The sequence below is a fragment of the Stenotrophomonas sp. YJH_SMC_105-26 genome (genome assembly GCF_059368915.1).
Window position 1 is genome coordinate 115344 of sequence record NZ_JCAFSD010000003.1, and the last position, 55299, is coordinate 170642.

Annotated in this window: 55 protein-coding genes, 1 tRNA gene and 1 pseudogene (2 of these 57 running past the window's edge); 24 read left to right on the forward strand and 33 right to left on the reverse strand. The window is 67.3% G+C overall.

The genetic code is table 11. The features are described from left to right. On the reverse strand, window positions 1-919 hold the 5' portion of the coding sequence (thrA, locus tag AC5P7F_RS10355; protein ID WP_164077557.1) for a bifunctional aspartate kinase/homoserine dehydrogenase I. It extends 1586 nt beyond the left edge of the window; the window shows 919 of its 2505 coding nt (coding positions 1-919); its start codon is at window positions 917-919; its stop codon lies beyond the left edge, outside the window. A 27-nt stretch (window positions 920-946) separates the two neighbouring features. Between thrA and AC5P7F_RS10360 the strand changes: the two genes are divergently transcribed. Then, complete coding sequence (locus tag AC5P7F_RS10360; protein WP_164077554.1) at window positions 947-1267, forward strand: hypothetical protein; 321 nt, start codon at window positions 947-949, stop codon at window positions 1265-1267. 9 nt (window positions 1268-1276) lie between these two features. On the opposite strand, the gene AC5P7F_RS10365 is transcribed toward AC5P7F_RS10360, so the two are convergent. Together AC5P7F_RS10365 and AC5P7F_RS10370 are read right to left on the reverse strand one after the other, a co-directional pair. Beyond that, window positions 1277-2227: a DMT family transporter gene (locus tag AC5P7F_RS10365; RefSeq protein ID WP_032957678.1), complete on the reverse strand. Its 951-nt coding sequence runs from the start codon at window positions 2225-2227 to the stop codon at window positions 1277-1279. A 167-nt stretch (window positions 2228-2394) separates the two neighbouring features. Continuing rightward, window positions 2395-3090 carry a helix-turn-helix transcriptional regulator gene (locus AC5P7F_RS10370; protein ID WP_014646939.1) on the reverse strand — a complete coding sequence of 232 codons (696 nt, stop codon included), beginning with the start codon at window positions 3088-3090 and terminating at the stop codon, window positions 2395-2397. Window positions 3091-3193: 103 nt separating this feature from the next. Between AC5P7F_RS10370 and AC5P7F_RS10375 the strand changes: the two genes are divergently transcribed. Further along, window positions 3194-4000, forward strand: a complete 807-nt coding sequence (locus AC5P7F_RS10375) for a DUF6491 family protein (protein ID WP_239510513.1) — start codon at window positions 3194-3196, stop codon at window positions 3998-4000. On the opposite strand, the gene AC5P7F_RS10380 is transcribed toward AC5P7F_RS10375, so the two are convergent. The 3 genes from AC5P7F_RS10380 to AC5P7F_RS10390 all read right to left on the reverse strand — a co-directional run bounded on the left by AC5P7F_RS10380 (window position 3997) and on the right by AC5P7F_RS10390 (window position 5964). Continuing rightward, window positions 3997-5049: a linear amide C-N hydrolase gene (locus AC5P7F_RS10380; protein ID WP_014646937.1), complete on the reverse strand. Its 1053-nt coding sequence runs from the start codon at window positions 5047-5049 to the stop codon at window positions 3997-3999. The two genes, AC5P7F_RS10375 and AC5P7F_RS10380, sit on opposite strands and share 4 nt — an antisense overlap. A gap of 67 nt (window positions 5050-5116) precedes the next feature. Then, on the reverse strand, window positions 5117-5530 hold the full coding sequence (locus AC5P7F_RS10385; RefSeq protein ID WP_164077559.1) for a DUF6691 family protein: 414 nt from the start codon (window positions 5528-5530) through the stop codon (window positions 5117-5119). After that, complete coding sequence (locus AC5P7F_RS10390; RefSeq protein ID WP_164077560.1) at window positions 5527-5964, reverse strand: YeeE/YedE family protein; 438 nt, start codon at window positions 5962-5964, stop codon at window positions 5527-5529. The genes AC5P7F_RS10385 and AC5P7F_RS10390 overlap by 4 nt, the downstream gene beginning before the upstream one ends. An 86-nt stretch (window positions 5965-6050) precedes the next feature. Between AC5P7F_RS10390 and AC5P7F_RS10395 the strand changes: the two genes are divergently transcribed. Then, complete coding sequence (locus tag AC5P7F_RS10395) at window positions 6051-6374, forward strand: ArsR/SmtB family transcription factor (protein WP_032957672.1); 324 nt, start codon at window positions 6051-6053, stop codon at window positions 6372-6374. A 3-nt stretch (window positions 6375-6377) separates the two neighbouring features. Here the strand turns inward: AC5P7F_RS10395 and AC5P7F_RS10400 are convergent, their stop codons facing one another. The 5 genes from AC5P7F_RS10400 to AC5P7F_RS10420 all read right to left on the reverse strand — a co-directional run bounded on the left by AC5P7F_RS10400 (window position 6378) and on the right by AC5P7F_RS10420 (window position 12529). Then, window positions 6378-6806 carry a BLUF domain-containing protein gene (locus tag AC5P7F_RS10400; RefSeq protein WP_164077561.1) on the reverse strand — a complete coding sequence of 143 codons (429 nt, stop codon included), beginning with the start codon at window positions 6804-6806 and terminating at the stop codon, window positions 6378-6380. 83 nt (window positions 6807-6889) lie between these two features. Further along, complete coding sequence (locus AC5P7F_RS10405; RefSeq protein ID WP_032957670.1) at window positions 6890-8023, reverse strand: hybrid sensor histidine kinase/response regulator; 1134 nt, start codon at window positions 8021-8023, stop codon at window positions 6890-6892. Further along, the gene (locus AC5P7F_RS10410) at window positions 8020-8595 is read right to left on the reverse strand and encodes a chemotaxis protein CheB (protein WP_046430340.1); all 576 of its coding nucleotides are present in this window, start codon (window positions 8593-8595) and stop codon (window positions 8020-8022) included. Before AC5P7F_RS10410 ends, AC5P7F_RS10405 begins: the two co-directional genes overlap by 4 nt. After that, complete coding sequence (locus tag AC5P7F_RS10415) at window positions 8595-9419, reverse strand: CheR family methyltransferase (RefSeq protein ID WP_053494382.1); 825 nt, start codon at window positions 9417-9419, stop codon at window positions 8595-8597. The genes AC5P7F_RS10410 and AC5P7F_RS10415 overlap by 1 nt, the downstream gene beginning before the upstream one ends. Further along, on the reverse strand, window positions 9416-12529 hold the full coding sequence (locus AC5P7F_RS10420) for a response regulator (RefSeq protein ID WP_164077562.1): 3114 nt from the start codon (window positions 12527-12529) through the stop codon (window positions 9416-9418). The genes AC5P7F_RS10415 and AC5P7F_RS10420 overlap by 4 nt, the downstream gene beginning before the upstream one ends. A gap of 151 nt (window positions 12530-12680) precedes the next feature. Here AC5P7F_RS10420 and AC5P7F_RS10425 point away from each other — a divergent pair, with 151 nt between their 5' ends. Together AC5P7F_RS10425 and AC5P7F_RS10430 are read left to right on the forward strand one after the other, a co-directional pair. Further along, on the forward strand, window positions 12681-13844 hold the full coding sequence (locus AC5P7F_RS10425) for a two-component system sensor histidine kinase NtrB (protein WP_401730139.1): 1164 nt from the start codon (window positions 12681-12683) through the stop codon (window positions 13842-13844). Beyond that, window positions 13834-14193 carry a response regulator gene (locus AC5P7F_RS10430; RefSeq protein WP_014646927.1) on the forward strand — a complete coding sequence of 120 codons (360 nt, stop codon included), beginning with the start codon at window positions 13834-13836 and terminating at the stop codon, window positions 14191-14193. The genes AC5P7F_RS10425 and AC5P7F_RS10430 overlap by 11 nt, the downstream gene beginning before the upstream one ends. Before the next feature lie 85 nt (window positions 14194-14278). On the opposite strand, the pseudogene AC5P7F_RS10435 reads toward AC5P7F_RS10430, so the two are convergent. Then, window positions 14279-15172: pseudogene (locus AC5P7F_RS10435) on the reverse strand (helix-turn-helix domain-containing protein). 146 nt (window positions 15173-15318) lie between these two features. Between AC5P7F_RS10435 and AC5P7F_RS10440 the strand changes: the two are divergent. Continuing rightward, entirely contained in the window at window positions 15319-15879 is a 561-nt protein-coding gene (locus tag AC5P7F_RS10440) for a GNAT family N-acetyltransferase (protein ID WP_111206794.1), read from the forward strand. 7 nt (window positions 15880-15886) lie between these two features. Here the strand turns inward: AC5P7F_RS10440 and AC5P7F_RS10445 are convergent, their stop codons facing one another. Beyond that, window positions 15887-16351 carry a GNAT family N-acetyltransferase gene (locus AC5P7F_RS10445; protein WP_197641357.1) on the reverse strand — a complete coding sequence of 155 codons (465 nt, stop codon included), beginning with the start codon at window positions 16349-16351 and terminating at the stop codon, window positions 15887-15889. 164 nt (window positions 16352-16515) lie between these two features. Between AC5P7F_RS10445 and AC5P7F_RS10450 the strand changes: the two genes are divergently transcribed. Continuing rightward, on the forward strand, window positions 16516-17406 hold the full coding sequence (locus AC5P7F_RS10450; protein ID WP_164077563.1) for a dihydrodipicolinate synthase family protein: 891 nt from the start codon (window positions 16516-16518) through the stop codon (window positions 17404-17406). 34 nt (window positions 17407-17440) lie between these two features. Here the strand turns inward: AC5P7F_RS10450 and AC5P7F_RS10455 are convergent. Continuing rightward, a tRNA-Arg gene (locus AC5P7F_RS10455) sits at window positions 17441-17517 on the reverse strand. 183 nt (window positions 17518-17700) lie between these two features. Between AC5P7F_RS10455 and amaB the strand changes: the two genes are divergently transcribed. The 7 genes from amaB (at window position 17701) to AC5P7F_RS10490 (ending at window position 24446) form a co-directional block, all read left to right on the forward strand. Next, window positions 17701-19233, forward strand: a complete 1533-nt coding sequence (gene amaB / locus AC5P7F_RS10460; protein ID WP_014646923.1) for an L-piperidine-6-carboxylate dehydrogenase — start codon at window positions 17701-17703, stop codon at window positions 19231-19233. Continuing rightward, the gene (locus AC5P7F_RS10465) at window positions 19233-20072 is read left to right on the forward strand and encodes an SDR family NAD(P)-dependent oxidoreductase (RefSeq protein ID WP_197602826.1); all 840 of its coding nucleotides are present in this window, start codon (window positions 19233-19235) and stop codon (window positions 20070-20072) included. The genes amaB and AC5P7F_RS10465 overlap by 1 nt, the downstream gene beginning before the upstream one ends. Before the next feature lie 260 nt (window positions 20073-20332). Beyond that, the gene (locus tag AC5P7F_RS10470) at window positions 20333-20617 is read left to right on the forward strand and encodes a DUF4190 domain-containing protein (protein WP_014646921.1); all 285 of its coding nucleotides are present in this window, start codon (window positions 20333-20335) and stop codon (window positions 20615-20617) included. A gap of 4 nt (window positions 20618-20621) precedes the next feature. Continuing rightward, the gene (locus AC5P7F_RS10475) at window positions 20622-21392 is read left to right on the forward strand and encodes a methyltransferase domain-containing protein (RefSeq protein ID WP_197637189.1); all 771 of its coding nucleotides are present in this window, start codon (window positions 20622-20624) and stop codon (window positions 21390-21392) included. An 8-nt stretch (window positions 21393-21400) separates the two neighbouring features. Then, on the forward strand, window positions 21401-22456 hold the full coding sequence (locus AC5P7F_RS10480) for a quinone-dependent dihydroorotate dehydrogenase (protein WP_032962331.1): 1056 nt from the start codon (window positions 21401-21403) through the stop codon (window positions 22454-22456). A gap of 8 nt (window positions 22457-22464) precedes the next feature. Beyond that, entirely contained in the window at window positions 22465-23526 is a 1062-nt protein-coding gene (gene murB / locus AC5P7F_RS10485; protein WP_014646918.1) for a UDP-N-acetylmuramate dehydrogenase, read from the forward strand. A gap of 32 nt (window positions 23527-23558) precedes the next feature. After that, window positions 23559-24446, forward strand: a complete 888-nt coding sequence (locus AC5P7F_RS10490; RefSeq protein WP_164077578.1) for an EamA family transporter — start codon at window positions 23559-23561, stop codon at window positions 24444-24446. Between the two features lie 110 nt (window positions 24447-24556). Here the strand turns inward: AC5P7F_RS10490 and AC5P7F_RS10495 are convergent, their stop codons facing one another. The 5 genes from AC5P7F_RS10495 to AC5P7F_RS10515 all read right to left on the reverse strand — a co-directional run bounded on the left by AC5P7F_RS10495 (window position 24557) and on the right by AC5P7F_RS10515 (window position 28729). Next, complete coding sequence (locus AC5P7F_RS10495) at window positions 24557-25561, reverse strand: aminoglycoside phosphotransferase family protein (protein WP_069117049.1); 1005 nt, start codon at window positions 25559-25561, stop codon at window positions 24557-24559. A 99-nt stretch (window positions 25562-25660) separates the two neighbouring features. Continuing rightward, window positions 25661-26695 (reverse strand): heparan-alpha-glucosaminide N-acetyltransferase domain-containing protein, encoded by a 1035-nt coding sequence (locus AC5P7F_RS10500; protein WP_164077565.1) that lies wholly within the window; start codon window positions 26693-26695, stop codon window positions 25661-25663. After that, complete coding sequence (locus AC5P7F_RS10505; protein WP_014646914.1) at window positions 26692-27282, reverse strand: TetR/AcrR family transcriptional regulator; 591 nt, start codon at window positions 27280-27282, stop codon at window positions 26692-26694. The genes AC5P7F_RS10500 and AC5P7F_RS10505 overlap by 4 nt, the downstream gene beginning before the upstream one ends. A 96-nt stretch (window positions 27283-27378) precedes the next feature. Next, window positions 27379-28182 carry an APH(3')-II family aminoglycoside O-phosphotransferase gene (locus AC5P7F_RS10510; RefSeq protein WP_164077566.1) on the reverse strand — a complete coding sequence of 268 codons (804 nt, stop codon included), beginning with the start codon at window positions 28180-28182 and terminating at the stop codon, window positions 27379-27381. Window positions 28183-28222: 40 nt separating this feature from the next. Then, a complete protein-coding gene (locus AC5P7F_RS10515) occupies window positions 28223-28729 on the reverse strand; it encodes a DUF2938 family protein (protein ID WP_164077567.1) in 507 nt (168 codons plus the stop codon). Between the two features lie 55 nt (window positions 28730-28784). Here AC5P7F_RS10515 and AC5P7F_RS10520 point away from each other — a divergent pair, with 55 nt between their 5' ends. The 4 genes from AC5P7F_RS10520 (at window position 28785) to AC5P7F_RS10535 (ending at window position 32979) form a co-directional block, all read left to right on the forward strand. Next, entirely contained in the window at window positions 28785-29450 is a 666-nt protein-coding gene (locus AC5P7F_RS10520; protein WP_041863356.1) for an ArsR/SmtB family transcription factor, read from the forward strand. Window positions 29451-29464: 14 nt separating this feature from the next. After that, a complete protein-coding gene (locus tag AC5P7F_RS10525) occupies window positions 29465-30193 on the forward strand; it encodes a GNAT family N-acetyltransferase (protein ID WP_164077568.1) in 729 nt (242 codons plus the stop codon). A 28-nt stretch (window positions 30194-30221) separates the two neighbouring features. Next, window positions 30222-30938, forward strand: a complete 717-nt coding sequence (locus AC5P7F_RS10530; protein ID WP_111206787.1) for an SDR family NAD(P)-dependent oxidoreductase — start codon at window positions 30222-30224, stop codon at window positions 30936-30938. A gap of 94 nt (window positions 30939-31032) precedes the next feature. Beyond that, on the forward strand, window positions 31033-32979 hold the full coding sequence (locus AC5P7F_RS10535; protein ID WP_164077569.1) for an EAL domain-containing protein: 1947 nt from the start codon (window positions 31033-31035) through the stop codon (window positions 32977-32979). Here the strand turns inward: AC5P7F_RS10535 and AC5P7F_RS10540 are convergent. After that, complete coding sequence (locus AC5P7F_RS10540; RefSeq protein ID WP_164077570.1) at window positions 32976-33587, reverse strand: TetR/AcrR family transcriptional regulator C-terminal domain-containing protein; 612 nt, start codon at window positions 33585-33587, stop codon at window positions 32976-32978. The two genes, AC5P7F_RS10535 and AC5P7F_RS10540, sit on opposite strands and share 4 nt — an antisense overlap. Window positions 33588-33691: 104 nt before the next feature. On the opposite strand from AC5P7F_RS10540, the gene AC5P7F_RS10545 reads away from it, so the two are divergent. Both AC5P7F_RS10545 and AC5P7F_RS10550 read left to right on the forward strand, forming a co-directional pair. Beyond that, complete coding sequence (locus AC5P7F_RS10545) at window positions 33692-34768, forward strand: MBL fold metallo-hydrolase (protein ID WP_111206785.1); 1077 nt, start codon at window positions 33692-33694, stop codon at window positions 34766-34768. A gap of 166 nt (window positions 34769-34934) precedes the next feature. Further along, window positions 34935-38054 carry a galactose-binding domain-containing protein gene (locus tag AC5P7F_RS10550; RefSeq protein ID WP_164077571.1) on the forward strand — a complete coding sequence of 1040 codons (3120 nt, stop codon included), beginning with the start codon at window positions 34935-34937 and terminating at the stop codon, window positions 38052-38054. Between the two features lie 57 nt (window positions 38055-38111). Here the strand turns inward: AC5P7F_RS10550 and AC5P7F_RS10555 are convergent, their stop codons facing one another. The 9 genes from AC5P7F_RS10555 to AC5P7F_RS10595 form a co-directional block, all read right to left on the reverse strand. Continuing rightward, on the reverse strand, window positions 38112-39089 hold the full coding sequence (locus AC5P7F_RS10555; protein ID WP_164077572.1) for a transporter substrate-binding domain-containing protein: 978 nt from the start codon (window positions 39087-39089) through the stop codon (window positions 38112-38114). Between the two features lie 16 nt (window positions 39090-39105). After that, window positions 39106-40851, reverse strand: a complete 1746-nt coding sequence (locus AC5P7F_RS10560) for an ABC transporter permease subunit (protein WP_164077573.1) — start codon at window positions 40849-40851, stop codon at window positions 39106-39108. Beyond that, window positions 40848-41399 (reverse strand): GNAT family N-acetyltransferase, encoded by a 552-nt coding sequence (locus AC5P7F_RS10565; RefSeq protein WP_164077574.1) that lies wholly within the window; start codon window positions 41397-41399, stop codon window positions 40848-40850. Before AC5P7F_RS10565 ends, AC5P7F_RS10560 begins: the two co-directional genes overlap by 4 nt. After that, window positions 41396-42616, reverse strand: coding sequence for an amidohydrolase (locus AC5P7F_RS10570; protein ID WP_164077575.1), 1221 nt, complete (start codon window positions 42614-42616; stop codon window positions 41396-41398). The genes AC5P7F_RS10565 and AC5P7F_RS10570 overlap by 4 nt, the downstream gene beginning before the upstream one ends. 4 nt (window positions 42617-42620) lie before the next feature. After that, window positions 42621-43964 carry an LLM class flavin-dependent oxidoreductase gene (locus AC5P7F_RS10575; RefSeq protein ID WP_046430278.1) on the reverse strand — a complete coding sequence of 448 codons (1344 nt, stop codon included), beginning with the start codon at window positions 43962-43964 and terminating at the stop codon, window positions 42621-42623. A gap of 18 nt (window positions 43965-43982) precedes the next feature. Next, window positions 43983-44960, reverse strand: a complete 978-nt coding sequence (locus tag AC5P7F_RS10580) for an MsnO8 family LLM class oxidoreductase (RefSeq protein WP_069117071.1) — start codon at window positions 44958-44960, stop codon at window positions 43983-43985. A gap of 14 nt (window positions 44961-44974) precedes the next feature. Next, on the reverse strand, window positions 44975-45337 hold the full coding sequence (locus AC5P7F_RS10585) for a DUF3088 family protein (RefSeq protein ID WP_032960011.1): 363 nt from the start codon (window positions 45335-45337) through the stop codon (window positions 44975-44977). Between the two features lie 157 nt (window positions 45338-45494). Continuing rightward, window positions 45495-46076 (reverse strand): FMN reductase, encoded by a 582-nt coding sequence (gene msuE / locus AC5P7F_RS10590; RefSeq protein WP_164077576.1) that lies wholly within the window; start codon window positions 46074-46076, stop codon window positions 45495-45497. A gap of 117 nt (window positions 46077-46193) precedes the next feature. Further along, window positions 46194-48770, reverse strand: coding sequence for a TonB-dependent receptor domain-containing protein (locus AC5P7F_RS10595; RefSeq protein ID WP_164077577.1), 2577 nt, complete (start codon window positions 48768-48770; stop codon window positions 46194-46196). Between the two features lie 330 nt (window positions 48771-49100). Between AC5P7F_RS10595 and ftrA the strand changes: the two genes are divergently transcribed. From ftrA to AC5P7F_RS10610, 3 genes are all read left to right on the forward strand, one after another. Beyond that, on the forward strand, window positions 49101-50102 hold the full coding sequence (gene ftrA / locus AC5P7F_RS10600; protein ID WP_014646895.1) for a transcriptional regulator FtrA: 1002 nt from the start codon (window positions 49101-49103) through the stop codon (window positions 50100-50102). A 94-nt stretch (window positions 50103-50196) separates the two neighbouring features. After that, window positions 50197-50631, forward strand: coding sequence for a BLUF domain-containing protein (locus AC5P7F_RS10605; protein WP_049440768.1), 435 nt, complete (start codon window positions 50197-50199; stop codon window positions 50629-50631). 107 nt (window positions 50632-50738) lie between these two features. Further along, window positions 50739-51206, forward strand: a complete 468-nt coding sequence (locus AC5P7F_RS10610) for a chemotaxis protein CheW (protein ID WP_049440767.1) — start codon at window positions 50739-50741, stop codon at window positions 51204-51206. Between the two features lie 11 nt (window positions 51207-51217). Here the strand turns inward: AC5P7F_RS10610 and AC5P7F_RS10615 are convergent, their stop codons facing one another. The 3 genes from AC5P7F_RS10615 to AC5P7F_RS10625 form a co-directional block, all read right to left on the reverse strand. Then, entirely contained in the window at window positions 51218-51718 is a 501-nt protein-coding gene (locus tag AC5P7F_RS10615; protein WP_049440764.1) for a hypothetical protein, read from the reverse strand. A gap of 92 nt (window positions 51719-51810) precedes the next feature. Beyond that, window positions 51811-52398 carry a TetR family transcriptional regulator gene (locus AC5P7F_RS10620; RefSeq protein ID WP_164077631.1) on the reverse strand — a complete coding sequence of 196 codons (588 nt, stop codon included), beginning with the start codon at window positions 52396-52398 and terminating at the stop codon, window positions 51811-51813. 122 nt (window positions 52399-52520) lie between these two features. Further along, a complete protein-coding gene (locus AC5P7F_RS10625) occupies window positions 52521-53465 on the reverse strand; it encodes an AraC family transcriptional regulator N-terminal domain-containing protein (RefSeq protein ID WP_164077632.1) in 945 nt (314 codons plus the stop codon). A gap of 102 nt (window positions 53466-53567) precedes the next feature. Here AC5P7F_RS10625 and AC5P7F_RS10630 point away from each other — a divergent pair, with 102 nt between their 5' ends. Continuing rightward, window positions 53568-54407, forward strand: coding sequence for an oxidoreductase (locus tag AC5P7F_RS10630; protein ID WP_164077633.1), 840 nt, complete (start codon window positions 53568-53570; stop codon window positions 54405-54407). Window positions 54408-54454: 47 nt separating this feature from the next. Here AC5P7F_RS10630 and AC5P7F_RS10635 read toward each other — a convergent pair whose 3' ends face one another. Then, window positions 54455-55299: the final stretch of an oleate hydratase gene (locus tag AC5P7F_RS10635; RefSeq protein WP_197602827.1), read on the reverse strand. 925 nt of this gene lie beyond the right edge of the window; only the last 845 of its 1770 coding nucleotides appear in the window; the start codon falls outside the window, past its right edge — the gene reads right to left on this strand; the stop codon is at window positions 54455-54457.

Here is a 55299-nt window from a genome sequence, read left to right on the forward strand (position 1 = left end):
GATGCGCCGGTTGGAACGTATTGCGGATGAAGATCGGCAGGCCCAGGCGGATCGCCGGCGACATCGTCTGCGGGTGCACCACTTTGGCGCCGAAGTAAGCCAGTTCGCAGGCCTCGTCGTAGCTGAGCGATTCGAGCTGCACGGCTTCGGGTACCAGCCGCGGGTCGGCTGACAGCACGCCGTCGACGTCGGTCCAGATGTGCAGTTCATCGGCATTGAACAGCGCGGCGAAGATCGCGCCGGAGTAGTCACTGCCGTTGCGGCCCAGGGTGGTGATGCGGTCATCACGGTCACGCGCGACGAAACCGGTGGCGACCAGGCGCGGCTGCGGATGCTGCAGGCGCCATTGCGCGAGGCGGTCGGCGCTGGCTTCCCAGTCGACATCGACGCCCAGCTCGCCATGCCCGACCACCAGCACATCGCGCGCATCGAGCACCGCACAGTCTTCGCCCAAGGCGCGCAGGTGGGTGCCAAGCAGCTGCGCGGAGAACACTTCGCCCAGGCCCTGCACGCGGTCCAGCACCTCGCGCGGCAGCTCGCCGATCACCGCCAGCGCCGCCAGCACTTCGGCCAGCTGATCGAAGCGGGCGTCGATCCATTCGATCGTCTCGCCGACCTGCTCGCCCAGCAGCGCCACGGCGGCGCCACGGTGGCGCGCGCGCAGGGCATGCCAGGCCTCGCGCCAACCCTGGTCACCCTTTGCCGCCAGCTGCGCGAGATCGATCAGCGCGTCGGTGACCCCCTTCATCGCCGAGACGACAGTGACCTGCAGCGACTCAGGACGGGCCAGCAGCAGGCCGGCAACATGGCGATAGCGTTCGGCATCGGCCACCGAGGTGCCGCCGAACTTGTGCACGACAGTGGACGGTGCAGCCAGATCGGCCGGGGCAACGGGATGGGCGGGGGCGTGGGAAGACATGCAGACCTCGTTAGGAGGCCCCGTCGCATGCAGGTGTCGAGTTTCCCCGTCACCTGGATGGTGCGGGGCCGTGGTTTTCGGGAGTTACACGAAGACGACGGGCCGCACCAGGGCAGTGGTGACGGTGGTGGTGGTAATGGTGGTGGTGGCGACCGGCGCAGTCGGACGGCCCGCAATGGCGGGGGCGATCAGGCTGGCGTGGGCGGCATCAAGGACCATGACGCACAGAAAACACTGTGCGCCGGTCCGCTGTCAAGTGCTGCGATGCAAAAAATCATTGCGGCGATCATCGGCCAACGTGCCGGCATTTGGTTGCATCTGAGACCAAGCCGACATCAGCACGCTTGACGCCCACATTCAGCCTGCATGTTCGGCGATCGCCCGTGGCGAGCGATGGGCATGCGCGCACAGCATCACGCCGGCCACCAGGAACACGATCGCCAGCGCCTCCAGCAGCGAGGGCCAGCGCTGCTGCCAGGCGAAGGCATACGCCAGCGCGAACAGCGTCTCGAACACGATCATCTGCCCGGTCAGGGTCAATGGCAACAGGCGGCTGGCACGGTTCCAGAACGCGTTGCCGAGGATCGAGGCCACCACTGCCACGCCGGCGCTGATCGCCCAGAAGCCACTCCACTGCGCCGCGGTGTGGGTACCGCTGTGGCCGATGAAGGCCATCGGCACCAGCAGCAGGGCCAGGCCGCCAGTGGTGACGCCGGTCAGCAACGACCAGTCGTGGCTGGACAGGTCCGGCCGGCGCGCCAGCCAACGACTGTTGCCGATCGAGTACAGCGCCCACGAGAACAGCGCACCGAACGCACAGAGCAGGCCAATCAGGCGCTGCCGCCACGGTGTTGCGAGGTGTTCGGACATCAATGCTTCCCAGCCCACCAGCGCCACGCCGAGCACGCACAGGCCCAGCGCCGGCAGCAGCTGCTTCAACGGCACCGCGCCCTGCTCGCGCACGCCAACCACAGTGACCACCACCGGAATCAGGCCGACAATCAATGACGCCGCCGCGCCACCGGCCCACTGCACCGCCGTGGCCAGCAGCAGGAAGTACACCAGGTTGCCGGCCAGGCTCAGCCACAGCAGCCCGAACCATTCGGCGCGGCCCAGCCGCGGTGCCAGCCGCTTCCAGCGCGGCAGCAGCAGAGCGATGGCAATCAGGCCATAGACCAGGTAGCGACCGGCGGACAGTTGCAGGGCATTGAACGACTGCAGCACGGCGGGGGCGAGAAAGACCACGCCCCACAGCGCGCCAGCGGCAACGCCATTGGCGATGCCCAGGGCCATCGGGTTGTTGCGCATTCGGGTTCTTCGGGGGAAGAGAACGGGCCGCGCAGTGTAAGCGCTGGCCAGCGGGCGCTCTTGACCGAGGCTATTGCCTTGTCATCTCTGTAGAGCCGAGCCAATGCTCGGCTGCGATTGGCCGCTGTGCAGATAAGGGCAGCCGAGCGTGGGCTCGGCTCTACAGGTCAGATGGCGCCCCTGCGCCAGGCGGCCGGCGTCTGCCCGCACTCACGACGCAGCGCACGGGTCAGTGCACTCTGCTCGGAATAGCCTGCCGCCAGCGCGATATCGCTGATCGGCGCCGCACTGGTACGCAGCTGGTGCTTGGCCCAACGCAACCGGCTTGCACTGAGCCAGGCCTGCGGGCTCAGCCCGAACTCCCGCTGGAACAGCGCATGCAACCGGCTTTCGCTGACACCGACGAAGGCGGCCATGCGTGCTACCGGCCACGCCTGGCCCGGATCAACCTGCACCGCCGCGCACAGGCCCTGCAGGCGCGCACCACTGCCCGCCGGTGCGAACACCTGGAGCAGCTGCGGCAACAGGGCCGGCAGTGCCTGGCCCTCACACACCTGCGCCAGGCGCTGTCGCAGCGCCAGTGGCAGATGCAGCCAGCGCTGGCGGCACAGGTGTTCCTGGGTACCGTCATCGAGCACACCCGGGGGGCAGTCGACGATCACGAAAGCATTCGGGCCATCGGCCATCTGGTCGTGTGCTTCGCCAGCCGCGACGAAGGCCCCCTGCAGCAGGTCCAGGCGACCACCGCGGCCTTGCATCTCGAACTGCAGTTCGCCCTGCAGCGGCAGCACCCACTGCGCGTAGTCATGACGGTCCAGGCCGGTGGCCTGGCCGTAGTGCCGCAGGTGGAAGATCGCGCCCATATGACGAGTGTGCGCGTGCTGGCATTTCCCTGCAACGCGGCCCCGGCACCGGCCATGCTATGTTCCAGCCAGTTACAGACGCAGGGATGGCAGGATGAACAGCATGATCCGATTGCTTCCGCTGGCACTGGCCAGCGCCTTACCCCTGGCCGCCCTGGCCCAGGCGCCATCCGCGCCATCGGCCGCCGAGCGCATCGCACCTGCACCGCACTGCCTGGACGCACGTGACGTACGCCAGGTCGAGCAGGAGACACCGACCGCCATCGCGGTCCGTGATGGCAGGGGCCAGGCCTTCCGCATCGACTTCAGCGCAGCCTGCCCGGGTGTCAACGAAGCCAGCGCACTGCGGCTGGAGGCGCCTTCGGGCTGGGCCTGCGGCCGCCCCAGTGAACAGGTGATGGTGGATGGCCGCCGCTGCGGCGTCGGCAGTGTCACCCCCATCGACAACCGGGAGTTCGCCAGCACCGCTCGCCAGAGCAGTCGCCTGTACGCGGCCACCCTGCCGCCGGTGAACGTGACCGCCACAGGCAAGCCCAGCCGTGGCGGCAGCAGCCCGCGCCATACCTTCCAGGCCTCGCCAGCGTTCTGCTTCGCCACCCGCCATGTGCGCAGCTGGAACGAGGATCCGCAAGGCGTGGTGGTGGAGACCAATCCGCGCCGCAATGGCGGCAATCGCTACTACCGCGTCGAACTGGCCGGCAGCTGCTCGATCCTGGCCGGGGCGACCTCGGTGGAATTCCAGTCCGGTTTCCAGAACGGCCTGATCTGTGGCAATCCGGGCGATCGCATCGTGGAGACGCCGTCCGGAATCCCCGGCGACATGCGCGCCAGCACGCCGCGCTTCGCCCGCCCGGGCTGCAGCGTGCTGGCGGTCTATCCGAAGGACGCGCCGGACCAGGCCGCGCGCTAGCCGTCCACGCCGAGGAAGGCGAACGGTGCACTGGGTACGAAGTGACCCAATGCATCGCCGGCGAACGTGTTGCGCTGGTCCTTGCCAAGGTCGAGCTTGAGCACCTGGCCGCCGAAATCGACCTTGTTCAGATCGATCCAGAAGGTGTTGGGGGTCAGCGCCGATTCGAAGAAGTACAACCGCCGCTTGTGGTCGGCCACCGTGCGCCAGCGCGTCGATGAGATGTTCGGCTCGCCCGGCGTGGTGATGCCATACGGCACCGACGCATTGCGGATCACGCTGAACACGCTGGCCAGCGCTTCCACCGGGTCCTCGGCCTTGGGAATGGCGTTGATGTAGAACGACGCACGCGCGAAGCGGTCGGACGAGCGGTTGGTACCTGGCAGCATCACCGTGCCACCGATCTGCTGCCAGTAGCTGTTGAGTGCCAGCTGCTGCTCGAAGATCGGCGAGTTGGTCATCACCTGGTAGCGCCGGTCATGGTGGATCACCTGGCGCCCCCCGATGTACTCGACGATGGCACTGTCGCCGCTCGCGTCGGACAGCGACAGATGCAGCGTTGCCTGGCGGTCCTCGCCCGGCACCTTGTCGGTGACGATCGAGTACGGCTCGCGCTTCAGCGCCGCCACTGCCTCATCCACGGTCGCGAAATTGTCCAGCACATACTGCGCCCACAGCGAGATCGCCAGTCCCGGCTTGTTGCCGCGCTGCTGCGGATACTCCGATTCGACCAGCCACAGCAGGTTGGCCACCAGGCCCTTCTCGTTCATGCCATCGGTGGTCGACACGTCGTAGCCGGTGGCCACCACCGAACCATAGCGCGCTGTCCAGGCCAGCGACTTCGGTCCGGCCTGGCCGGTGCGCGCGATGCCGCGCGGCAGCACATAGAGGTTGGTCGCCACGTCGACCTTCCAGTCCATCGAGCGTGCGGTGATCACATCACCGTTGTCACCCAGGTACACCGCGCGCGTGCAGGCCAGCGCCGGTGCCACCGCAGCGGCCAGTGCGACCGCCAGCATTGCCCTGCCCGTCCACTTCATCCGTACCATGTCGTTGTGCTCCTTTCCCCGTGAACCCCGGATCTGACCGCACGCAGGGTGACACAGGGGTGAAGCCTCAGCGTACGACCCGATCGTGCAGCCAGAAACCTGCAAGCATTGCAGGCACGAACCACAGCGTTTCACGCGATGCGACTGCCAGCCCGGCGATGGCCGGTCCCGGGCAATAGCCAGCCCATCCCCAGCCGATACCGAACAGTGCGGCACCCAGCAGCAGGCGCGCATCGACATCACGCGCACTGGGCAGCTGGAAGCGCAGCGCGAACCACGGCTGCGCGCGGCGCAGCACCCAGCGCTGGCCGACCGCACTGACCAGCAGCGCCGAGCCCAGCACCCACACCAGGGTGGGATCGAAATCACCCGCAATGTCGAGGAAGCCGAGCACACGGCGCGCGTCGGTCATCCCCGAAAGCGCCAGCCCCGCACCGAACAGCGCACCCGCCGCTGCCGCGGCCCCTGTCGCGCGGCTCATGCCAGGCCTCCGCCGTGGCGGATGAGGAACGTCGTCAGCATCGCGCAGGCCATGAACACCAGCACCGCCAGCAGCGAGCGCTTCGAGCCGCGAGCCATGCCACAGACGCCGTGACCACTGGTACAGCCACTGCCCAAGCGGGTGCCGAAGCCCACCAGCAGGCCGGCGCCGATCAACTGCCAGGCAGGCAAGGCATCGCGCAACTGAACCCGCGGCGACGCGTCGGGCAGCGACTGCCACCACAGCACCAGCCCGGCCGCCGCGAGCAGGCCAGACAGGAAGGCCCAGCGCCATCCGCGCTCGCCTTCCGCTGCGCGCAGACTGCCTGCGGCGATCCCGCTGATACCGGCCACACGCCCGAGGGTGGCGAGCAACAGCACTGCGGCGGCGCCGATCAGCCCACCGCCGGCCACCGCAGTCCACGACAGGTTCATGCCCTGCCCTCATTCACGCCTTTCATGGGATTGCCCTTTTATTTAGATTTATCTAAATTAGACACATCTAAACAAAAAGGTCAACCATGCCCAGCACCCCGCTCGACAGTGCCGCGATGGCCAAGCACGCCGCGCAGGCCGCTGCCCTGCTCAAGCGCCTGGCCCATCCTGCCCGCTTGCGCGTGCTGTGCCGCCTGGTCGAAGGCGAAGCGCCGGTACCGGAGCTGCAGGCGCTGACCGGATTGAGTGCGTCCGCGCTGTCGCAGCACCTGGCTGTGCTGCGCGATATGGACATCGTGGCGACCCGGCGCGAAGCACAGGCCATCCACTACCGCATGCAGGAAGGGCCCGCATTGGGCGTGCTGCAGGCGCTGCATGCCGCCTATTGCGGCGGCGGCACCTCGGGCTGACGCTCAGCCGGCGTGCAGTGCTGGCTGCACAACGTTGTCGAGCAGGTCCACCGGCGTCGGCGCGGAGCGATCACCCTGCAGCGTACGGGTAAAGCCCGACCAGTCACTGGATGACAGCTGGCGCAACAGCGCCTCCTCCACCTGCAGCGCGCGCATCGACCAGTACGGAAACTGGCGCTGGCCCAGGCGGCCGCGCGCCAGTTCAATGATGTCGATATGGCTGCCGGCCTGCAGGATGCGTTCGTAGACCGAACCGATGCCATCCGGCGGCCCTTCGATGTACTGCAGGAAACGCCCGCCGTCGTGCAGCAGCACGCCGGTCACGCCGGCCATCTTGTTGAAGCGGGCCGCATCGTCGACCAGCGCCTGCAGCCGTCGAGCGGAGAGATCCGGCAGCGCCCGGCTGACATAGGCGATCGCACGCAGTGGCATGGTGCTTCCTTGGCAATATCTGCCGCCACGGTAGCAGTTGCGGACGAGCCCGTCTCAGATCCACGCGTCGCTTGCTGAAGGATTCAGCTGGCCGCCGTTGCCGGGCTTTCAGAGCGCCGTGGCAGCGTCGCCTCGAACACCACCTGCCCCGCCTCGTTGCGCGCGCCGATGTGGCCGCCGTGCGCGCGGACGAACTGATCAACGATGTACAGGCCCAGCCCCAGGCCATTGCTGGGGTGGAAACTGGCCTTGAACGGCTCGAACAATCGCGGCAGCAGCGCGTCGTCGATCCGACCGGCGTTGCTTACCCGCAGCAGCACGCTGCGCGGATCGCGGCCGTCCACCTCCACCCTCGCCTCGCTGCCATGGGTAAGCGCGTTGCCGACCAGGTTCGCGGCGACCTGGCCAAGCCGATCCAGATCACCCTGCAGGCGGGTATCGCCCTGCATGTCGAGATGCACCCGTGCGTGGCCGTGGGCGCTGCCCGCTTCGGCCACCACGGCACGCGTCACTTCCGCAAGATCGCAGGCACTTGCCTGCAGGCGCAGGCCGCCGCTGCGGATCCGCGAAAAGTCCAGCAGCTGCTCGACCATCCGCGCCATGCGCAGGGTGCTGGCTTCCAGGTGCTTCAGGGTCTGCTGCGCACCGGCATTGTCCTCTGGAAGCTCCAGCGCCAGCTTGTCGGCACACAGCAGGATCGCCGACAGCGGCGTGCGCAGGTCATGGGTGAGCACGGCCGCCATCGTCTCGTTGAGCTTGAGCGAACGTTCCAGCGCCTCGTTGCGCGCCTTCAGCAGCTGGCGCTGCTGGTAGAGCTCGATGAAGACGTTGACCTTGCTCAGGATCACCTGCGGTGCGACCGGCTTGTGCAGGAAATCGACCGCACCGGTTTCGTAGCCCTTGAAGGCACGCACCGGGTCATCCGGCGAGGCGGTCAGGAAGATGATCGGCACATCGCGGCTGCGGTGCGAACCGCGCATCAGCTCGGCCAGGGTGAAGCCATCGATCTCCGGCATGTGCACATCCAGCAATGCCAGCGCCACCTCGTGCTCCAGCAGCAGCTCCAGCGCCTGCGCACCCGAGCCCGCAAGCAGCAGGTTCACGCCCTCGCGCTGCAGCAGCGCCTGCATGGCTACCAGGTTCTGCGGCACGTCATCGACGATCAGCAGGTTGACCGGGGTCTGCGACTGCGCAGGGTCCGGTGGCAACAGGTTCATGCAAACAACTCCTTCAGGCGACGGCACATCAGTTCAAGGGGCAGCACGGCATCGGCGCCAGCGTGCTGCAGGGCGGAGGCCGGCATCATCGATGCCTCGGCCTCCTCGGGACATTGCAGCCAGGCGCGGCCACCAGCGGCACGCACGGCGGCCACGCCTTCGCTGCCATCACTGCTGGCACCGGTCAGCAGCAAGGCCAGCACCTGCGCGCCGAACACCGCCGCCGCCGACTCGAACAGCGGATCGATGGCCGGGCGCGAAAACAGCACCGGGGCGTCGACCGACAGCGCCAGCGAACCGGCGTCTTCCACCAGCAGGTGATAGTCCGGTGGCGCAAAGGTCACCGTGCCAGGCTGCAGCGGCTGCTTGTCTTCGGCCTCGCGCACCGGCAGCGCGCAGTACGGCGCCAGCACTTCGGCGATGCGGCTGCTGCGATCGCGTGGCAGGTGCAGCACTGCCAGCACCGGCGCCGGCAGTGCCGCAGGCAGCGCGCCAAGCACCGTCTGCAGCGCTGCGACCCCCCCCGCAGAGGCCCCGATCACCAGCACGGCCGGTCGTATCGGCAGGCTCATCAGGCGACTTTCCGGTACAGGCGATGCTCGCGCGAGCAGACCTCGAACGCACCGTGGTGGCGCCCGAACTGCAGCGACTCCTTGCTGCCCAGGCCAAGGAAGCCGCGATGCACCAGCGCATCACGGAACAGGCCCACCGCGCGATCCTGCAGGTCGCGGTTGAAATAGATCAGCACGTTGCGGCACGACACCAGGTGCACTTCGGAGAATACGGTGTCGGTGGCCAGGCTGTGGTCGGCGAACACCACGTTGCGGCGCAGCTGGCGGTCGAACACCGCGCCATCGTAGGCCGTGGCGTAGTAGTCGGAGAGCGAAGCGGTGCCGCCGGCCGCCAGATAGTTGCGGCTGAACTGGGCCATGCGGTCGATGCCATAGGCACCGGCTTCGGCGGTGGCCAGCGCTGCCGGATTGATGTCGGTGGCATAGACGATGCTGCGCTCGAGCAGGCCCTCCTCGTGCAGCAGGATCGCCAGCGACCACACTTCCTCGCCGGTGCTGCAGCCAGCCACCCACAGCTTCATCGAGGGATAGGTGCGCAGCACCGGCACCACCTGCTCGCGCAGCTCACGGAAATAGGCCGGGTCACGGAACATCTCCGAGACCTGCACTGTAAAGAACTGCATCGCCTGCGCGAACAGGTCCGGCTCGTGCAGCAGGCGGTGCTGCAGGTCGGCCAGCCGCTCGCACTCGTAGCGCTGCATGGCCTGGCGGATGCGCCGCCGCAGCGACGATACCGCGTAGCTGCGGAAGTCGTAGTGGTAGCGCTGGTACAGCGCTTCCAGCAGCACCTTCAGTTCCAGGTCGAACAGCGCCTGTTCGTTCATTGCCGCGAGCACCAGACCCGGCACAGCGAGACCAGCTTGTCGACATCGATGGGCTTGGCGATGTAATCGTTGGCACCGGCCTGCAGGCATCGCTCACGGTCGTCCGGCATGGCCTTGGCGGTCAGCGCGATGATCGGCAGGTCCTGCAGGTGGCGCTGTGCGCGGATCTCGCGCATCGCGGCCAGCCCATCCTTCTCCGGCATCATGATGTCCATCAGCACCAGATCGACCTCGCGCTCGGCCAGGCGATCCACCGCTTCCTGGCCATTGCGCGCGATCTCCAGCGTGACGCCGAGCGGTTCGAGCACGCTGGACAGCGCGAAGATGTTGCGGACATCGTCTTCGGCCAGCAGCACGGTACGGCCATCGAGCACGGTGTCGCGACGGCGCGCTTCGCGCAGCAGGCGCTGCTGGTCGGTCGGCAGGCTGGCCTCGACGCTGTGCAGGAACAGGGTCACTTCATCCAGCAGGCGTTCCGGCGAACGCGCACCCTTGATGATGATGCTCTTGGAATAGCGGCGCAGGCGCTGCTCTTCCTCGCGGCTGAGCGCGCGGCCGGTATAGACGATCACCGGCGGGAAACCGACCTCATCGTTGCCGGCCATGTGTTCAAGCAGGTCGTAGCCGCTGCCGTCGGGCAGCGACAGGTCCATCACCATGCAGTCGAACGTGACCGTGCTGAGCTGTTCCAGTGCGCCGGCCAGGGTGCCCACCGCGACGATCTGCAGCTGGTCGCGGCCCAGCAGCAGTTCCAGGTTGCTGCGCAGCTCGCTGTCGTCCTCGACGATCAGCAGGCGCCGCACGTCGCGCTGGCTGGTCAGTTCCAGCTGCTCGATGGCCGTCACCAGCCGCTCGCGCGTGGTCGGCTTGATCGCGAAGCCGATCGCGCCCAGCTCGCGCGCCACCTGGCTGCGGTCCGTTGCCGAGACCACATGCACCGGGATGTGGCGGGTTTCGGGGTTGCGCTTCAGGCGCTCCAGCACGCTCAGGCCCGACACGTCCGGCAGGCCGATATCAAGCAGGATGCCGTTTGGACGCAGCTCACTGGCAAGTGTCAGCGCTTCTTCCGCCGTACCCGCCACCACGCAGTCGAAGTCCAGTTCATGGGCCAGGGCCACCAGTGCCTCGGCGAACGTGGCATCGTCCTCGACCGCCAGGATCAGGCGCCCGGCGCGCTGGCGGCGGCCGCGGTCGTCGGCCACGCCGGCCGACGCGATGGCCGGCGCCGCCGCAGTGGCAGCGCGCACCGGCGCCGGCGGCAGCACGGCCGGTGTCCGTGCCGGCGCCGGCACTGCCACGGGGGCCTCGGCAGCCTCGGCTGCGCTCGCCGCGGGGGCGCCCTGCAATGGCAGCTCCAGGATGAAGCAGCTCCCGCGCCCGGGCTCGCTGTCGACCTGGATCTGGCCGCCCATGCGCTCGGCCAGATCGCGCGAGATCGACAGGCCCAGGCCGGTACCGCCGTAGCGACGGCGGGTGCTGCCGTCGGCCTGGCGGAAGGCTTCAAAGATGACGTCCAGCTGCTCGCGGGCGATGCCGATGCCGGTGTCGCACACCTCGAACCGGATGCGGCCGTTGCCGGCCGCACGCACGTGCAGGCTGACCTTTCCGTGCTCGGTGAACTTCACCGCGTTGGCCAGCAGGTTCTTCAGGATCTGCTGCAGCCGCTGGCTGTCGACCACCAGCTGGCTCGGTGCCAGCGCATCGGCTTCGATCTGCAGGGCCAGGCCCTTCTGCCGCGCCATCGGCTCGAAGGTCTCGCGCAGGCGCTGCAGCGCGCTGTCGACCACCACCACTTCATCGGACAGTTCGACATGGCCGGCCTCGATGCGCGACAGGTCGAGGATGTCGTTGATCAGTGCCAACAGATCGTTGTTGGACGAGAGGATCGCACGGGCGTACTTCACCTGTTCCTCGGTGAGCGTGCCGTCCTTGTTGTCGGCCAGCAGCTTGGCCAGGATCAGCGAGCTGTTCAGCGGCGTGCGCAGTTCGTGCGACATGTTGGCCAGGAACTCGGACTTGTAGCGCGATGTCGCGGCCAGTTCGTTGCTGTTGCGCACCAGCTGGCTCTGCGCGACCAGCAGCGCCTGCTTCTGCGCCTCCAGCTCGTGGGTGCGCTCTTCCAGCTGCACGTTGCTCTGTTCCAGCTCGGCCTGCTGTTCTTCCAGGTGGCTCTGCGACTGCAGCAGGCTGCGGCTCTGCTCTTCCAGCTCCTCGTTGGCCACGCGCAGCTCTTCCTGCTGGGCCTGCAGCTCCTCGCCCTGGCGCTGCGACTCTTCCAGCAGCACCACCAGTTGCGCACGCAACAGCGATGCGCGCAGCGCCAGGCCGATGGTCTCGGCACAGCGCTCCAGCAGCTCGCGATCCAGATCACGCTGTTCACCGACCCGGGCGCGGCCCAGTTCGATGATGCCGACCACGGCACCATCGCTGCTGAGCGGCGCCAGGATGCGCTCGCGCACCGGCAGCCGGCCCAGGCTGGTCTGCAGTTCAAGCACGGCGGCATCGTCGCCATGCAGGTGGCGGATCCGTTCATCACGAGCGACCTGCCCGGCCAGCCCTTCGTGCAGGGCCAGCGAGGCCGGCGCGCCCGAAGGCAGCGCCATGCCACCGGTCAGCTGCAGCCGTCCGCCTTCCAGCCGATAGACCGCACCGACCTCCGCGTCCAGCTGCCCGGCCAGGCTCGTCGCAGCCGCCTCGGCGATCTGCTCCGGCCCCAGGTCACCGCGCAGGCTCGACGCCACCGCGTTCTCGGCCTCCTGCAGCCAGAGCGCGCGCATGGCCTGGCGGCGGGCCTGGATGGCGCGCGAGACGATCAGCGCGATCATCAGGAAGGCGCAGCCACCGATGGTGCGGTTGACGAACGAGAACGACGAGTTGTTGCTGGCGGGCGCCACGTTGAAGCCGATCACCAGCAGGACACAGGCGATCATCGCGACCACGAACGGCGCGCGCGCACTGCGCTGGAACACCGTGACGCCCACGGCCAGGAAATAGGCCAGCCAGACCGCGTATCCCAGCGGCACCACCAGTTCCAGCGCGATGGTCGCCGCCAGCAATACGGCAGAGGTCATCCAGATCCAGCGGTCACGCGTAGTCGCACCAGGACGCATGCAGGTCGGTTCCAGAAGGCAAAGGGTGGAAGATGGTACTCCGTGTCGCATTCAGCCGCACAGGACAAATGGCACGTGTCAGGTGTGCACGCATCCTTCACACTTGAATGCCTAGCTTCACGTCCCTCACAGGGGTAACACTTATCTACACGTGGACGCAGCTGCCTCTACGACGTCCGTGCTGACGGACCCTTCCCGACAACTGCGATTGCTGATCGACAGCGTGCGCGACCATGCGCTGTACCTGCTTGATCCTGAAGGCATCGTCTGCAGCTGGAACCCGGGCGCCGAGCGTATCAAGGGCTATTCAGCCGATGAAGTGGTGGGTACGCACTTCGGTCGCTTCTACCTGGCCACCGAGCGCGAGGCCGGCGAACCGCAGCGCCTGCTCCGCCTCGCGGCGCAGCAGGGCCATGTTGCCAGCGAGGGCTGGCGGGTACGCCGCGACGGCTCCTCGTTCCGCGCCAGCGTGGTCATCGAGCCGGTCGTTGAAGCGGGCGAACTGCTTGGCTTCGTCAAGATCACCCGCGACATCACCGAGCAATGGCAGGCACAGCGACTGCTGCGCGATGCCCAGCGTGCGCTGCGCAACACCCAGCAGTTCGAGACGGTCGGCCGGCTCAGCCGCGGCCTGTCGCACGAGTTCAACAACCTGCTGACCACCATCGGCAACGCACTGGACCTGCTGTCGCTACGCGTCCGCGGTGACGATGCACGCGCCGCCGAGCTGCTGGACGCTGCGCAGGCGGCCACCGACCGCGGCGCCCTGCTGACCCGCCAGCTGCTGGCCTTCAGCACGGGCCAGACCTTGATCCGCGAACCGCTGGACATCAACACGCTGGTACAGCAATGGCTGCCGGGCCTGCAGCGCGCCTGCCCACCCACGGTGACGCTGGACGCCTGCCTCACGCCGGGCCTGCCGCAGGTGTGCACCGACGCGATGCAGCTGCAGGCTGCCCTGGCCAACCTGGTGGCAAATGCCGTAGAGGCCACCATCGATGGCGGGCGCATCCTGATCGGCACCGCGCTGGAACATCGGCTCGACCCGGATGCGGACACTACGCTGCAACGCGGCTATGTCACCCTCAGCGTCTGTGACGAAGGCCATGGCATGGCGGCCGACATCGCCGAGCGCGCCAGCGAGCCCTTCTTCACCACCAAGGACATCGGCAAGGGCAGCGGCCTGGGCCTGAGCCAGGTGTTCGGATTCACTACCCAGAGCGGCGGCTTCGTCGATGTGTCCACCACGCCCGGTGTCGGCACGACGGTAAGCCTGCTGTTACCCGCATCAGAGGAAGCAACCCATGACCGATGAACCGATCCGCGTACTGATGGTGGAGGACCAGAACGATCTGCGCGAGATGATCGGCCTGGCCCTGCGCGATTTCGGCATCGAGGTCGCCACCACCGCCGATGGCCACGAGGCGGCGGAGCTGCTCAAGGGCGAGGCGCGTTTTGACGTGGTGTTCAGCGATGTCAGCATGCCCAACGGCATGTCCGGCATCGAACTGAGCGAGCACGTCGCCCGCGAACAGCCGCAGGCACGCATGATCCTGTCCTCCGGCTACGCGCGCTCGCAGCTGCCGCCGCTGCCGGAGCAGGTGGAGTTCCTGCCCAAGCCCTATCGCCTGCGCCAGCTGGTCGAGCTGTTGAAGCAGGATTGACCTTTCGCCAGGCCTGGCGAAGCCGATCTGCGGGTGCTGGGGCCCTACCGCCGCGACTGCGTGGTCGAACGCGTGCTGGGCGGGGCTACCGAGGATCTGCTGCCCGAAGTGCCGGCACCGCTGTTCGTATCCCACTAGCGCCGCCCTGCCCCGCACGGCGGTAGCCGGTCAGCGACTGCCCGGTGTGCCGCCGGAAGTAGCGGCACAGGTAGGACGCATCCTCGAAGCACAATCGCTCGGCGATGCGCCCGATCGGCAGCTCGCTCTAGCTCAGCAGCGCCTTGATCTCCAGCACCACCTGGCGGTCGATCAACGCCTTGGGTGTTTCACCGAAGCACTCGCGGGTCAGCTGCGAAAGATAGAACGGCGTGATGCACAACGCATCGGCATAAGACTGCACGTCGCGCTGGCGGGTACTGCGCTGGCCGACCAGTTCCCAGAAATTCCAGGCCAGGCGCTCGCGCCGGCTGACCGGCGCTGCGGCCCCTTTCTGTGCCGGCAACAGCGTGGAGAATTTCAGGAAAAAGGTCTGCAGCAGATTGCGCAGCATCACGTGCCGATAGCGGCCCCCAGTATGCTGCGCGTCCATCAGCTGCTGCAGCCAGCCCTGCAGGAGCGGCACCTCCAGCGGCGACGGCACGCAATGGGGATGCTCATGCAGGAACTTGAGCAGCGCGTTGGGCAGTACGTAGGCCACCTCCGACGCCAGCGCCTTCGGCATCAGGCAGACCACCGCCAGGAAGCCACGCGATCGCTTCCGCAGCAGCGCCAGCGTGTCCTCGGCCAGCACCAGCACGTCGTGCCGCTGCACCGCCACCTCACGGAAGTTCAGTGCGAAGCGCGCACGCCCGGACACGCACACCAGTACCGCCAGATACGCGCGCCCGAACGACAGCGGAACACCCTGCCCTTCGGCCAGCGTACTGACCTCCAGGCGCATCGATTCGTCCTGATCCAGAAGCTGGGGTATGCGGTCCATTGGCCGATCCGGCTGCATTCCGGGGCACAGCATACCTGCGCCAACGAGGCAGTTGTGAAAAGTACCGAAAACATCAAGGTCCCGCCCTGTGCCCTCCGCCCGACGCGGCCTAGCCTGTGCGCTCTCTCCCTGCCCCTGGAACGGCCATGCCGCTGCATACCGAACGCTTGATCCTGCGCCCCTGGCGCGACACCGACGCCGCCGACCTGTACGAATACGCCCGCGACCTGCGCGTCGGGCCCATCGCCGGATGGCCAGCCCACACCAGCGTCGAGGAAAGTACCGAGATCATCCGCACCGTGTTCAACCGGCCGGAGGTCTATGCCCTGCAGAGCCGCGAAGATGGCCACGCCATCGGCTGCGTCGGCATCCTGATCGGTGCCGACAGCAACTTCGAGATCGGCGAACGCGAAGGCGAGATCGCCTACTGGATCGGCGTACCGTACTGGGGGCGCGGCCTGGTGCCCGAAGCAGTGCGCGAAGTGATGCGGCACGCCTTCCTCGGCCTGCGCCTGGACGCACTGTGGTGCGGCTACTTCGCCGACAACCTGCAGTCCCTGAGCGTACAGAGCAAATGCGGTTTCCAGCATCACCATACCGAAGTGAACAAGTTCAACAGCTTCCTCGGCGACTACCGCACCGAACACATCAGCCGCATCACCCGCGAGCAATGGCAGGCGCAACAGGCTTCCGTGCTGCGCGCGTGATCACCACTCAGCCGGCACGGTGCTGCATGAACAGCAGTTCCGGCGTCGAAGCGTCTTCCATCGGCTGAAAGCCCAGGTCGCGGTACAGGGTCACCGCCGCGACGTTGTCACGATAGACACGCAGGGTCAGCCGCTCCGCCCCGGGCGACTGCAACGCCTGCGCCATCAGCGCCTGCATCAGTACACGTCCCAGTCCACGCCCGCGTGCCCGCGGCGAAACGATGATGCGGCCCAGGTGCAGCGTGCCGGAGGTCGTTGGCCAGTACTGGCCGAAACCAAGGCAGTGGCCATGCGCATCCAGCAGCACCCAGCCCGGGCGCTGCTGCAGTTGCAGTGCGTGCGCGAATGCGTCCGGCACGAGCGGATACGCCACGCCGGTACCGGCCCAGCGCCGGGTTGCGCTGGCCGAATCCAGCCACGCGCCGATGGCGGCGAAGTGCGGAGGCTGCACGGGGCGAAGGTACTCACTCATGGCGTGCCCGCAAGGAAGGATGGCCGCCATGGTGCGCGATCCCGGTGGCCGGATCACGTTGCACGGCAGCGCTTGAATTTTGTCCTAGGACAATAAACAATGCCAGCCGTCCAGGGTCGCCGCTGCAGACAACCTCCCTTCGCCCTCTGCCTTCGGGGTTAGCCATGATCCACGGCCTCAGCGCCTTTCCTCTTACGCCGATGAACGAATCGAGCATCGACCTGCACGCCTTCGCCGGGCTGGTCGAGCGTCTCGCGGCCGCTGGCGTGGGGTCGATGGGCGTGCTCGGCTCCACCGGCAGCTACGCCTACCTGGAAAAGGCCGAGCGCATGCGCGTGCTGCGCGAAGCGTTGGCCCATTCGGGCGATGTCCCGGTCATCGTCGGCATCGGTGCGCTGCGCACCCGCGATGTGCTGGCGTTGGCCCGGGACGCGGAAGATGCGGGTGCAGCCGGCCTACTGCTGGCACCCGTGTCCTACCAGCCATTGAAGGAGCACGAGGTCTACACGCTCTTCGAATCGGTGTGCACGGCGGTGGGCACACCGATCTGTGTCTACGACAATCCCGGCACCACCCACTTCCGGTTCAGCGATGAACTGCATGGGCGGATCGCCGCCCTGCCCAACATCGCCTCGATCAAGATCCCACGCCTTTCCGACGATCCTGCCGAAGCAGCGGCGCGCGTCACCGCACTGCGCGCCCATCTTCCAGCGCATGTCACGCTGGGCATCAGCGGCGACGCAGCCGCCGTGCGCGGGCTGGCCGCTGGCTGCGATGGCTGGTACTCGGTAACCGGCGGGCTGTTCCCCGGGGTGGTGCAGCAGATCACCCGCGCGGCCGGCACCGGCGACATGGCGACGGCGCAGGCCGTGTCGGCGAGGCTGGCGCCGCTCTGGGCGCTGTACGACCGCTTCGGTGGCATCCGCGTCATGGCATGCGCGGCGGCACTGATGGGCCTGTGTGCGGAGGACTGCCTGCCACGGCCGCTGCTTGGGCTGCGAGGCGAAGAGCGTGCGCACGTGGCGCAGGTACTGCGCGGCCTGGAGCTGCTGTAGCGCTCGAAGAAGGGCGTCCCGGGCAGCGCGTGGATGGTGACCCCGGCCCGATTCGAACGGGCGACCTTCCCCTTAGGAGGGGGACGCTCTATCCAGCTGAGCTACGGGGCCATGCAGCCGGGAAGTTTACAGGCAACGTGCCCTGCCCTCCAAGCATTCATGTTCGGCCGGGCCTGGCTGGCGCGTTGCACCATGGCCGATCGGGGCGCTCTGCTACCATCGGCGATTCAGTTCATCGCGTCCCCCACCTGCCCGCGATGGCGCCAAACAACGTAACGAAATACAGGAGTCTGCATGTCTTCCGAGCTGCTCAAGTCCCTTGGCCTGGACGCGATCAACGCTGGCACGTACCTGGGCAACGGGGAGTGGTCGAGCGCGACCAGCGGTGAGCTGATCACCCCGGTCAACCCGACCACCGGCGAGCCGATCGCGCAGGTCCGCGCGACCACCGAGGCCGAGTACGAGACCGTCGTGGCCCGCGCCCAGGAAGCCTTCAAGGTCTGGCGCACCACGCCGGCCCCGCGCCGCGGTGAAGCCGTGCGCCTGTGCGGTGAAGCACTGCGCAGGCACAAGGACGCCCTGGGTTCGCTGGTTGCGCTGGAAATGGGCAAGAGCAAGCCGGAAGGCGATGGCGAAGTGCAGGAGATGATCGACATCGCCGATTTCGCCGTGGGCCAGAGCCGCATGCTGTACGGCTACACCATGCATTCCGAGCGCCCCGGCCACCGCATGTACGAGCAGTACCACCCGCTGGGCCTGGTCGGCATCATCTCGGCCTTCAACTTCCCGGTCGCGGTGTGGAGCTGGAACTCGTTCCTGGCCGCCATCTGTGGCGACGTGTGCATCTGGAAGCCGTCCAACAAGACGCCGCTGACCGCCATCGCCTCGCTGAAGATCTGCAACGACGCCCTGCGCGAAGCCGGCTTCCCGGACATCTTCTTCCTGATCAACGATGCCGGCACCGCGCTGTCGGAAAAGATGGTCGATGACCGCCGCGTGCCGCTGATCAGCTTCACCGGCTCGACCCAGGTCGGCCGCACCGTCAACGAGAAGGTCGCGCGCCGCCTCGGCCGCTGCCTGCTGGAACTCGGCGGCAACAACGCCATCATCCTGGACGAAACCGCCGACCTGAAGCTGGCCGTGCCGGGCATCGTGTTCGGCGCTGTCGGCACCGCCGGCCAGCGCTGCACCACCACCCGCCGCCTGATCGTGCACCGCTCGATCTACGCCGACGTGCTGGCCACCCTGGTCAAGGCCTACAAGCAGGTGGAAGGCAAGATCGGCGACCCGACCGATGCGGCCAACCTGATGGGCCCGCTGAACAGCGAAGGCGCCGTGCAGCAGTTCCTCGATGCGATCGCCCAGGCCAAGGCGGCCGGCGGCACCATCGAAACCGGTGGCAGCCGCATCGACCGCCCGGGCAACTTCGTGTTGCCGGCCATCGTCTCCGGCCTGAAGAACAGCGACGCCGTGGTCCAGCACGAGACCTTCGCGCCGATCCTGTACGTGATGCCGTACGACACCCTCGATGAAGCCATCGACATGCAGAACGGCGTGCCGCAGGGCCTGTCGTCCTCGATCTTCACCCAGAACCTGAAGACTGCCGAGAAGTTCCTGTCGGCCGCCGGCAGCGACTGCGGCATCGCCAACATCAACATCGGCACGTCCGGTGCGGAGATCGGCGGCGCCTTCGGTGGCGAGAAGGACACCGGCGGTGGCCGCGAATCCGGTTCGGATGCGTGGAAGGTCTACATGCGCCGCCAGACCAACACCATCAACTATTCGGATTCGCTGCCGCTGGCCCAGGGCATCAAGTTCGACCTGTGATGGCGAACGACGAGGACACGTCCGTGGGTCAGAGCCCCTCCGGGGATCTGGCCCCAGCGAGGGGTCGGATCCCCGCAGGGGCTCCGACCCTCGATTTCAGCGGCCGCCGCGTGCTCATCGCCGGCGGCAGCAAGGGCATTGGCCGTGAAATGGCGCTGGCCTTTGCCGGCGCCGGCGCACAGGTCTCGGTCTGCGCCCGCGGCCAGGCCGGCCTGGATGCCCTGCGTGCCGATGCACGGGCGCAGGGCTTCGAACTGCACGCGTTTTCCACCGATCTGGCCGATCCCGGCCAGATCCAGGCCTGGCTGCAGGCCGCCGCCGATGCCCTCGGCGGTATCGATGTACTGGTCAACAATGCCACCGGCTACGGCATGGCCGACGACGAGGACGGCTGGGCGGCCAGCCTGCAGATCGACCTGATGGCGGCCGTGCGTGCCTCGCGTCTGGCACTGCCATGGCTGCGTGCCTCCAGCGACGCCTGCATCCTCAATCTGTCGTCGATTGCCGCGCAGCAGCCGCGCCCCGGTGGCGCGCCCTACGCCGCTGCCAAGGCGGCACTTTCGCACTACACCACGTCACAGGCGCTGGCGCTGGCCAAGGACCGGATCCGGGTCAATGCCATCGCCCCGGGCTCGATCGAGTTCGATGACGGCCTCTGGGACCGTCGTCGCGTCGAGGATCCCGCGCTGTACCACGGCACCCTGGCGAAGATTCCGTTCGGCCGCTTCGGCCACCCGCGCGAGATCGCCGACGCCGCCCTGTTCCTGTGCTCGCCGCTGGCGCGCTGGGTCACCGGTAGCGTGCTCAATGTGGATGGCGGCCAGGTGTTGATGGGCTGATACCGGCACTTCGGTAGCCGCCAACCCTGGTTGGCATGCCTTTCGTCGACCAAGGTCGACGCCTACCAGGGCCGAAATCCCTTCGTCGACCAAGCTCGACGCCTACCAAGGCCGAAATCCCTTTCGTCGACCAAGGTCGACGCCTACCAGGGCCGATATGCCTTTCGTCGACCAAGGTCGACGCCTGCCATCCCATCCGCCGGGCATGGGATTGCCGGGGCAGAGGCACTATCATGTGCACACTGCCAAGGAGGACCCCGATGAGCGTGGCACCCCGACAGACAAGCGCCCTGGCCGTGGTCAGCCTGGTCATGGGCATCGCCAGCTGGACCGTCCTGCCCTTCGTGGCCAGCATCGTCGCCATCATCACCGGCCACATGGCCCGCGCCGAAATCCGCCGCCGCCCGCACGAACTGGAAGGCGATGGCCTGGCCGTCACCGGCCTGGTGCTGGGCTGGGTCATGGTCGGCGCGGCACTTGCCGCCATCGTGGTCTTCATCCTGTTCTTCGGCGGCCTGGCGTGGCTGGCGGCGGTGTCGAACTGACGCCATGACCGCCTCCGACAGCACTGAACGCTTCAGCAGCCGCGTCGCCGACTACGTCCGCTACCGGCCCGACTACCCACCCGCGCTGCTGGAGTGGCTGCATGGCCCGATGGGTGTCAGCCAGCAGGCGCGTGTGGCTGACATCGGCGCCGGTACCGGCATTTCCAGCCGCCTGTTCCTGGCCAGCGGCCATCCTGTTGTCGCGGTTGAGCCCAATGCGGCCATGCGGGGCGCGGCCGAAGAATGGCTGGCACCGCAGTACCCGCAGTTCCGTGCGGTGGACGGCCGCGCCGAGGCCACCGCGCTGGACGATGCCAGCATCGATCTGGTCAGCGTCGCGCAGGCCTTCCATTGGTTCGACACCGTGGCGGTACGCGCCGAGTGGCAGCGCATCCTGCGCCCCGGCGGCCAGGCCCTCATCTACTGGAATTCTCGCCTGCTCGATGCCAGTCCGTTCCTGATCGGCTACGAACAGCTGCTGCTGGACTACGGCACCGACTACACCGCTGTGGCCGAGCGCTACCAGGACGACGCGACCATGCAGGCCTGGTTCGGCGCTGGCCTGCGCGGCAGGGTGGAGCTGCCGAACGTGCAGTACCTGGACTTCGACGCCCTGCGCGGGCGCCTGCTGTCCTCCTCCTACGCCCCTCAACCCGGTCATTCGCGCCACGCACCGATGATCGACGCTCTGCAGCACCTGTTCGCCGCCCACGCGGTCGACGGCCAGGTCGCTTTTGAATATCGAACCCGAGCCTTCCTCGGCACGCTGGACTGAACCGACGCATGTATTCGCTTGCCCGCCCCTTCCTGTTCTCGCTCGACGCCGAGCGCGCCCACGGCCTTGGCCTGTCCGCACTGGACCTGGCCTATCGCACCGGCACCACGCCGCTGCTGGCCGCACGCATCGCGCCGATGCCCAGCACGGTGTTCGGGCTGACGTTCCCCAACCCGGTCGGCCTGGCCGCCGGCCTGGACAAGAACGGGGAGCACATCGATGCGCTGTTCGCGCTCGGCTTCGGCTTCGTCGAAATCGGCACGATCACCCCGCGCCCGCAGGCCGGCAATCCGCAGCCGCGCCTGTTCCGCCTGCCGGAACACAACGCGATCATCAACCGCATGGGCTTCAACAATGCGGGCGTGGACGCGCTGGTGCGCAACGTCGAACGCGCGCGCAACCGCCGCGGCCTGCTCGGCATCAACATCGGCAAGAACAAGGACACCCCCAACGAACAGGCCGTGGACGATTACATCGCCTGCCTGGACAAGGTGTACGCGCTGGCCGACTACATCACTGTCAACATTTCCTCGCCCAACACCGCCGGCCTGCGTGAACTGCAGGAAGAAACCGCGCTGCGCCAGCTGGTCAGCCAGTTGCGTGACCGCCAGGAAGAGCTCGCGGCCCGCCACGGCCGCCGCGTACCGATGCTGGTGAAGGTGGCACCGGACCTCAGCGAGCGCGACATCGATGCCGCCGCCCGCGTGCTGGGCGAGCTGCAGGTGGACGGCGTGATCGCCACCAACACCACCATCGACCACAGCAAGGTGGCCGGCGATCCGCTGGCCAACGAGGCCGGTGGCCTGTCCGGCGCGCCGGTGCTGGAGCAGTCCACGCTGGTGCTGCGCCGCCTGCGCTCGCGCCTGCCCGAGTCGGTGCCCTTGGTCGGCGTCGGCGGCATCCTGTCCGGTGCCGATGCCGTGGCCAAGATGGCGGCCGGTGCCGCGCTGGTGCAGTGCTACAGCGGCCTGATCTTCCGTGGACCGGCGCTGGTTTCCGAATGCGTGGAGGCGATCCGTCGCCGCCGCGAAGCGCCCAGCCGCGGCGCGGTGGCTCCACTGTGAGCGCGCCCATGGACACCATCGACGGCAACGCCCCGCTGCGCTGGACGCTCACCCAAAATGCGCCGCTGCAGGGACTGAACACCTTCCACGTGCAGGCCAATGCGGAACAGCTGCTGGAACTGCACGATGCCGCGCTGCTGCCGGAGGTGCTGGCACTGCCCGAGGTGGCCAACGGCCCACTGCTGGTGCTGGGTGCCGGCAGCAACGTCCTGATCGCCGAGGACCTGCCCGGTACCGTGCTGGTGTTCGGCAACCGCGACATCAGTTTCCTTGAACACCGCGCCGACCATGCCGTGATCCGCGCCGGCGCCGGCGTGCCCTGGCATGGCCTGGTGATGTGGTCGCTGCAGGAAGGCCTGTCCGGCCTGGAAAACCTGGCGCTGATTCCCGGCACCGCCGGTGCCGCACCGATCCAGAACATCGGCGCCTATGGCGCGCAGGTCGGCGAGTTCATCCAGGCGGTCGAAGCCTGGGACTGCCAGGAACAGGCCTGGGTGCGCCTGGATAACGAACAGTGTGGTTTCGCCTACCGCGACAGCGTGTTCAAGCAACAGCCCGATCGCTACCTGATCACCGCCATCGAACTGAAACTGCCACTGCTGCACGATCTGCGCATGGACTACGCCGGCATCCGCGAAGAGCTGCAGGCGCAGGGCGTGGTGCTGCCGGGCGCGGTGGACGTGGCCAATGCGGTGATCGCGATCCGCCGCCGCAAGCTGCCCGACCCGGAGGTACTCGGCAATGCCGGCAGCTTCTTCAAGAACCCGGTGCTGCCGCTGGAGCAGGTCGACGTGCTGCTGCAGCATTTCCCCGACCTGCCGGTGTTCCCGGCCGAGCAGGACGACAAGCGCAAGGTCTCGGCGGCCTGGATGATCGAATCCTGCGGCTGGAAGGGCTTCCGCGACGGCGATGCCGGCGTGGCTCCCAGCCACGCGCTGGTGCTGGTCAACCACGGCAATGCCAGCGGCGCTGAACTGCTGGCGCTGGCGCGCCGCATCTCGGCCTCGGTGCTGGAGAAGTTCGGCGTGCCGATCGAACCGGAGCCCCGCCTGCTCGGCGCACAGTGGTGAACAGCCCCACCCTTTCCCCCAGCGCCACCCCGATGCGGGCGGCGCTGCTGATGCTCGGCAGCACGATGGCGTTCGGCCTGATGGCGGTGGCGATCCGCTATGCCACGCGCTACGTGCCCACCCAGGAAGTGGCGTTCTTCCGCAACGCCTTCGGCCTGCTGGCGCTGCTGCCGATGCTGCTGCGGCCCGGCCGTGCGCCCTTGAAGACGCAGCAGCTGCCACGCTATTTCGTGCGCAGTGCAATCGGCCTGGGCTCGATGCTGTGCGCATTCTGGGCGCTGGGTCACCTGCCGTTGGCGCAGGCGGTTTCGCTCTCCTATTCCACGCCGCTGTTCGTCACCATTGCCGCCGTGCTGTGGCTGGGTGAAACCGTGCGCGTGCGCCGCTGGGCCGCGGTCGTGGTCGGCTTCATCGGCGTGCTGGTGATCGTGCGTCCCGGCACCGCCGGCTTCACCGCCGGCAGCCTGGTCGCGGTGGGTGCGGCGGTACTCAGCTCGCTGGTGGCGATCCAGATCAAGCAGCTGACCCGCATCGACAGTGCCGATACCGTGGTGCTCTATACCTACGTGTTCTGGGTGCCGCTGTCGCTGGTGCCGGCGCTGTTCGTCTGGGCCTGGCCAACCGGGTCGGCCTGGCTGTGGCTGCTGGCCACCGGCGTGCTCGGCACCGTCGGCCAGCTGTTGTGGACCCGCGCGCTACGGCTGGGCGAAGTCTCCGCCCTGACCCCGATCAGCTTCCTGCAGCTGCCACTGGTAACGCTGTTCGGCTGGCTGCTGTTCAACGAAACGGTGGACCGCTGGACGATCATCGGTGCCGGCATCATCCTCGCCGCCAACGCCTACATCGCCCACCGCGAAGCCGTGCTGTCACGCCGCGCTGCAAGCGCGGCGGCCTCTGCAGCGGCCAAGCCCGCAGAGTAGATCCACACCCCGCGCAGACACCGCGGCCCCCTGTAGAGCCGAGCCATGCTCGACTCATCGCGCAGCATGAGGATTCATCGTAGAAAATGCCATGCACGCATGGCGTGGATCTACAGCGCGCGATACACCCGCTCTGCCGCGTCGAATACATTGCCCGGTGCGAACTGTTCGCTGAGGAAATGCAGCGACTGCCGGCGCAGCTGCGGCGAACGGTCCTCTCCATCGCTGCCCAGCAGGACCTGCTGGAACTCGATCAGGTCCTGCAGGATGCGCCAGTGCCGGTACCAGGCGATCCAGCGTGGATCGCCGCGGTCACTGCCATAGCCTTCCTCGAATCCCAACGGGTTCTCGCGCCCCCAGCGCCCACCGACCGCGCCACCGATGAACATCAGGTCGCGCTCGCGCGGGGCCAGCGACAGGCCATCCCAATCGATCAGGTGCAGGCTGCCGTCATTGCCCATCAGCAGATTGCCGGCATGCAGGTCGGTGTGGCACAGGTGCAGCCGCACCGGGACATCCTGCAACGCCGCGTGCAGCTGCAGTGCCTGCGCATGCAGCGCCGCGATGCGCGCATGCTGCTGGTCCCAGACGGATACGAAGGCCCGGCCCAGCCCATCCCTGGCGGCCGCCAGGCCCTCGCCGGCCAGCCATTGCCCGACCGTATCAAGCGCCGCGGTTTCCATCCGCAGGCTCGGCAGCGCCTTCTGCAGCGCCGGTGGCGGGCACGCCTCGTGCAGGCGCCGCAGCACCTCGCCCAATCGTTGCCACTGCGTGCGGCTCAACGCCGCCTCGAAGCCGGACTGGCCTTCCACATACGGGAACAGGGTGAACTGCAGGCCCCAGCGCTGCACTGACGCTCCACCGGTCAGGGCCGGCCAGGGCGCGACGATTTCCTCGATGCCCAGCGTGCCGCGCAGCCAATGCAGGGTGTCCCAGACGGCAGGGGCAACCTGGTAACTGCGGCACTTCAACCACCATTGCCCGCGCCGTGCATCGATGCGATACACACTGGCGTTGGCATCGGCGCCAACCGGGCGTGGCACCACGGCATTGGCGGTGATGCCATAGGACTGCTGAAGGACTTCGCCGAGATGCTGCGCCGAAGCGAATGACATGGATGCAAGCGGAGAGTATTACCTGCCGCCACTATCGCAGATGCGCGGGCCGCGACACAGACATGTCCGTCACAACATCGTGCCTGCGCGACCAAAGTGCTAGCCGGCGACGCGTCGCATCACCGCTTCCAATGGGCCCCGCGCGAACCGCCAGGACCACAGCCACGCTGCGCCCGTGGCCAGCATCAGGAACAACAATGCCCACAGCAGCACCGACGCGAGCGACGCATTGCCATCGAGCAGGCCCAGGCCTTCCAGCGTGCCCATGCCCAGCAGGATATGGCCGACGTACAGGGTCAGGGTCATGCGCCCGGCCGCGGTGAACGGTTCCAGCCAGTCACCCGGTCGTACACGCGTCAGCCACAGGCAGGCTGCAATGACACTGCAGGCCGCGCCCGCGCCTGTGAGTACGTAGGCCGGTCCCGGTGGCATCGGCTGCGTTCCCAGCCACGCCTGCCAGGGCGTTCCCTGCGCAAGCTGCTGCACGCCATGTCCAGCCACGATCAGCATCAGGCCCAGCACCAGCAGCGCGCGCTGGACCCGCGGTTGCGACAGTTGCAGCCGCGCCAGCAGCATGCCCAGCAGGAAGAAGCACAGCCACGGCAGCAGCGGATGGAACCCGTTGAACAGCAGGTTGCGGGCCGCGCCCGGCCATTGCCACAGACCGGCGTATTCCAGCGTCTGCCAGTTCCATCCCTGGCTGTAGTCCCAGTGCAGCAACGCCCAGAACGAACAGGCCGCGATCCCCACGATGCTGGCCAGCAACACCCGCGGCGAGGCCCGCAGCCACAGCACGGCCAGCGCGAAATACACCGCGTAGTAATGCAGGATATCGGCCGGGAACAGCGTCAGGTTGAGCAGGCCCAGCACCAGCAGGAACAGTGCGCGCCGCCAGGTCTGCACACTGGCCGGCCACCAACCCTGCCGATGCGTGCCCAGTACCAGGCCCAACCCGGCCAGCGTAACGAACGTCGCCGAAGCCTTGCCTTCCAGAAAGTGGAAGACGCCTGCCAACCATCCGGCGCCCTCTGCCGGCACGGCCATCGCCAGGCGGAAGTTGACCAGCACCATGCCGGCCAAGGCCAGGTAACGCGCCAGATCAACGCCGTGCAGTCGCCGGTCGACGGCGCTCATGCGCGTGCGCCCAGCAGCAGCGCAAGCAGGCCGAGATCCAGCGATGCCTCATCGGTGCCCCCGGCTTCGCCCAGCCCTCGGCGCAGGGCATCGCTTTCGATGGCATCCAGCAGCACCTGTGCCTGCAGTGCCGGGGCCAGCACGGGGCGCCGACGTTCGCGCCGTGCCACCTGCTGCAGGGCTTCGGCCAGCGTCGCCTGCAATTGCCTGCGATTGGCCGCAAATGCCTCGGCCACGGCCGGATTGCGTGCGCTCTCGGCCAGCACTTCGACGGCGAGCGTTGCCCACTCCGGTTGCCGGCACAGTGCGTGGAAGTCCTGAAGGAAAACCAGCACCCGTGCGCGCTCGCCATCGGACGCGGCCAGTCGCTGCAGCAACGGTGCCAGTTCCTCGCCTTCGGCCACGGCCACCGCAAGGATGATCGCCTCCTTGCCCGGGAAGTGGTTGTAGAGATTGCCGAGGCTGACGCCGGCCGCCTGCGCGATGTCACGCATGCTGGTCTGGTGGAAGCCCTTCACGAGGAAACACTGCAGGGCGGCCTGCAGGATCTGCGCGATGCGTTGCTCGTTGCGGTCGGCTCGGTTCATGCCACAAATAGTGAACGAACGTTCGTCCACTTTTAAGGGCGCCCGGATCCGCCGGCAGGGCACCGTTCAGCCCTGCCTACGCTGCCCTCCGAGGTTTCAGAAGAACTCGTCGAGAAGACGGTAGAACGCCAGCCGCCGTTCGTCGGGCACAACGCCATAGCGCCGGAACAGCGGCGCGACCCAGCGCGTGTCGCCGAAGTTGTGGACCAGGCTGCGCGCGGCGAGCGCCAGATCCTGGTAGCGATCGGCCACACCCAGCCGGCCACAGTCGATGAAACCGCTGAAACGGCCTTCGGCTGCCAGCAGGTTCGGCAGGCAGGCGTCGCCGTGGCTGACCACCAGATCCTCGTGATTGGGCCGGGTAGCGCGCAGTTCGGCGAACACCTGCTGTGCGCTCTGCCCCAGGCGCTCGTCATCGAAGTCATCGGCGTCGACCAGGCCCGCCTCGACCCGTGCCTGCGCGGCCTGCAGGCGCGAGGCCAGCCGCTGGTCGAACGGACAGGCCGCCACAGGTATGGCATGCAGGCCCCGCAGCGCATCGGCCAGCAGTTCCACCAGGCGCTGGGGCGGAAGCTCAGGCGACGAGGCCAGGTCGCGGCCGGGCAGCGCGCTCATCAGCAACCAGCGCCGGCCCGCTTCTTCGGCAGTGGCAATCACTGCAGGCGCCGGCTGCCCCTGGCCTTGCAGCCAACGCAGGCGGGCAATTTCATCGCCCAGCTCACTGAAGGCGTCGATCACTTCCGATTTCAGGAAGGCATCAGCCTGTCCCGGGCGATGCACACGGGCGACGTCTGCGCGCGATACGCCGATCGACTGTCGCTCGATGCGCGCATCGGCCAATGTTTCCCGCCACGCCCACGGCAGCGGCATGCCATCAGTGAAGGGATCGGGTGCTTCCATGGCGGGATGCTCCTGCTGCCGGTGACCCACGGATTCTCGCTCATCCTGCACGGACCCCGGCCAACAGCAGCGCGGAAAGGTACATGCCTGCGCCGAACACGCTGTGTGCCACCAGGCTGCGCAGCCGCGCCTTGCCAGGCGCCGGGGTCTTCGAAGCGGCAATGCCGGCGCCCATGCCCGGCTGCAGGATGAAGAACGGCGCGGCAACGCTGAGAATGCCGAAGGCCAGCGCCGGCCACAGGGTCGGTGCCTGCACCCAACCGTTCCCGACCACGGCCAGCAACACCGCGGCGAAGACCACACCGATCACGTAATGCGCGGTCCACCCCAGCGCGCGCTCGCCGGCCACCGGCAGCGAACGACCAATGCCCTCATGGCGGAAGCGCCCACGCCGCAGGTGGCCGAGCCAGCGGCCGACCATCGCAAAATCCAGCGACGGAATGCCGAGCAGCCTGCACTGCAGCAACGCCCACAGATCCATCAGCGCGGTCGCGCCCACGCCGATCACTACCGCATCGATCACCAATGTCGTCGCGCAGCCACTCATTCCGCCAACCTTCAATTATTTGCTTGAATGATAGAGCGATGCTAGCGTGCCCGGCATGAACGCTGCAACCGAGCTGCCGCCGTCCGCGCTGGAAGCGCTGGCCGAGATCGCCCGCACCCTGGGCCACCCGCACCGCCTGGCCCTGCTGGAGCACATCGCCCAGGGCGAGCGTGCGGTCGAGCGCCTGGCCGAACTGAGTGGCCTGTCGGTGGCCAATACCTCCCAGCACCTGCAGCAGCTGCGTCGTGCCGGCCTGGTGCAGACCCGCCGTGACGGCAAGCGCATCCTCTACCGCAGCGCTGACGGCCCACTGGCCAACCTGCTGGCCGCGCTGCGCGACTATGCCGACCACCAGCGCAGCGAAATGCAGGGCGTCCTCACCGACAGCCTGCAGCGCCGCGATGCACTGGAAGGGCTGACCGTCGAGCAGCTGCTGGAGCAACGCGACAGCGTGGTACTGCTGGACGTGCGGCCGCGCGAGGAATTCGATCTGGGCCACCTGCCCGGCGCGCTGAACATTCCCGCTACGGAACTGCACGCGCGGATGGACGAACTGCCGCGCGCCGTCCACATTGTCGCGTACTGCCGCGGGCCCTACTGCGTGCTGTCCAACGATGCAGTGATGATGCTGCGCGAAGCCGGCCTCAGCGCGCAGCGACTGGCCGCCGGCTATCCCGAATGGAAGGCCGCAGGCCTCCAGGTTGAACTGCCCCGACACTGAGCGAACCGTTTGTCATGGATGATGCGATTTCCCCGTTGATCGATGCTGCCTGGCAGCGCGTGTTCGCCGGCCAGCGCACGTTGCAGCAGGGGCCGCAGCTGCACCTGGCGTGCAGCGATGATGTCGATGAGGGTGAGGACGGCATGCTGTTACAGCCGGTCGCGGGCCCCGCCCGAGCGCTGTTGCGTCCTGCCCTGGCCGCTCGCCTGCAACTGCGTACGCAACCGCACTGGACACTGGCGCAGCTGCAACAGCGCTTGCAGCAGCTCGGCCAGCATTCGCACGGCGCGGATCGTGTCTTCTACTTCCCCACCGCAACACTCGCCGCCCTCGCCGAACACCCTGCCCCACCACATATCCGCCGCCTCGGCGCGACCGACGCGGCAGCGTTCAACGCGTTCCAGGCCACCGCCAGCGAGGACGATCTCGATGCCGCATGGGTCGAGCTGGATCACTGGCAGGTGTTCGGTGCCTTCGACGGCGAGCGCCTGGTCGCTGCGGGAAGCATGTACCCCTGGAGCCTGGATCCAGCCTTCGCCGATATGGGCGTACTGACCCTGCCCGAGGCCCGCGGTCGCGGTCACGCGCGACAGCTGGTACACGCCATGGCCGTGTCCGCGCGGGCGTCCGGGCTGCAGCCGCAATACCGTTGCCAGCTCGACAACACCGCCTCGATCATCACCGCCGGACGCAGCGGCCTGCGCGCGTTCGCCGATTGGGACACCATTCTGGCGGCCGACTGAGGCCGCCGCCGCACAACAAGGAAGCCACATGAAATTGATGGTCATCGGCGCCAGCAGGGGCCTCGGTCGAGCGTTCGTCGAAGGCCTGTGCAGTGCGGGCGACACCGTCATCGGCGTTTCGCGCAGCCGCCCGCACGACCTCGAATGCCCCGAGGGCGTCACCCTGCAGTGGATCGAAGCGGATCTGTCCCAGCCCACCCTTGCTGCCAATCACATCGCAGCGCAGGCGCCGGCCGATCTGGATGTGCTCATCCACAACCTGGGCATCTGGGAAGAGACGGCCTTCAGCGACGGGTACGCCTTCCTCGACGAAAGCGATGCCGCGCTTGCCCAGCTGGTCGACGTCAACATCACCGCCACCCTGGTGCTGCTGCGGCGCCTGCTGCCGAGGGTACTGGGCGCAGCACGTCCACAACTGGTGCTGACCGGCTCGACCTCGGCGCTGCCGCGCAGCGGCCGCCCGGAAGTGGCGTTCGGCGCATCCAAGTTCGCGCTCAACGGCATCGCCGATGCGCTGCGCGAAGGCTTCCGGGATCGGCGCCTGGCGGTAACCAGCCTGCAGCTGGGCTACCTCAACACCGACGATGCACTGTCAGTGCCGGTAGCGGACGCCGCAGCGCGCGGCGACGGCGAACTGGTGCCGGTCCATGATGTCGTGGCGATGGTACGCACCCTGCTGCAGCTGTCACCGTCCTCCTTCGTGCGCGAACTGGTGCTGCCCGCCATCGCCGACCCGCGCTACTGACCGCAGGGACCTTGGCCTGGCCCTTGGTGGCCGCACAGGCGCCTGTGGTTTACCCTGCTCGTCACTGGCCGTCGGTCACAGGCGGGAACCTGCTATGGATGCGCTTTCACGGGTCTCGGCCCAGGTCCTGGACAGCGCCCTGCCCAGCCTGCCGCTGTACCTGCTGCAGGCCACGGCGGTGATCGGCATGATCGGCGTGCTGCTGATCGCCACCCGTCGCGCCGGGCACGCCATTGAAGGACGGCGCCTGTATGTCGGCGTAGCGCTGGGCCTGATCTACCTGTTCAATTCCTGGTTCGTGGCCCGTTACACCCAGGGTGTGGTCAAGCTGCACCTCGGCTTCGACATCCTGCTGGTCAGTGGCCTGCTCGGTGGCTGGCGCGGCGGCTTGGCCTGCCTGGCCGCCGCCCTGCTCGCCCGCTACCAGTTCGTCGGCACCCAGTTCTTCCTGCCTGCCAGCCTCGAGGCCGTGTTGCAGATGGTGGCCGGCGTCTGGCTGCGCAGGCGCCTGCACCCGCGCATGCTCAACGAACTCTCGCCACGCATGATCCTGCAGGCGTGGTCCGTGCGTATCGGGATGACCGCCCTGGGACTGGCGCTGGGTGTGGCGATCATTGGGGCCGATCAACTACCGGTGGCCGAACTGGCGATCCAGCGTGTGCTGGCACTGCCGGTCTCGCTGCTGGTACTCGGCGCAGTGTTCGCACTGGTCTACAACGATGCCCAGATCGATGCGCAGCGCCAGCGCGAACAGGCGTGGCTGCGCATCGATCCGATCAGCGGCCTGCCCAACATGCGTGCGCTCGGTGAACGCCTGCAGCGGTACTGGCGCGACAACGACGGCATCGGCAAGGCCTGCCTGATCGTGGCCGAGATGGGCAACCTGCGCGATCTGCGCCTGCGCTACGGGCCATTGCAGGACAACGGCCTGTGGCAGCGCGATACACCGGCCGACGTCCACCGGTTGCTGCCATCGCTGGCGGTGGACGACGTGGAGGTCTACCAGTTCGGTGATGCCGCGCTGGCGATCCTGGTGCGCGGCATGACCTTGTCCGAACTGCGCATACAACCGCAGATCACCGAGCTGGCCAGCAACCTGGCCGATCGGGTCGGCCGCGATTGGCCTGGCTTCCGGCCGCTGTTCCGCTGTGCGGTGGTTGAATTGAAGCCCCCCGTTGATGCCGACGAAGGACATCTTCCGTTCCGCGCGATCACCGTGGCACTGAGCGCGATCGAATCCGGCGTCGTGTTCTTCGACGACCCGATCCAGCGCGACGGCGAGATCGACGCCCTGATCGAAGCCGCCCTCGAACGCTGGCTGCAGCAGGGCGACGCACCGCTGTGCTACCAGCCCAAGCATCGCCTGCAGGACCGCCAGCTGGTCGGCGCCGAAGCGCTGCTGCGCATGCGCGATGGCGAAGGCCGGCCGATTGCACCGATGCGGGTGATCTCGCTGCTGCGCCGGCAGGGCCGGCTGGCAGACCTGGAATGGGCCACGCTGCAGTCGGCGGTGCACTTCCTGCAGCACTGCCGGCAGGACGGCGCGGCGCTGACCATCGCAGTCAATGTGTCAGCCGAATCCCTGCGCCTGCCCGACTTCGGCCTGCGCCTGCAGGAACTGCTGCAGCTGCACGACATCCCCGGCGCGATGCTGCGGCTGGAAATCGTCGAGTGGACCGAGATCGTCGAGCGTGACCTGGTCGATGCCAACATCGCACAGCTGCTGGCGGCCGGAGTCACCCTGTCGCTGGATGATTTCGGCGCGGGCTATTCGACCCTGATCCTGCTTTCGCAGCTGGCCATCGCCGAGGTCAAGATCGAGCAGGCGTTGATCGCCACGCTGTCCGACGCCAAGTCGCAGTCGATCGTTCGCTTCATCGTCGAAGTCGCGCACCGCTGCGGCGCGATCGTGGTGGCCGAGGGGACCGAAACCCTGGCGCAGGAACAGCACCTGCGCGCGCTGGGCGTGGATGTCGGCCAGGGCTATCTTTACTCGGCCGCACTGCCGGCCGACGAGTTCCGTCGCTTCGCCGCCAGCTAGACCGCGTAGAAACCCAGGAACATGGCCACCGCCGATTCGGCGACGCGTGCGCGTTCCTGCGCGGTCAACGGTGGCTGCCCCATCGTCACCTGCGGCCAGAACGCAAAGCTCTTCACCAGCCCATGCAGCTGGTGGCCGGCGAATTCCGGATCAACCTCTCGCAACCGGCCATCGGCGATCGCTGCGCGGATCCACGCACTCTCGCCACTTTCCTTCTCGCCCATGCGGCAGACGATGGCCTGCGCCCGCTCCGGTGAGTGGATGACCTCGGCCATCGCCACCCGTGCCAGGTCGATGAAGTTGGCATCGCTGAGCAGTTCCAGCTTCTGGCCCAGCAACTGCAGCAGCTGCGCCTGCAACGGCTGGTCCGCGCGATACGGCAGTGCGTCGCTGGCCACGCTGCGTTCCCACAGCTCCTCCAGGATCATCGAAAACAGCGCTTCCTTGCTCGGGAAGTGGTTGTAGACGGTGCGCTTGGAGACCCCGGCCACCTCGGCGATGCGGTCCATGCTGGTCGCCTCGTAGCCCGATGCACGGAACTCCTCCACCGCCGCGCGCACGATGTCCTCGCGTTTGCGGTCGGTCAGGCGTTGTGGGGCACGGGGCATGGCGGAGACCGGATAGCTGAACGGACGCCACCATTTTACACCCAGTAGTGTACTTTTGAAAAATGCGAAACTACACTGTGCAGTGTACCCAGCGGACGTCACCCATGAAGCGCCTGCTCCTTGTCCTCCTGCTTGGAATCCTCGCCGTGACCGCCTACACCTTCTGCAAGTCCTGGTCCCTCCCCGACTTCCCCGATTCGCCGCAGTACCGCGACGGCAAGTTCCGCAATGCCCTGCCCCGTCCGGCGATGGGCCTGCGCGACGGTGCGGAGATCTGGTGGACGTTCCTGTTCAACAAGCCCAAGGGCACCGTGCCCGCCCACCCGATTCCGGTGAAGCCGCTGGACCGCGCCTCCCTGGATGCTGCGCCGGATCGCAGCCTGTTCCGGCTTGGGCACTCCACGATCCTGCTGAAGCTGCGTGGCCAGTACTGGCTGACCGACCCGGTGTTCTCCGAGCGCGCCTCACCGGTGCAGTGGATGGGGCCGGCGCGCTTCCACGCACCGCCGATCAGCATCGACGAACTGCCGCCCATCGCCGGCGTGATCCTCTCGCACAACCACTATGACCATCTCGACCATGCCGCGGTAATGCAGCTGGCCGGCAAGACCGCGCGCTTCATCGCACCGCTCGGCGTCGGCGACCAGCTGATTGCATGGGGTGTGGACGCCAGCAAGGTGGAACAGCTGGACTGGTGGCAGTCGACTGAAGCCAGTGGCCTGCGCTTGACCGCGACCCCGGGCCAGCACTTCTCCGGCCGCGGGCTGGGTGACAGCGACCGCAGCCTGTGGGCGTCATGGGTGATCCAGGACGGCGACTTCCGCATCTTCTTCAGCGGCGACACCGGCTACTTCGATGGCTTCAAGGCCATCGGCGAGAAGTACGGACCGTTCGACCTGACCATGATCGAGACCGGCGCCTACGATCCGCGCTGGGCGTTCGTGCACATGCAACCGGAACAGACCCTGCAGGCGCACCTGGACCTGCGCGGAAAGTGGCTGCTGCCGATCCACAACGGCACCTTCGACCTGGCCCTGCACGCATGGCAGCAGCCGTTCGAACGCATCACGGCATTGGCAGCCGCGAAGAACGTGCCGGTGGCCACGCCGATGATGGGCGAAGCACTGGACATGCAGGCGCCGCAGGCGGGTACGCGATGGTGGGAGACGGTGGAGCTTTAGCGGGGGATGCCGTTTGACCTGCCGGAAGCCATGTAGAGCCGAGCCATGCTCGGCTGCGTCAACCACGCAAGCGGCCTGCGGCGCTGCAGTGCGTCATGTAACCGATTACATCCCTTGCTAGCGTAGCGCTCGCCCGATTCCGGTCGAACCTGCGAGGCTGTCTGTAATGACGTTGCGCGCCGAACGCTCCAAGGTCTCCACACCGCTTTTCCTGTTGCGTCCTGCCGGTGCCCTGCTGTTGGCAGCCCTGGCCTCCAGCGCACAGGCACAGACGCTGCCACCGCGCAGCCAATGGCAGGCCAGCAGTTCCGCGCAGCAGGTGCCGGCAATGGCGATCGGCCACCTGATCGACGGCGACCCGAAGACCGTCACCGGCGGCGCCTTCAGTCCGGGCCACTGGTTCCAGATCGATCTGGGCGCGCCCACCCTGCTGGCCGGTGCGCGCCTTACCTGGGATGTCTCCAACCCGGAAGGCTATTCACTGCAGACCTCACTGGATGGCAGGCAGTGGCAGACCGCGTACACGATGGCCGATTCGCTGGGCGACGTGGAAACGCTGTACTTCGCGCCGCGGCAGGCACGCTACCTGCGGCTGGCCAGCCCGCAGCGCACCTCCGATTGGGGCGTGTCGATCTTCGAGATGGAGCCACTGGACAGCACGCTCAGCGCACGCATCAGCGGTATCGATGCAACGCAGGCAGCGGCGCTCTGGCAAGGCGGCGGCACCGTCGCGATGCCGGCCGGGGCAAATGGATCCCATACGTTCGAGATCACGCTGCCGCGGGCCCAATCAACGGCTGGCCTGGTCGTCGGCTGGGCCGATGGCGCGCGCGGCGCCGCGCGACTGCAGGTGCAGGATGCACAGGGCCGTTGGCAGGACCTCGCACACGATGCACAAGCGGCCAATCATCGACAAAGCTGGCTGGCCGCCACTGCAGCACAACCGTTACGTACATTCCGCCTGAGCGTGGACGGCGCTGCACCGCAGATCGCGCGCCTGCGCCTGCTCGGCCCGAAAGCCGTGATGACGCCGATGAAGCGCTACCAGATCGCTGCCAGCGGCGCGCAGCGCGCGTTGTTCCCGGCGTCGTTGCAGATGCAGCAGACCTATTGGACCGCAGTGGGCGTGCATGCGGGCCGGCAGAAGTCGATCTTCGACGAATACGGCAATCTGGAAGCCTTCAAGGGCGCGCCGTTGGTGCAGCCGATCTGGCGAAGTGCTGACGGCCGCGCCGCTGGCGCGGCAGGACAGCCGATACAGCACGCGCTGCGGGATGGCTGGAAGCCGATGCCCTCCGCTACGTGGTCACCGCAGCCCGGGCTGGAGTTGCGCAGCGAGGTATTCGCCATCGAGCGCAACGGCCAGCCGGTAACGTTCCTGCGTCATCGCCTGCACAACACCGGAAAAACCCGGATCGACGGCACGCTCAGCCTGGTCGTGCGCCCGATGCAGATGAACCCGCCATGGCAGAACGGCGGGCTGTCGCCGATCCGCGATGTGGCCATCGACAGGCAATCCGTGCGCATCAATGGCCGCACGCTGCTGCAGTCGCTCACGCCAGTGGCTGCGTCCGGCGCGGCGCCGTTCGGCAGGGATGGCGCCACGGAAATCACCGCGGACATCGCTGCCGGCCAACTGCCTTCCGCGCAACAGGCGCATGATGACCAGGGTCTTGCCTCGGCTGCGTTGGACTACCGCGTCTCGTTGGCGCCGGGAACCAGCGATGCCATCGTGGTCGCGTTCCCGTTGGGCACCGCCGCCGCGGATGCCAATGGCGTGCTGCCCGAAGCGCCTGCGTTGGATCTGGCCACGCTTCCCCGCGATGCCAATGCGGCGTTCGATTCACTGGCCACGCAGGCGTCCGCGGACTGGCAGGCACGGCTGGGCCAGGTCGGCCTGCGCCTGCCCGATCCATCACTGGTGGACATGCTGCGCGCGCAGGCCGCCTACATGCTGATCAACCAGACCGGCCCGGCGATGCAGCCCGGCCCGCGCAACTACAACCGCTCCTTCATCCGCGACGGCATGGCCACCTCGGCCGTGCTGCTGCGCATGGGCGAGGCCAAGGTCGCGCGCGACTACCTGGCCTGGTACAGCGAACACGGCGTACATGCCAACGGCCTGGTCTCGCCGATCCTCAATGACGATGGCAGCGTCAACACCGGCTTCGGTTCGGACATCGAGTACGACAGCCAGGGCCAGTACGTGGCGCTGGTCGCCGACGTTGCACGGCTGGATGGCGGACCCGAGTCGGTGCGTGACTACCTGCCGAAGGTGAAGGCCGCGCTGCACTTCCTGCAGGAACTGCGCGAGCGCACGCTGGTGCCCGGATACAAGGCTGACCAGCCTGCCCCGGAACGCTTTGCGGGCATCCTTGCACCATCGATCAGCCATGAGGGCTATCCATCACCCACCCACAGCTACTGGGATGACTATTGGGGCCTGAAGGGGTGGCACGACGGCGCGTGGCTGGCCGAGGCACTGGGCGACCACGAAACCGCCCGTTGGGCGCGCGAGCAGTACAAAGCGCTGTACGACGCATTGCGTGCCTCGATCCGCGCAACGATGGCGTGGAAGGGCATCGACTTCATTCCGTCATCGGCCGATCTTGGCGATGGTGACCCCACGGGCGTGTCGATCGCCCTGGACCCGACCGGCGCGCAGAGCGTGTTGCCGGCAGATGCGTTGCGGACCACCTTCGCCCGCTACCTGGAAGACGTGCGCAAGCGCAGCCAGCCCGGTGCGCTGTATGCCTACACGCCGTACGAGATCCGCAACGTGCTGAGCTATGTGCACCTGGGCCAGCCAGACGTGGCTGACGAGCTGCTGCAGGGCCTGCTTCATGACCGGCGCCCGCTTGAATGGCAGGTGCTGGCCGAAGTAGTGCATTCACGGCTGCGCTTCCCGCGCTACCTCGGCGACATGCCGCATACCTGGATCGGCGCCGAATACGGCCGCACCCTGTTCGGCATGCTGATGCGCGAAGACGATGATGCGCTCTCGCTGCTGCCGGGCACACCGCCCTCGTGGGTGGCGGGGAATGGATTGGCGGTGGAGCGCCTGCCGACGGCGTATGGCACATTGCAGATGCAGGCGCGGCAGCGCGACGGAGTGCTGACGGTGGCGCTGGGCAAAGGGCTGCGCGGCGGAACGGCGGTGAAGGTCTGGTGGCCGGCGCGCACGATGCCGAAGACGGTGCGTGTGGACGGACGCAGCGTTTCCGACTTCGACGCCGAGGGCGTGCGCCTGGCGAAACCGTTCAGAACGCTGGAGGCGCGTTGGTAAAACAGCCGAGCATCGCTCGGCTCTACAAGCGAAGGTCGCGCCGGGCCACGCCCGGTGTCATTGCAACGTCGGCAATCCCGGCGGGTTGGTCTGCGACTGCGGCACGGCTTCCTCGGCCACGTTCCACCGCTTCAGCGCCTGCGCGTAGGTGCCACTGGCGATCTGGGTGTTCAGCGCCTGCGTCACTGCATCAGCCAGGCCGCTGCCCTTGCGCGTGGTCACCGAGATCGCCGCAGCGTTCGGCCAGCCACCGGGGAACAGGCCGACGCGCCGCACCTTACCGTCGCGTGCGGAATAGGCGCCGGTGGCGTTGGGCTCGAACGACACATCGGCACGGCCGGTGATCACCGCCAATCGCCCGACCACCGCGTCATCGAAGTACTGGTATTCCACGGGCTTTAATCCCGCCGCGATGTTCTGCTGGTCCCACTGGCGCAGGATCTGGTCCTGGTTGGTGCTGGCACCGACCACCACCTTCAGCCCGGCCACATCGGCGGGCTTTTCGATTTTATGGATGGGCCCGTCGCTGCGCGTGTAGATGCCCAGCAGGTCGTAACGATAGCTGGAGAAATCGAACTTCTTCTTGCGTTCCTCGGTGACCGTCACGTTCGACAGCACCGCATCGTACTTGCCCGACTCCAGCCCCAGCGGCCAGTCGGCCCAGGCCACCGGCACGATCACCAGCTTCAGGCCCAACGCATCCGCGATCAGCCGCGCGATGTCCGGCTCGATGCCGACCACGTCCTTGCTGTCGGCGCCGTAGTCGGCCAGCGGTAGCTGCCCCGGGTGGGTCGCCACAGTGAATGCGCCCGGCGTGACGAAGTGGTAGCCCGCAGGGATCAAGGCCTGCGCCTTCGGGTCGAGCGTGCCCTTCAGCACGGCGGTGTTGGTACCGGCCAGGCTGGTCGCGGCCACAGCGGCAGCCTCCGGGGCCTGGCGCACGCGCGAGTAGACGATGCCGGCGATGCCGATGACCAGCACCCCCACGATCAACAGGGTGCTGCGCGAGGGGCGACGCGGTGCTGCAGGGCTCATGGTGTTCCTTCCGGGGTTACAGGGTCTTGGCCAGGAAATCGGCGGTGCGCTGCTGGCGCGGGCGTTCGAACAGCACCTCGGGCGTGCCCTGCTCGATCACCCGGCCCTGGTCCATCATCACCACGTGATCGGCTACGCGGCGGGCGAAGCTCAGCTCATGGGTGACGATCACCAGCGTGGTGCCGGAGCGGGCCAGCTCCTCGATCACGCTCAGCACCTCGGCCACCAGTTCCGGGTCCAGCGCCGAGGTCGGTTCGTCGAACAGCAGCACCTTCGGCTGCAGCGCCAGTGCCCGCGCAATTGCGATGCGCTGCTGCTGGCCACCGGACAGCTGGCGCGGGAAGGCATCGGCCTTGTCGGCCAGGCCGACCCGTTCCAGCAGCGTGCGCGCCTGCTGCTCGGCCTGCGGTCGCGGCACGCCGCGCACCGCGATCGGTGCCTCGATGATGTTCTCCAGCGCGGTCAGGTGCGGGAACAGGTTGAAGCCCTGGAACACCATGCCCACTTCCGCACGGCGGCGTCGGATCTCGCGCTCGGGCAACTCGTACAGGGTGTCGCCCTCGCGGCGGTAGCCGATCAGCTGGCCGCCGACAGTCACGTAACCGGCGTCGGCGCGTTCCAGGTGGTTGATCAGCCGCAGCAGCGTGGACTTGCCGGCGCCCGAAGGGCCGATCAGCACGGTCACGCTGCCGGCACGCAGGTCCAGGTGCACGTCTTCCAGCACCGGCTGATCGCCAAACACCTTGCCTACGCCATGCAGCGACACCGCCGCGCCCTCGCCCGCTTCAACCTGGGTGGCGATACGCGGGCGGCTTGCTACGCGCGGCGCGGCATCGCTCTGCACACGCGGGGGCGATGAGACCCGCGACACCGAGCGCTCGCGCTGCAGCTGGCCACGCGCGAAGCGTTGCTCCACCCGCCGCTGCAGCAGCGACAGCACGGTAAGGATCACCAGGTACCAGACCGTGGCCACCATCAGCAGCGGCACCACTTCCAGGTTGCGGCGGTAGATCACCTGCACGGTGTAGAACAGCTCCGGCAGCGCCAGCACGTAGACCACCGAGGTGCTCTTGGCCAGGCCGATCACATCGTTGAACGCGGCCGGCAGGATCGAACGCATCGCCTGCGGCAGGATGATGCGGCGCACCTGGCGGCCACGCGGCAGGCCAAGTGCCGCTGCCGCCTCGTACTGGCCATGGTCGACCGAGAGGATGCCACCACGGATCACTTCGGCCGAGAACGCGGCCTGATTCAAGGTGAGGCCCAGCACTGCGGCGGTGAACACGCCGATCAGCTGCGTGGTCGGGTACGAGAACAGGCTGATGCCGGTGAACGGCACGCCCAGTTCGATGGTGCTGTACAGGTAGCCCAGGTTGTTCAGCAGCAGCAACAGCACCAGCAGCGGGATCGAACGGAACAGCCATACATAGCCCCACGACACCGCCGACAGCAGCGGCGAGCCGGACACGCGGGCCAGCGCCAGCAAGGTACCCAGTGCGAAGCCGAGGCCGGTACCGAGCGCGGTCAGCAGCAGCGTGCGACCCAGGCCTTCCAGTACAGGCCGTGCGAAGAACCACTCGGCGAACGTGCCCCAGCCCCAGCGCGGATTGCCCAGCACGGATTGCAGCCCGATCAGGATCAGCGCCAGTGCCAGCACCGTGCCGAAGACCTGCAGCGGATGCCGGGCCGGCACGATCTTCAACGCCGGTGCTGGCGCGGGGGGTGCGGCAATGCCATCCAGCGCAGTCGAAGGCGTGCTCATGCGTGGGCTCCGTGCAGCATGGCCTGTGATGGCACAACGACCGGCGCCGATACGCTCAGGTGCTTCTCGAACGGCAGATGCGCGATGGTTTCCGGGTCGGCCTGCAGGTCGAACAGCGCGGTGTAGCCGTGGCTGAGGTACAGGCCGACGGCTTCAGGCTGGCGGAAGCCGGTGGTCAGGAACACCCGCCGGTACCCTTGCCGCGCCGCCTGGTCTTCCAGTTCCTGAAGCACGCGACGCGCGATGCCCTGCCGGCGCAGCCCGGGCAGCGTCCAGATGCGTTTGAATTCGGCGGTGTCCGGATCGCGGTGCGGCATGAAGGCGCCGCCGGAGATCGCCACACCATCGCGCAGCAGCAGCACGAACGCGCCTACCGGCGCCGCGAAGGCCTGCGCCGGATAGCGTTGCAGCTCCTCGCGGGCGCTGCCGCCGATGCGTCGGCGCACGTCGGCGTAACGGATGTCGTACTCCTGCTCCAGGCCATCGAACAGCGGCCGCGCCAATGGATCATCCACCGAGGTATAGAGGAAGCGTTCGTTGCTGCTCATGCCACGTCCTTCACCAGATAGTCTTCGGCCAGCCGCGCCCACAGGCTGGCGGCCGGTGCGATGGCCGCGTCGTTGAACACATAGCGCGGGCTGTGCAACGGTGCGCTGTCGCCGTTGCCGACGAACACGAAACTCCCGGGCCGTGCCTGCAACAGGAAAGCGAAGTCCTCGCTGGCGGTGCGCGGCGCGAACTCCGGCACCACCTGTTCGTGGCCGAAGCCCTGTACGGCCACGTCGCGGATGTAGGCGGTCTGCTGCGGGTGGTTGATCACGCTGGGGAAGCCACGCGGGAACTCGATTTCGGCGCGTGCCCCGAAAGCGGCAGCGGTCTGCTCGGCAATCCCGGTCACCCGGCGGCGCAGCGTGTCGCGCACCTCGGGCAGGTAGGCGCGCACGGTCAGCTTCAGCTCGACCACGTCCGGAATCACATTGGCGGCCTGCCCACCGTGGATCGAACCGACGGTGACCACGCCCATCTGCCGCGGGTCGACATTGCGCGACACCACACTCTGCAATGCAGTGATGATGTGCGCGGCGACCAGGATCGGGTCCACGCTGCCCTGCGGCTCGGCACCGTGGCCGCCCTTGCCGATCACCTTCAGCCGCGCCCAGTCGACCGACGCCATCGCCGGGCCGTCGACGAAGCCGAAGTGGCCGACCGGTACGCCGGGCCAGTTGTGCAGCCCATAGATCGCATCCACCGGGAAGCGCTCGAACAGGCCGTCGGCAATCATCTTCGATGCACCTGAGCCGGTTTCCTCGGCTGGCTGGAACACCAGCTGCAAGGTGCCGTCGATAGTGCCGTGATGGGCCAGGTAATGCGCGGCAGACAGCAGGATGGCGGTGTGACCATCATGGCCGCAGGCATGCATCAGGCCGACGGTCTGGCTGGCGTAGGCCAGCCCCGAGTCTTCGTGGATCGGCAAGGCATCGATGTCCGCACGCAGCCCCAGCCGACGGCCGCCCTGCCCACGCTGCAACGTGCCGACCACGCCGGTGCCGCCAAGACCGGTGGTCACCTCATAGCCCCACTGCTGCAGCAACTCGGCCACACGGGCGCTGGTGCGGTGCTCCTCGAAGGCCAGCTCCGGGTGGCGGTGCAGGTCATGGCGGATCGCGATGGTGGCCTCGGCGCGTGCCGCGATCTCGGGCAATACGCCCGTCGTTTGGGAATCCCGCCGGGCATGGCCCGTTGCTGCCGCAGTGTCTCCGCTCATTGCCCTACCCCGCCTTCCGCGCCGGCTCGGCATCGGTCGAATGGCGGCTGGCCTTGTACGGCAGGCCCAGATGCTCGCGCAGGGTCTGCCCTTCCAGCTCGCGCTGGTGGTAGCCGCGCGCCTGCAGGATCGGCAGCACCTGGGTCACGAAATCGTCCAGGCCTTCGCGCTGTGCCGCAAAACCGAGGATGAAGCCGTCGCTGGCACCGGCATCGAACCAGCGGATCAGCTCATCGGCCACGCGCTCCGGCGTACCGATGAAGTTCGGTCGTGGACTCACGGCTTCCAATGCCACCTGGCGCAGGCTCAGCCCCTTCTCCCGCGCATCCTGCTTGATGCGGTCGGTGGTGGAACGGAACGAGTTGCTGCCGATCTCACCCAGGTCCGGGAACGGCGCGTCCGGATCGTACTGGCTGAAATCGTGGTGGTCGAAGAAGCGTCCCAGGTAGGCCAGTGCATCCTCCAGCGTGGCCAGTGCGGCGATTGCCTGGTACTTGGCTTCGGCCTCTTCGACAGTACGGCCGACGATGGGGCCGATGCCCGGGAAGATCTTCACGTCGTTGCCGCTGCGGCCATGCGCGATCGCCGAGTTCTTCACCTTCTGGGTGAACGCGCGGGTTTCTTCCAGCGACGGCGAATGGGTGAACACCGCATCGGCGTACTTGCCGGCCAGCGCGATGCCATCGTCGGACGAACCGGCCTGGAAGATCACCGGCTGGCCCTGTGGCGAACGCTGGATGTTGAGCGGGCCTTCCACCTGGAAGAAGCGGCCCTTGTGGTCGAGGCGGCGGAACTTTTCCGGCGCGAAGAAAGTACCGCTGTCGCGCTCGCGCACGAAGGCATCGTCATCCCAGGAATCCCACAGCCCCTGCACCACCTCCAGGTACTCGTCGGCGATCTGGTAGCGCAGTGCATGCTCGGGATGTGGGCGGCCATAATTGCGACCCGAGCCCTCCAACGGCGACGTCACCACGTTCCAGCCGGCGCGGCCGCCGCTGAGCAGATCCAGCGAGGCGAACTGGCGGGCGACGGTGAATGGGTCGCTGTAGGAGGTGGACAGCGTACCGGCCAAGCCGATCTTCTTCGTCGCCGTAGCGAGCGCCGACAGCAGCGAGATCGGCTCGAAACGGTTGAGGAAATGCGGGATCGACTTCTCGTTGATATACAACCCGTCGGCCACGAAGCCGAAGGCGATGCCGTTGTCTTCGGCGGTGCGCGCGATGTCGATGTAGAACTGCAGGTTGACGCTGGCATCGGCCGGGTTGGACGGGTGCTTCCAGGCATGCATGTGGCTGCCGGGGCCCTGCAGCATGATGCCGAACGGAATGTGGCGCGGGGTCGTGCTCATGGGAAACGCTCCTGCAGGTCAGGCCACCGCCGCGCGCGGCGCGGGCGACAGCAGTTCAAGGGATGTCAGGCGTGCGTCGAGGTCGGCCACCGGCGCATCGAGGATGAACTCGCCCACGCCGAAACGCCGGTGCAGCGCATCCAGTTCGCCGCGCACGTGCTGCGCATCGCCGGACAGCACGCTGGGGCGCGTTTCCTCGATGCGGAAGTCGGCCACGCCCACCTGGCGCGCGTACTCGACAGCCGCCTCCGGGCTGGGCAGGTTCACCGCCTGCCCGGGACCGAGGTGCAGCTTGTAGACCCGCAGCGCACCGATGTGACGCGCTGCGGCTTCAGCAGTCGGTGCGGCGAAGGCCACCGTGGCCAGCAGCGGTGGCTGCGAGGCGACGCTGCGATAGGCGTCGAACGCGGCCTCGATGTGCTTCGGGTCACCATCGAAGTGCGCGGCGTAGACGAAGCGCCAGCCCAGTTCGGCCGCCTGCTTTGCGCTCTGTGGACTTGCGCCGAGCAGGAAACGCTCCGGCGCCTGCTGCGGAACCGGCCGCGCCAGCGCCTCGCTTTCGGCGCCGGCCAGATAACCCTCCAGGTCGCGCAGTTGCTGGTCGAAGTCGGCGAACGGCGGACGCCCGGCTGCCAGCGCGGCAGTCGAGGCCGGCAGGCCGCCGGGGGCCTTGCCCACGCCCAGATCGACGCGCCCCGGCGCCAGCGCCGCCAGCAGGTTGAAGTTCTCCGCCACCTTGTACGGCGCGTAGTGGCGCAGCATCACCCCGCCACTGCCGATGCGGATGCGCCGGGTCTGCGCCAGCACCCAGGCCGCCAGCACTTCCGGTGCAGGGCTGGCCAACGTCGGTGCGGCATGGTGCTCGGCAAACCAGTAGCGGTGATAGCCCAGCTGTTCGGCGCGCTGCGCCAGCTGCAGGCTGTTGCGCAGCGCCTGCTCCGGCGAAGCGCCCTCGGCCACCGGGCTCTTGTCCAGCACGCTGATCTGATAGCTCACGGTCGCGTCCTCGCTCAGGGGTGGGCCACGGGAATGCCGAGCAATCCGTTCAGTGCGGCCAGGATCGGTTCGGCACCGGAGATGTACTGCCGGTCCTGGTGCGCGCCACTGGCCAGGTCGCTGCGTACGCCCTGCGGCAGCACCAGCTTGGGCAACGACTGGTCCTGCTCGCCGATCTCGGCGATCACCTCGCGGCGCGGCCGCGCGAAGCCGATGCGACGTACGTCCAGCTGCGCATCAAGGCCGTCGATGCTCGACAGTGCACCTTCCAGCAACAGGCTGTGCCGGCAGAAGAAGCGCTGGCCGGGAATCTGGCCGTCCTCGAACTCGCGATCGAGCAGGAACAGGATGGGTTTGCTTGCTGCGTCGAGCGTCACTGGGGGGGTCCTCATCTGGGCCGGCAATGCGATGCCGCTTCGATATCGATGCTAGAGATGCCGGCGGCTGCGGCAGCGACGCCTGGCGACAATCGGCGGTCAGATCCGGCCATGCAGATGCAGCGTGGCCATAAGCAAAGCGCCGCCGGTTATGGCGTCAGGCGATGCGTCGCAGCGGCGCCGCTACCGCCAGCGCCTGCGTCGCCAGGTGGCCGGCCGCACGCTCGGCTGCCAGCGCGATGCGTGCCTGCAAGGCAGCACTGTTGATGTGCTCGCCGTCGAAGTCGGCAGGCGTGGCATACACCCCGATCGGCAGCGTGTGCGCCTGCAGGAAACTGAACAACGGCCGCAACTGGTGGTCGATCACCAGCGCATGGCGCTCGCTGCCACCGGTCGCTGCCAGCAGCACCGGCGTATCCACCAGCGCCTCCAGCCCGACGAAGTCGACCAGGTGCTTGAACAACCCGGGATACGAGCCGCGATAGACCGGCGCGGCCACCACCAGCAGCTCTGCGGCCTCGATGCTCTGCAGCGCCTGCTCCACCTCCGGCCCCGCCTCATCGCGGGACAACGACTGGCCCAGCGAGCGCGCGATCGGCGCCAGCTCCACCAGCTCCACGCTGGCATGCACGCGTTGCTGCAGCGACGCCAGCAGATGCCGCACCAGCAGCAACGTGCGCGATGTCGCCGCACTGGTCGGCGACCCCACCAATGCAACCACCTTCAATGCAGAAGACATGAACTGCTCCTCGATAATGCCGAACTACCTCCGGCCGTCCTTCGTCTTTTGTAGAGCCGAGCCATGCTCGGCTGCTTCCCGCCTTTGTAGAGCCGAGCCATGCTCGGCTGCCCCAGATCAGAACCGGTAACTGATCCGCCCATACCAATACGCCCCGACGTTGCCCAACACGTCGCCGTTGTCCCAGGTCGTCTCGATGCTGGCCACATCGGTAGCACTGCGCGCGTACTCCGGCACCTTGCGCGTGCGCTTGTCGAACACATTGTTGATCCCCAGCGCCGCGCTCCAGCCCGCCCCCAGCTCCACGCCGCCGGACAGGTTGGTCACCAGCACCGGCGGCTGCTTGTACTCCACGCCGTTGTTCAGGCGCTTGATCGGGCCGTAGTAGGTGAAATCGACGTTCGAGCGCCAGCGCCCGTTCTGCCAGCCCAGCCCGGCTACCTGGGTGTAGCTGGGCGTGCGGAAGCGCAGCGCGTATTCGCTGCTCTTGGTCAGCAGGTTGATGTTCGGCAGCCCCTGCAGCGCCGCCGGAATGTCGCTCACCTTCTGGATGGTGGTACGGCCGACGTTGGCCGCGTAGCTCCAGCGCAGCTTGCCCCACGCAGTGTCCTGGTTGGCTTCCAGGGTCAGCTCGACACCGCGCGTGCGGGTATTGCCCACATTGGTGAAGTAGCTGGCGTAGAACGCATCACCCGGCAGGATGCTGATGCCGGCGGAACCCAGCAGCGCATCGATGGTGTTCTTCTGCGCCGCGCTCAGCACCGTACCGCTGTTGTCGGTGATGCGCGCCGGATCCTGCGCGTTGTAGCCGATCTGGCTGGACTGGCCCAGCTGGCCACGGATGTCGATCTGGTACGCATCCACGGCCAGATGGAACGCCGGGCTCGGGTCCCAGGTCACGCCCAGGCTGTAGTTGGTGGCTTTCTCGGGCTTCAGCGGCGCAGCACCCAGCGCAACCGCCGCCGGTGAAGACACCTGCGCCACCAGCGTGGTCCCGCACGGGCAGCTGCCCGTGGCCTGGTAGAACTGTGCGCCCAGGCTGGGCGCATGGAAGCCGTTGCTGACCATCGCGCGTACACCCAACGCGTCGGTGAAGTCGAAGCGCGTGGTCAGGCGGCCAGTGGAGACACTGCCGAAGTCGGAATGATCTTCCCAGCGCGCCGCGGCATCCAGATACCAGCGCGAGGTGATGTTGCTGGCCGCGCCCACATAGACCGCCTTGCTGTTGCGCGTCGCCTTCACCGCGTCGGCAGTCGAATAGCCGACGAAGGCTGCGGCACCGAAGCCGGTGTACGACTCCCACTGCCCGGCCCCGCGTTCGTACTGTTCGTGCTGGTACTCGGCGCCTGCGCTCACTTCCAGCGGCGACGCAAAGGCGGCCACCTCGAAGCCACGGCGCAGGTCGAGGTTGGCGATCCCCTGCTGGTAGTCCAGCTTGCCGTCATAGAAGTCAGTGGGCGAACCGGGATACGGCAGCGAGTAGTTCACCGAATTGCGGGTATAGGTGCGCACCGTGCTGCGGTTGCCGGTCAGGCTGGCGTCGTAATCCCAGCCCGCGATCTGCCCCTTCACGCCCGCAGTGCCGGTGTACTGCTTTTCCTTGGTCTCCAGCACCGGCAGGAAGCCATCGTGAAACACGCTCAGCACGCCGGGTGCCTTGTAGGTGGTGAAGATGGTCGCCGGCAGGCGGAAGTTCTGGATCGCCTGCGCGGTGCGGTCACTGGCCGTGGCGTTGGCGTAGAACTGCGCGCTCTCGCCCAGGCCATGGCCTGCATTCACTGCGAAAGCCTTCAACGCGTACGACGGCGAACTGAGGATGGTGTTGGCCTCGGCATCGCGGTTGGCCTCGGCCGGGTTCGGCGATGCACCCGTCGGCAAGCGATTGTTCGGGCGCAGTGCGACCCGGTTGCCGTTGGCATCTACTGCCGGATAGCTCAGGTAGCCATCGATGTAGCGACGGGTGCGGATCGCGTGGTGCTGCCGCGTGTTCTCGCCGGACAGGTTGACGAAGCCATCCTGGCCCCACGGCAGCCCGACATTGGCGCGCACGCTGGTACGCGAACCATCACCATCGATGCTCTGCCCGCTCTCCACCGACACATCGCCACCGTGCGCCTGCGATTTCAGGATCACGTTGACCACGCCGGTGATCGCGTCCGAGCCATAGATGGCCGACGCACCATCACGCAGCACTTCCACGTGGTCGATGGCCGACACCGGAATCAACGCCAGGTCCGCCCACGCATGGCCTGGGAAGCCGCCCCCATTGGCACCGCTCACATAGGCACTGGCATTGCGGCGCTTGCCGTTCACCAGCACCAGCGTGTAGCCCGGTGACAGGTTGCGCAGCTGGTAGCCACGGATCAGGCTCTCCTGGTCGCTCTGGTAGCCGCCGATCTGGCTCAGCGACGGCAGGCTGCGCTGCAGCGCTTCCAGCAGGTTGCCCTGCCCGGTGGCGGCGAGGTCCTCTGCAGAGATCACATCGATGGGCGTGGAACTGTTCTTCACCGTGCGCGTGCTGGTGCGTGAGCCGGTGACCACCACCGCATCCAGCGTGGACGCGGCCACGTTGGCCGTCGCGGCGGTGGCAGCAGGATCTGCGTCTGCTTCAGCCGCATGGCTGGGCGAGGCGGCAAGGATGGCTGTGATCAGAACAGCGAGAGCGCTCAGGACAGGGGCGTGGGCGGCAGGCATGGGGGCTCGTGGGGGTGGGCCGGAAACACGCTTCCATTCAAGGGCCTGTTCACCTGGTGCGACAGGCGCGATCGCGTCACCCAGCCGTAACATCCGGCCACCCACATGACCGCTGGTAATGACGTTAGGCGGCGCACGCGCACGGGGTCCCCCACGGAGTCGGATCCCTTTCCATAGGAAAGGGCTCTGACCCCACGCACGCCTCCCCACCACGGGGTCAGAGCCCTTCCTGCGGAAGGGATCCGACCCCGGTTCCCATATGCCCGCCCGGCATCACCTCATGCCCGCGCATCACGCAACGCCACGCACCGCCACCCGTAGCATCAGGCCATGCCCAGCCCACCCGCCGATCCCACCGCGCCGCTCGTTGCCATCGTCGCCTGCCACGGCCAGGGGCTGTTCGAATTCGGCTGCGCGGTCGGCCTGTTCGCGCCGGTGCGGCCGGAACTCGGCGTGGCCTGGTACCGCACCCAGCTGTGCGCGGGCGAACCCGGTGCGCTGCGCATGCTCGGCAATGCGCAGGTGCAGCTTCCCTACGATCTCAGCGCGGTTGATGACGCCGACATCATCGTCATCCCCGGTTGGCGCGAACCCAGCGAGCGCCCACCGCAGGCACTGCTCGATGCACTGATCCGTGCCCACGCACGTGGCGCGCGCATCGCCTCGATCTGCTCCGGTGCCTTCGTGCTGGCCTGGGCCGGGCTGCTCGATGGCCGCCAGGCCACCACCCACTGGCGCCTCACCGAAGCGCTGGCACGCGAGTTCCCACGCATCGATGTGCGCGAGGATGCGCTGTACGTGGATACCGGCAGCATCATCACTTCGGCCGGCTCGGCCACCGGCATGGACATGATGCTGCACATGGTGCGCAAGGATTACGGCGCGCGCGTGGCCAACCTGGTGGCCGAACGGCTGGTCCTGGCACCATGGCGTGATGCCGGGCGCAGCCAGCGCGTCAGCCGCGCCATTCCCCACGGCGAGCCCACCCGCTTGGCAAAGCTGATGGAATGGATGCGCCGCAACCTGCGCGAGCCCCACTCACTGGGCAGCCTCGCCGAGCAGGCCGCGCTCAGCCAACGCACGCTGCAGCGGCAGTTCCTGGACGCCACCGGCCTGTCGCCGATCGACTGGCTGATCCGCGAGCGCGTGGCTTTCGCGCGCGAGCTGCTGGAAACCACTGACCGGCCGCTGCAGTGGATTGCAGAACAGGCCGGCTTTGGTTCGCAGGAATCGTTCCGTCGGCACTTCCGCGGTCAGGTCGACGCGAGCCCTACCGAGTACCGCAGCCAGCATCGCGGCGGTCTCGGTGCCGACCGGTTGGTGGGCTGTTGATCCAGTGCGCGGAGCCAAGCGTGGCGTGAGCAAAGCCTCACGACGGTCCGGGCTTGCGTGCGTATAGTGACGTGCGTCACAAGAAGCCCCTTCCATGCTCCATGCATTTGCTTACTCCAGCCGCATGTCGGCTGAGCTGTCCAATCAAGCCCTCCACCAGATCGTCTCGCAATCTGCCACGTTCAATCGCCGGGTGGACGTTACCGGTGCGCTGATCGTCGACGGGCAGCGGTTTTTCCAGTACATCGAAGGCCCGCCCGACGCCCTGGAAGCAGTCAAGCGCCGCATCCATGACAGCCGCTCGCATTCTGCCGTCGTGCCGGTACTGGACATGGCCATCAGCGCGCGTGCCGTTCCGTACTGGGCAATGACCCACATCGAGACCGGGCAGATCGTGGTGTCCGGCCTGGTGAATGCGCGCTGGGACGAGTTCGGCCACTCCATTCCGGGCATGGACCAGCTCGTCGGCCTGCTGCGTCCGCATTTTCCACGCGTCGGCACCGTCGGCGCGCCACGCGCAGCCGCCTGATAGACACTGAACCATCGCCTTGCACGCGCACGCCGACGCGGCCGCGCGTTGCGTCCAGGCGTCATCATCCAGATCTCCTTTCCCATCGTCTTCGCCACGCCCATCGCATGCCCGTACCCGCCCACCCTGTAACGGAAACACGCGCATCGCCTGCCGACCTGTTCGAGATCGTCGTCGTGCGTGCAGGCACCGTCCTGTTCGCCATCGACATCCAGGCAGCGGTCGAAATCCGCGGTCCGGAGGCATTCGGCCCTGCAGACCGCAACGGCAGGCCGACCCTGGAAGTTCGTGGGCAGCCATTACCCGTCGTCGACCTGCGCCGCATGAGCGGCCAACCGGCATTCGAGGGTGGCAGCCCGGCCATGCTGTTGATCAACGCCGGCACCGCAACCCTGGCGCTGGCCGTGGACGAAGTGCTGGAGATCGAGACGCCGGACGCGAGCGCGAACACCCCCGAGCCTGCAGCGGGCCAATCGTTCTGCTTCTGCAGCCGGCACATTCAACTCGATCCGGCGCGCTCGGCTGCACTGATCGAACCGGCGGCACTGCTGGGCGCACTTGCCGCGCCGGGTTGACCGGCGGCGTCTCAGGATCGTCCTGCCAAACCACGGTTTCGCAGCCTCCAGCACTGCGCGGCAAAGCCGATCACGAACACCACCAGGCAGGCCAGCAGCGTGTGCAGCACCACCGGGGCCATCGGCGCCGCCGCAATCGGATGCGCTGCCGGCAGGCGGGTCAGCGTTTCGTTGACGCCGGGCACCAACGAGAGCAGGAAGCTGAACGACAGTGCGAAGGTCGACAGGTAACGCGCGGCGCGCCCCAGCCAGCGCAGCCGCGCGGCCAGCACGCCGCCGAATGCCACCAGCAGCACGATCACCCCGAATGCGTGGCCGGCGTTGATCCCGCCCGTGCTGGACACGGTGAACGAGGTGGCCACCGACAGCACCAGCCCCACCAGGTACAGCTTGCCCGCGCGCGTGGCGGGATCGATTGCGCGATGGCGAATGAAGGCATACAGGCCACTCAACACCGGGATCAGGCTGACAGCGGTATGGATCACGCCAAGTGTGGACAGAGGGTGGGACATGGGACATCTCCAGGGACAAAATGAACCTACTAGTAGGTAGGCATAGGACTCAAAAAGAAGGCCCGCGTCGCCGCAGGCCCACCACACATTTCTCAGGACGCCGCGCTCACCCGCGCGATCGCCAACCGCGCCAGTGCCGCGAAGGTCGCCGCATCACCGAAACCGCGCGCGGCCAGCATCGCGCCGTGCACCGATGACATGAACGCCTTGGCCTCATCGGCCGCCGAGCCCTGCAACTGCAGTTGGCCCATCGAAACGCCCTTCTCCAGCGTCACTGCCAGCCAACCGCTCAGGTCCTCGAAATGGCCGCGCACTTCCTCAGCGATCTCTGCCGGAATCATCGGCGCTTCGGCGGCCAGCATCGCGCAGATGCAGAACGAGGACGTACCCCCTGCAATGCAGCTGGACCAGTAATCCACATAGGCGTTGAGCTCCTGCAGCGGGTCGGCCAACTGCCGGTCCAGCAGCGCCAGGCCTTCGCGCGCTTCGGCCCGGTACAGCTCGACCACCGTGCGCACCAGACCCGCCTTGCTGGGGAAGTGGTGATGGATGCTGGCCTTGCTGATGTTCACCCGCGCCGACACGTCGGCGTAGCTGAAGCCGTTGTAGCCACCGGCTTCCAGCAGCGCACGGGCATGCGCCAGGATTTCCTGTGCCTTGGGCGAGAGCGACTCTTTCATGGCAATAAACCTACTAGTAGGTAGACAGCCTGTCAACCCCTCTCTGCTGCACCCGCCAGGCATCATTCCCGGCAGAGCCGGCCGCTGGCCGGCTTGCTGGCAACGTGACCTTCGATTGCCGCTCAATGCGAAGACACGTATACCGCATCGGCTGGCGGAGGTGGCAGCGCGAAACTGCGCCGCATCCGCGCGACCTCGGCCGCCGGCGGCAACGCGAACAGACGCTTGAACTCACGGTTGAACTGCGACGGGCTGGCATACCCCACCGCCAGCGATGCCGCTTCGGCAGTCATCCCCTGCCGCAGCATCAGCAACCGTGCCTGGTGCAGGCGGGTCGACTTCACGTACTGCATCGGCGACGTGCCGGTAATCGCGCGGAAGTGGTCGTGGAAGGTCGCCACACTCATGCCCGCTTCGGTGGCCAGTTGCCCCACGTCCAGGGCGGTGGCATATCCGGCATGGATCGTCCGCAGCACTCTGCCGATGCTGCCGAAGCGCCCGCGCATGGCCAGCGCCTCGCGCATTGCGCCGCCCTGTGCACCCGTCAGCACGCGGAAGTACACCTCACGCACCAACGCAGGGCCGAGCACGGCAGCCTCCAACGGTTCAGCCAGTGCCTCCAGCAGGCGCAGCACCGTGGCCTGCATCGGCGCCTGCATCGGGCTGGACATCATGCCCTGCGCCGGTGTCTCCGGGGTGCCCTCCTGTTCACCCAGTTCGATCAGCAGATCCGCCGCCAGCTGCAGATCCAGATGCAGGTAGATCGCCAGCAGCGGCGCCTGGGCCGACGCATCGGTTTCCATCGTGAACGGCACCGGCACCGACACTGCCAGATAGTGCTGCGCGTCGTACTGGTAGACCTGCCCGCCCAGATAGCCACGCTTCACCCCCTGGCAGACGATCACGATGCCGGGGTCGTACAACACCGGCGTGCGCGCCAGTGGCCGGTCCGATCGCAGCAACCGCACCCCCGGCAGGCGCGTGAGCGTGTAGCCCTCCTCCACCGCCAGCGTCTTCAGCAGGCCGACCATGCGCGCCTGCACCCGCCGTTGCAGGGAATCGACCACAGGCACTCCAGAGGAATAGGCAAGAATGGCCGAATCCTAGGCCTGTGACCCCGGTCGTTCAAGAACTAACGTGCAAGCCCTGCCCACCACGAACGCCCCCTCATGCCCCCTTCCCGCTTTCTCCTCATCACCGGTGTCAGCAGTGGATTCGGCCGCGCCCTTGCCCAGCAGGCCCTGCTGGCCGGCCACCGCGTGGTCGGCACCGTGCGCAACGAAACCGACCGCCAGGTACTCGAAGCGCTCGCTCCCGGCCGCGCATTCGGTCGCCTGCTGGACGTAACCGATACCGCCGCCATCAATGCGCTCGTCGCCGATATCGAAACCAACATCGGAAGCATCGACGTGCTGGTCAACAACGCTGGCTACGGCCACGAAGGCATCCTCGAAGAATCCACGCTCGCCGAGCTGCGGCAGCAATTCGAGGTGAACGTATTCGCTCCAGCCGCGCTGATCAAGGCCGTGCTGCCGCACATGCGCGCCCGGCGCCGCGGTCATATCCTCAACATCACCTCCATGGGCGGTTTCATCACGATGCCGGGCATCGCGTGGTACTGCGGCAGCAAGTTCGCGCTGGAGGGCATCAGTGAAGTGCTTGGCAAGGAAGTCGCGCCGTTTGGTATCCACGTCACGGCCGTCGCGCCGGGTTCCTTCCGCACCGACTGGGCAGGCCGCTCGATGGTGCGGGCACCGCGCAGCATTGACGACTACGACGCATTGTTCGATCCCATCCGCAGCGCGCGTGAGGCGAAGAGTGGCCACCAGCCCGGTGATCCAGTGAAGGCTGCGCAGGCCATGCTGCAGGTCATCGACAGCGACGCTCCTCCCCGCCACTTGCTGCTGGGCAGTGATGCGCTGCAGCTGGTGAGGACAAAGCTGGCATCGATGGCCGGTAGCATCGACGCGTGGGAACAGCTGAGCCGTTCGACCGACGGCGTAGCGTGAGATCTTGAGGCCGCCGATGCCCTCAGCGGCGGCCTCCCCCTGCCCGCTCAGTCTTCCTGCACCAGCTTGAACTCGCGCAGCAGGCCACCGATCTGGGTCTTGTCCAGCTTGTTCATCAGCAGATTGCGCAGGAACGCAGGCCCGGGAACATCCAGTTCCTTGCCATCGCGCAGGCGGCCGGTGGCGGCCAGCAGCGAGCGCACGTCATACGTGGAATTGAACACCTCCGGCACGCCGCGCTCGATCCCCAGCAGGGTGTACACCGCTTCCATCGGCGTGCGCACCGAATACTCGGTGGTGAAGATGCAGTCGCGCTGCTTCGATTCGGCAAACTGGCCGATGAAGGCGAAGTTCACCGCGCCGTCCGGCACCACGTCCGGGCGGTCACCGGCCTGGCGTGGCATGAAGAACGCCGTGACGTACGGCATCATCACCGGCACCGTCTTCGCACCGGTCGCGGCCAGCGCATCAATCTCTTCCACCGGCACGCCCAGGTGGTACAGCCACTCGCGGGTGATCTCCTCGCCGGTGCACTCCTGCATCGGCTTTTTCACGTAGTCGCCCGGCGTATCCACAAACAGCGAGTACACCCAGACCACGATCTGGTCCCTGGGCTGGTTCTTGAAATGCGGCTGGCGGTTCACCGTCCAGCTCATCAGCCAGCGCGAGTCGCGCACGCTGACGATGCCGCCGGTCACCACCTTGTCACTGAACGGGTCGCGCTTGGCGATCTTCTGGATGTAGGCCGGAATGCGCGCATCCAGCGTCGTCACTGTCGCCGATTCCCACTTGGTCTGCGGGATATGCGCGCCGAACACATCCGGGCGGCCAAAGGCCTCGTCCTTCGCGGCGATGCGGCGCCACAGGTCCCAGGCCGGCGCCGGTCCTTCGT

Coding starts and splice junctions, on each gene's coding strand:
- AC5P7F_RS10615 (WP_049440764.1), bottom strand. CDS start 51,718: ATGTCCCACCCTCTGTCCACACTTGGCGTGATCCATACCGCTGTCAGC.
- AC5P7F_RS10515 (WP_164077567.1), bottom strand. CDS start 28,729: ATGAGTGGCTGCGCGACGACATTGGTGATCGATGCGGTAGTGATCGGC.
- AC5P7F_RS10420 (WP_164077562.1), bottom strand. CDS start 12,529: ATGCGTCCTGGTGCGACTACGCGTGACCGCTGGATCTGGATGACCTCT.
- AC5P7F_RS10380 (WP_014646937.1), bottom strand. CDS start 5,049: ATGGTACGGATGAAGTGGACGGGCAGGGCAATGCTGGCGGTCGCACTG.
- AC5P7F_RS10535 (WP_164077569.1), top strand. CDS start 31,033: ATGGATGCGCTTTCACGGGTCTCGGCCCAGGTCCTGGACAGCGCCCTG.
- AC5P7F_RS10430 (WP_014646927.1), top strand. CDS start 13,834: ATGACCGATGAACCGATCCGCGTACTGATGGTGGAGGACCAGAACGAT.
- AC5P7F_RS10620 (WP_164077631.1), bottom strand. CDS start 52,398: ATGAAAGAGTCGCTCTCGCCCAAGGCACAGGAAATCCTGGCGCATGCC.
- AC5P7F_RS10390 (WP_164077560.1), bottom strand. CDS start 5,964: ATGAACCTGTCGTGGACTGCGGTGGCCGGCGGTGGGCTGATCGGCGCC.
- AC5P7F_RS10365 (WP_032957678.1), bottom strand. CDS start 2,227: ATGCGCAACAACCCGATGGCCCTGGGCATCGCCAATGGCGTTGCCGCT.
- AC5P7F_RS10545 (WP_111206785.1), top strand. CDS start 33,692: ATGAAGCGCCTGCTCCTTGTCCTCCTGCTTGGAATCCTCGCCGTGACC.
- AC5P7F_RS10505 (WP_014646914.1), bottom strand. CDS start 27,282: ATGAACCGAGCCGACCGCAACGAGCAACGCATCGCGCAGATCCTGCAG.
- AC5P7F_RS10555 (WP_164077572.1), bottom strand. CDS start 39,089: ATGAGCCCTGCAGCACCGCGTCGCCCCTCGCGCAGCACCCTGTTGATC.
- AC5P7F_RS10400 (WP_164077561.1), bottom strand. CDS start 6,806: ATGCCACTGCGTGCGATCGCCTATGTCAGCCGGGCGCTGCCGGATCTC.
- AC5P7F_RS10550 (WP_164077571.1), top strand. CDS start 34,935: ATGACGTTGCGCGCCGAACGCTCCAAGGTCTCCACACCGCTTTTCCTG.
- AC5P7F_RS10360 (WP_164077554.1), top strand. CDS start 947: ATGCAGGTGTCGAGTTTCCCCGTCACCTGGATGGTGCGGGGCCGTGGT.
- AC5P7F_RS10510 (WP_164077566.1), bottom strand. CDS start 28,182: ATGGAAGCACCCGATCCCTTCACTGATGGCATGCCGCTGCCGTGGGCG.
- AC5P7F_RS10595 (WP_164077577.1), bottom strand. CDS start 48,770: ATGCCTGCCGCCCACGCCCCTGTCCTGAGCGCTCTCGCTGTTCTGATC.
- AC5P7F_RS10520 (WP_041863356.1), top strand. CDS start 28,785: ATGAACGCTGCAACCGAGCTGCCGCCGTCCGCGCTGGAAGCGCTGGCC.
- AC5P7F_RS10440 (WP_111206794.1), top strand. CDS start 15,319: ATGCCGCTGCATACCGAACGCTTGATCCTGCGCCCCTGGCGCGACACC.
- AC5P7F_RS10395 (WP_032957672.1), top strand. CDS start 6,051: ATGCCCAGCACCCCGCTCGACAGTGCCGCGATGGCCAAGCACGCCGCG.
- AC5P7F_RS10570 (WP_164077575.1), bottom strand. CDS start 42,616: ATGAGCGGAGACACTGCGGCAGCAACGGGCCATGCCCGGCGGGATTCC.
- amaB (WP_014646923.1), top strand. CDS start 17,701: ATGTCTTCCGAGCTGCTCAAGTCCCTTGGCCTGGACGCGATCAACGCT.
- AC5P7F_RS10530 (WP_111206787.1), top strand. CDS start 30,222: ATGAAATTGATGGTCATCGGCGCCAGCAGGGGCCTCGGTCGAGCGTTC.
- AC5P7F_RS10405 (WP_032957670.1), bottom strand. CDS start 8,023: ATGAACCTGTTGCCACCGGACCCTGCGCAGTCGCAGACCCCGGTCAAC.
- AC5P7F_RS10560 (WP_164077573.1), bottom strand. CDS start 40,851: ATGAGCACGCCTTCGACTGCGCTGGATGGCATTGCCGCACCCCCCGCG.
- AC5P7F_RS10385 (WP_164077559.1), bottom strand. CDS start 5,530: ATGAGCCGCGCGACAGGGGCCGCGGCAGCGGCGGGTGCGCTGTTCGGT.
- AC5P7F_RS10410 (WP_046430340.1), bottom strand. CDS start 8,595: ATGAGCCTGCCGATACGACCGGCCGTGCTGGTGATCGGGGCCTCTGCG.
- AC5P7F_RS10470 (WP_014646921.1), top strand. CDS start 20,333: ATGAGCGTGGCACCCCGACAGACAAGCGCCCTGGCCGTGGTCAGCCTG.
- AC5P7F_RS10375 (WP_239510513.1), top strand. CDS start 3,194: ATGATCCGATTGCTTCCGCTGGCACTGGCCAGCGCCTTACCCCTGGCC.
- AC5P7F_RS10480 (WP_032962331.1), top strand. CDS start 21,401: ATGTATTCGCTTGCCCGCCCCTTCCTGTTCTCGCTCGACGCCGAGCGC.
- msuE (WP_164077576.1), bottom strand. CDS start 46,076: ATGTCTTCTGCATTGAAGGTGGTTGCATTGGTGGGGTCGCCGACCAGT.
- AC5P7F_RS10415 (WP_053494382.1), bottom strand. CDS start 9,419: ATGAACGAACAGGCGCTGTTCGACCTGGAACTGAAGGTGCTGCTGGAA.
- AC5P7F_RS10490 (WP_164077578.1), top strand. CDS start 23,559: ATGCGGGCGGCGCTGCTGATGCTCGGCAGCACGATGGCGTTCGGCCTG.
- AC5P7F_RS10465 (WP_197602826.1), top strand. CDS start 19,233: ATGGCGAACGACGAGGACACGTCCGTGGGTCAGAGCCCCTCCGGGGAT.
- AC5P7F_RS10450 (WP_164077563.1), top strand. CDS start 16,516: ATGATCCACGGCCTCAGCGCCTTTCCTCTTACGCCGATGAACGAATCG.
- murB (WP_014646918.1), top strand. CDS start 22,465: ATGGACACCATCGACGGCAACGCCCCGCTGCGCTGGACGCTCACCCAA.
- AC5P7F_RS10565 (WP_164077574.1), bottom strand. CDS start 41,399: ATGAGCAGCAACGAACGCTTCCTCTATACCTCGGTGGATGATCCATTG.
- AC5P7F_RS10495 (WP_069117049.1), bottom strand. CDS start 25,561: ATGTCATTCGCTTCGGCGCAGCATCTCGGCGAAGTCCTTCAGCAGTCC.
- AC5P7F_RS10475 (WP_197637189.1), top strand. CDS start 20,622: ATGACCGCCTCCGACAGCACTGAACGCTTCAGCAGCCGCGTCGCCGAC.
- ftrA (WP_014646895.1), top strand. CDS start 49,101: ATGCCCAGCCCACCCGCCGATCCCACCGCGCCGCTCGTTGCCATCGTC.
- AC5P7F_RS10500 (WP_164077565.1), bottom strand. CDS start 26,695: ATGAGCGCCGTCGACCGGCGACTGCACGGCGTTGATCTGGCGCGTTAC.
- AC5P7F_RS10370 (WP_014646939.1), bottom strand. CDS start 3,090: ATGGGCGCGATCTTCCACCTGCGGCACTACGGCCAGGCCACCGGCCTG.
- AC5P7F_RS10445 (WP_197641357.1), bottom strand. CDS start 16,351: ATGAGTGAGTACCTTCGCCCCGTGCAGCCTCCGCACTTCGCCGCCATC.
- AC5P7F_RS10630 (WP_164077633.1), top strand. CDS start 53,568: ATGCCCCCTTCCCGCTTTCTCCTCATCACCGGTGTCAGCAGTGGATTC.
- AC5P7F_RS10525 (WP_164077568.1), top strand. CDS start 29,465: ATGGATGATGCGATTTCCCCGTTGATCGATGCTGCCTGGCAGCGCGTG.
- AC5P7F_RS10610 (WP_049440767.1), top strand. CDS start 50,739: ATGCCCGTACCCGCCCACCCTGTAACGGAAACACGCGCATCGCCTGCC.
- AC5P7F_RS10605 (WP_049440768.1), top strand. CDS start 50,197: ATGCTCCATGCATTTGCTTACTCCAGCCGCATGTCGGCTGAGCTGTCC.
- AC5P7F_RS10540 (WP_164077570.1), bottom strand. CDS start 33,587: ATGCCCCGTGCCCCACAACGCCTGACCGACCGCAAACGCGAGGACATC.
- AC5P7F_RS10575 (WP_046430278.1), bottom strand. CDS start 43,964: ATGAGCACGACCCCGCGCCACATTCCGTTCGGCATCATGCTGCAGGGC.